Source organism: Meiothermus sp. (assembly GCF_025060375.1).
In the GTDB taxonomy this organism is placed as follows: Bacteria; Deinococcota; Deinococci; order Deinococcales; family Thermaceae; genus Meiothermus.
Genome location: NZ_JANXCG010000062.1, coordinates 55,513 through 95,982, shown reverse-complemented (window position 1 = coordinate 95,982; position 40,470 = coordinate 55,513). Strand labels below are relative to the sequence as shown.

The window sequence follows — 40,470 nt, the reverse complement described above, 5'->3', positions numbered from 1 at the left end:
CCACCTGGGCGGCCCGCAGCGGGTCGGTAAAGTAGCGCGGGAGCAGCCCGCCCACGGCGATGAACAGGATGATGAGAGCCTGCAGCACCTGGATGATCTGGTTGCTTATGCCGAGCTGAGCGTTGAGGGAAACCCCTCCGGCCAGCAGGACCCCGAATAGGGTGGCCGACAGGAAGATACCAATGGGGGTGTTTTGCCCCATCAGGGCTACGGCTATGCCGTCGAAGCCTACGCTCGAGGGGATGGCGGTTTTGAGCCGGTAGGTACCGTCCATCCCAGCCCCGAGCACGTAATGGGTGGCCGCCAGGCCAGCTAGGGCCCCGGAGATGAGCATGGCCACCACCATTTTGCGGCGCAGGTTGACCCCGGCGTACTCTGCGGCCCTTGGGGCTAGGCCGGTAGCTCGAAGCTCATAGCCGCCGGCGCTGCGGAACAGGTAGAAGTTGTAGAACAGGAGGGCGGCCACAGCGATTAGGAAGGAACCGTTCAGGAGCTGAGAGGCCAGGGCTGAGCTTATGGTTACCGGAAATCCTGGCAACAGACCGCCCAGCCCGAAACCCAGCAACGTCGCAGCGCCTGCCACCAGCAGCCGCTGCCCCAGGTCTGCACGGCGCAGCGCATAGTAGGTCAGGAGGCCTGCCGCCACCGCTGTGGGCAGGGCCCAGGAAAAGGTGCCGCCTGGGGCCAGGATGTCAATCATGAGGGGGATTCGGGCACCTTCCTGCATTTCCTCGCTGCGCCCTTCGAAACCCTCCGCCTTGAAGGGCAGCCGCACGGTCTGGCCAAAGAAGCGGTACTCGTTGGCGGCCAGCATGAACAGGAGCACCGAGGCGGCGATGTAGTTCATCATGATGGTGTTGATGACCTCGTTGGCTCCAAAGCGGGCCTTGAGCCAGCCCACAATGCCGCCCCAAAGCGCTCCCCCCAGGGCTGCTGCCAGGATAGCGCTAGGCAGGAGGAGAAAGCCCGGTAGGGGGAGGTAGACCCCCACCAGCATTGCGAATAGGGCCCCTATGGTTAGCTGACCTGGAGCCCCGATGTTGAACATGCCCGCACGAAAGCCAAAGGCCACCGCCAGCCCGGTGAAGATTAGGGGTGTGGCGAAGGCCAGGCTGTTGAAGAGGCCGGGCAAGCTGAGCAGAGGGCTGAAGAGGATTTGGAATGTGTAGGTCACCAAGTCGAGCTTGCTCGCTACAAGCTCGCGGAGACCCAGGCCTTCCATGCCCTGCGTACCCAGGCCAGGCCGTAGCAGGGCCACCACCGCTGCTCCCACCACCACTGCCAGCAGGAGGGAGACCAGCGGGACCACCACTCCCCGCATCCGAACCAGGAAGGCCAGGCCGCCTGGAAGCTGCATCCGGGCTAGGAGCAGCAGGAACAGGGCGTAGAAAAGCCCTGCGTACATCCCCAGCGATAGGGCGAAGCGGCGCAGCGGGGGGCGCCGGGCTCCTGCTGCCAGGGCAGCCTCGTTGGCCGAGCCCACCGCTTGGTAAAAAAGCAGCGCGCCTACTACGAAAAGGGCAATTCCAAGGCCCCCTAGGGCGTACAGGAGGTGGGCCCGGGTCTGGGGGTTGGGTGTGAGGAAGGCTATGCTGGCTGCTAGGACCAGGGCCACCCATACGCCGAAGAAGGGGCCCAGCCAAGGGAAGCTCAGGCCTTCGGGAAGGGAGAGCCTTCCGAGGTTGATGGTCCCCATGGGATTGAGAAGGTATCCGGTTCCGTCAAACTCCCGAAGCGGGACAGCCCATGGGGCAAGCGCCATCACGAGCAGCACAACTCCGCTCGTGGTGAAAAACAGAAGACGGCCCATAACTCCCTCGGATTCTACACTGCAGAGGGGCGCGAGGGGCTAGGGGAGGGTGCCCAGTGCTTCGTTTAGGAAGGCCACCGTTTGCTGGGCTACCTGATCCCAACCCGTCTCCTTTGGAAGGGCCGTAGGGTTGTCGCCTCGCTGGGGGCCGTATGCGCCAAAGCTTGCGTGGTTGAGCCCGGGTATGACCACGAATCGGGTGGCTGGGGGGAATTTGCCCTTGTGGGCCTCGAGCTGCTCCTGGCTAATGCGGCCGTCTTTCTCCCCAAAGAGGGCTAGGGTGGGGAGGGATAGGCTCGAGAGGTCGTTCAGGGGGTAGGCCGCCCACATCACCAGGGCTTTGGCAGCCGGGTTGCTGGCCGCAAAGTTGGAGGCCACCACCCCCCCTAGGCTGTGCCCCCCTACCGCCCAGCGCAGCCCGGGGGCCTCAGCGATGGGCTGCCGGGCCTTACCCTGCTCGGTGACCGCTAGGTTGTAGCGCAACCGCAGCAGGGCCACACGGTAGCCTGCCTGAGCGATGCGGCGCAGCACCGGGGCGTAGGCTTCCGGCTCCACCAGTCCGCCTGGGTAAAAGGCCAGCCCAGCTCTGACCTGTTGGCTGGGTATGAAGACCCATCCGTACGCGGTTGGGCGCACCTCCAGCTCTGGGGTAGAGGCGAGGGCCTCCCGGGCCTCGGGGGCTGCGGGGTAGGGCCTTAGGGCTTGCCGGGTGTACCAGACCATGGCCCCGGCGAAAAGGAGCAGTCCTCCGAAAAAGACCAGCCAGAAAACATGGTGTTTGCGGAGCTTCATGGCGGCGCTTCAGTCCGTTGAGGCGGGAAAGGGTTGGTTTTGAAGGCGGAGCTGCTCGTAGCGCTTGCGCTCAAAGAGGTAGAAGGCGGCCGGAACCACGAAGAGGGTGAGCAGCATGGAGACCGAGACCCCCCCGAGGATGATAATGCCCAAGGGCCGGCGGAACTCCGAGCCCTCCCCAACTGCAGCGATGAGGGGGATGGAGATCATGAGCACGGTGAGAGTGGTCATCAGAATGGGGCGCAGACGCAACCGGCCGGCTTCCACCAGCGCTTCGTAGAGGGGCTTTTCCCGCGCTGTTCGGACTGCGAAGTCCAGAAGCAGGATGGCGTTCTTGGTCACCAGGCCTATCAGGATGACCACCCCCAGGACCGAGACCACGTCCAGGCCACTTTGGAAGAAGTACAGGAACCAGAAGGCCCCCACCAGGGCTAGAGGAACCGGCAGGAGCAGGTAAATGGGGTAGCGGAAGGTGTTGAACTGGCTCGAGATCACCAGGAAGTTGAGCAGAAGCGCCAGACCAAAGGCGATGGGGGCACTCCGGGCCAGGTCGCCCACGAAGGCCGTCGAGCCTTGCCGTTCCAGCTGTACCCCATCCCCAAGGACACCGGCCCTCTCTAGCTCAGCTTCCACCAGGTTGGAGATTTGCAGAATGCCCAGCTCCACCCCAGGGGTCCGGTTGGCGTTGATACCGGCGGAAAAGGCCTGGTTGGTCCGGGCGAGCTGGGCTGGGGTCTGGCGGGTTTCAAACTGGCCCAGGCTGCCGATGGGCAGGGTAGTGCGCAGGGCGGGGGCGGCTACCGGCAGCGAGAGGAGGCTGGCCTGGTCGGGGACGAAGCGCGGGTCAGCCCGTACCACGATGGGTATGTCATCGCCTCCTGCCCGCAGGTTAGCGGCACGGGTGCCCGCGTTGTAGATGCGCAGGGTCTGGGCCAGGTCGTTTGGGCTGAGCCCTGTGCCCTGGAGCCGGGTTGGGTCGGGCACCAGCACCCGTTCGGTGGTGGTTTCCTCGAGGCTGCTGCGCACATCGCTCAGGTAGGGAAGGCTGCGCAGGACCTGGAGGGCCAGCCGGTTTTTCTCCTCCAGCACCTGGGGGTTGGGTGCGGTCAAGGTGAACTGCAAGTCGGCAGCCCCGCCGGGGCCCCCCTCGGGCACCGAGACCCGCAGGTCGGCTTCGGGCCGGTCGGTCAGGAGCGCACCCAGCGCTTCGCGGTAGAGGGGGGCTAGGTCGTAAACGTTGGGCCGCTCCTCCCTGGGCACCAGCTCCACCACGATGCGGGCCCGTTCGGGGTTCCCGGTGCCGAGCAGGTTTTGCGAGCTACCTACCGTGGTCAGGAAGGCCTGGACCTCCGGCCGCTGCCCGAGCCACCCCTCCAACCGCCGGGTAAGGGCGTTGGTTTCGGACAGGGCGGTGCCTTTGGGTAGGCTCAGGTCAATGTTGATCTGGCCACTATCGTTTTTGGGGGTGAAGTTGAAGGGGATGCGGGGGGCTACGAAGCCGATGCTGAGGAAGAACCCCAGGCCCACCAGGAGGACCAGCCCGCTTCTGTTGAGGGCAGCCGCCAGGCTCCTGGCGTAAAGCTCCCGCAGAGCCAGAAACGTCCGTTCAGAGCCCCCATGCAGGCTGCCCGCGATGGCCCCCGCGAGCCCCAGCAAAACCGAGGCGGCCCACCGCAGTGGGGCCAGGGCCAGGGTGAGGGGGGTGATGAGCAGGTTGAAAAGACGCTTGGCCAGGCCCGCGTCCTTTTGCCGGTAGACGTGCAGCCGCAGGCCCCAGCGCAGGTCGTCGCCCAAGCCCAGCAGGCGCCGCCCAAGCTGCGGCCAGCTCGGTGGGTCGGGGTCGGGAAAGTAGGCCAGCCGCACGGTGAGGAAGAAAAGGGCCTCGAGCCAGCTCACCGCGATGGCCGCGGCCAGCACAATCCCGAACTGGCGGAAGAACTCCCCGATGATGCCCGGCAGGAAGCTGATCGGCAGAAAAACCGCCAGCAGGGAGAGGGTGGCTGCTGAGACCGCAGAGAGCACCTCGGTGGCCCCTTTGAGCACCGCCTGCAGGTTGTCGTAGCCCATCTGGCGGTAGCGCTCGATGTTCTCGGAGAGCACAATGGAGTCGTCGACCACAATGCCCACCGCCACAATCAGGGCCAGCAGGCTGATAATGTTGAAGGTGAAGCCCAGTAACCCGAAGACGATGAGGGCCCCCGACATGGTGATGGGGATGGCCAGCACCACGCTGAAGACCGAGTTGAGCTTCCCGAGGAAGACCAGGGTGATCAGAGAGACGATGAGGGCCACCAGCAACACCTCGCGGAAGGTGTCCCGGGCGGTGTTCTCGATGAAGATAGTTGTGTCGCCGACAATTTGGGCGGAGTAGCCCGGGGGCAGCCGTACCTCCTCCAGGGTGCGCTTCACCCCCTGGGCTACCGCCACCGCATTGGAGTCGGGGGTCTTGCGCACCGCTAGGGGGATGACCGGTTGGCCGTTCAGGCGGGTGAGGCGGGTGGGCTCTGCCTGGGTGTCCCGCACCACGGCCAGGTCGCGCACCTCAAGGCCTCGGGCGGGGTCTACCAGGATGCGGCCTACCTCCTCTGGGGTGGTGGGGGTGTTGCGCAGGGTGAAGAGGAGGCGCTGCCCCTGCTCGTCCTGGGTGCCCGCGGGCACCGCCAGGGCTGAGGCCTGGATGGCCCCCACCACCTGCTGGGGCGAGAGGCCGAAGGCCGCCACCTTGTAAGGGTCGAGCAGAACCTGCACCTCTCGCTCTGGGGCCCCTTGTACCTGCACGTCGGCTACTCCACCGACGAGCTGAAGGCGGGGCTTGAGCACGTCGTTGGCGTACCTGGCCACCTCGCGCAGGTCGCGCCCATCGGCCGAGAGGGCGATGTAGAGGATGGGTGCGGCACCCGGGTCAAAGCGCTGCACCACGGGGGCTTGGGCATCGCGGGGAAGTTGGCCCCGCACCGCGGCCACCCGCTGGGCTACGTCGGTGGCTACCCGGTTGATGTCCTGTCCGAACTCAAAGGAAACAATGACCTGGGAGAAGCCCTCGCCGGAGAGCGAGGCGATCTGGTCCAGGCCCGAGAGGGTGGAGACCGCCTCCTCTATGGGGCGGCTTACCTGCTGCTCCACCTCCTCTGGCCCGGCCCCGGGATAGGCGGTGGTGACCGCAACCACCGGTATCTCAAAGCGCGGCAGGAGGTCTACCCCCACCCGGCTTCCGGAGATGAGGCCGAAGAGGACCAGCGCCAGAAAGACCGCCGTGGAGAAGACGAAGCGCCGCACGAAGAACTCGATGACCGGGTTGACCGCCTTTTCCCTCACCGGACCACCTCCACCCGATCCCCGTCGCTCAGGCTCGAGGGCACCGGAAAGACCACCTGGGCCCCTGCTCTTATCCCCTCCACCACCACCTGGGCCCCGCTGTCGCCCACCACCCGCACCGGGGTGCGCACCGCCCTTTCCTCCTGGACCACGTACAGGAAGGTGGTCCGGCCCTCGGTGCGGAGGGCCCCTGCGGGCAGCAGGATTCCCTCGGCCAGGGTCAGGGTGTAGCGGACCTGGACGCTGACCCCAGGTGGGGGGTTGCCCTCCACCTGGGCGGTGAGCTCCACCAGCCGGTCGGTGCCAGGCACCTGGCTGCTGCGGGTGAGGCGGGCGGTGTAGGTCTGCTCGCCGTAGCTCAGGTTCAGAAGGGTACCCAGGGGCAGCGCGGCGGCCTCCTCGGGAGGCAGCCGGAAGCGGGCCTCAAGCCGGCGGGTATCGGCCAGCCGGAAGACCCGCTGCCCGGCGGCCACGAACTCACCGGGGTTCACGTAGACCTCGGCCACCACCCCGGCGAAGGGCGCCCGCACCTCGGTGTCGGCCAAGGCCCTTTTGGCCTGGGCGAGCTGGTTCTCGGCCTGGCGTACCTGCAGGCGCAGCAGGGCCAGGTCCTCCTGGGAGGCCCGCTGGGCCCGGGCTAGGTTTTCCCGGGCGTTGTCGGCCGCGGCTTTGGCCTGGTTGTAGGCCGCCTCGAGCCCCACCAGCTCCACTTGGGCGATGGCCCCGGCGGCAAAGAGCTGCTTCCCCTCTTGGTAGCGCTGCTCAGCGGCCCGCAGGTTGGCCAGGGCGGATTCCAGGCTGGCCTGCAGGGGGGCCAGGGAGCCGGCGGTGGACCGCTCGGCTCGAGCCAGGTTCACCCGGGCCTGCTCCAGGGCAATTTCAGCGTTGCGCAGGGTGGTTTGGGCGTTTACTGGGTCGAGCCGCAACACCACCTGGCCCGCTGCCACCTGGCTGCCTGCCTGCACCAGCACAGCGAGCACCTTGCCGCCTGCGGTGGCCCCCACCTGGCTCTCGCGGGTCGGGATCAAGGTGGCCCCTGTGGTGCGGCTTATGCTAAGCCGCCCGCTTTGGGCCTCGACCACCCGGACCTTTACCCGGCTGGCCGGGGCCTCACTGGGGTTGTTGGCTTCGTTTTGGGCACCCCGGCGAGGGCCACACCCCGCCAAAAGGGCCAGCGCCAGAACCCCCACCATCAGACCTGCCCAGCCCCGCATCAGCGCCCTCCTGCCCGCAAGCTGTAGTAGGCCCGCCAGTAGTTCCCCAGAGCCTGCTGGACCGCCAGCTCGGCCTGGAGGTAGCTGAGCTCGGCCTGGAGGTAGGCGAGCTGGCTGATGAGACCAGCCTCGAGCCGCTTTCTCTCGCTGGAGAGGGTTTCCCGGGCGTTGGCCAGGGCGGTTTGCTGGACGCTCAGGCTCCGGGCCGCGGCCTCAAGGTTCTGGTAAAGCGAGTCGTACTGGAGCCCGAGGCCCCGCTCCAGTTCCCGCGCGGCGGCGGCGGCCTGTTCAGCCCGCGCCTTGGCGGCCTCAATTTCGGCTGGGGCGGCGTAGCTTGGGTCGAGCAACTCCACCTGCAGCTGGGCCAGCTCGAGCCTCTGCCGGGCCTGCAGCAGGTCGGGGCTTTTCTCCAAGAGTTCCCTCAGCAGGCCCCGTTCGGGTAAGGCGGGAGGGGCGGGCAGGGGAGAGAGCCCACCAAAAGGCCCCACCAGGCTGCGCAGGGAGCTTTGGGCCAGGGCCAGCCCATTTTCGGCCCGGCTCAGGTTGCTCCTGGCGTCTTCCAGCCGATTTTGCGCGTTGCGCACGTCCAGGGCGGTGCCGGAGCCGTTTCGCTGACGGATTTGGGCCACCTCGAGCCCCCGCGCGGCGATTTCCAGCGCTTTTTGGGCCAGGCGCACCTGGAGCTGGGCTTCGAGTACCTGGGTGTAGGCCCCCACGATGCTGCTTTGGGCCTGGGCCAAGGACCGCTCGTAGTTGGCTTGGGCGAGGGCCTGGCGTTGCTCGGCCTGAAGGCGCGATGGCCGGGTCAGAAGGGGGTCGGCCAGGGTGCGTTGCAGGTTGGCCTTGGCGTCCTCCAGCTCCACCTGGGCGGCCCGCACCGGGGCCTGCTCGCTGGCTTTGGCAAGGGCGCTTTCCAGGGTTAGGCCCTGGGACAGGGCTAGGGGAGAGAACAGGCTCAAGAGCAGAAAGATGGGTTTTGCAGGTTTCATGGGGTCACCTCGCTTGGGGGCAGGGCGTAGAAGCGGTAGAGGTCGAGGATGCGCTGGATGCGGCCCAGCGTGGCCTGCTCCACCCCCAGCCGAGCCTGGGCCAAGCTCAGCTCAGCCTGAAGGGTGGCCAGTGGACTGGTAAGGCCCAGACGCTCTCGCTCCTTGGCCTCGCTTAGGCTTTGCTCAGCATCCTTTAGAGCGCTGCGGGCGTTTTCCAGGTTCTGCTCAGCAGTCTGCAGGGCGGTCTTGAGCAGCTCGAGCTGCAGCCGGCTGTTGCGCTGGGCCGCTTCCAGGGCTTGCTGGGCTGCCTCCACCTGCTTGCGCGCGGCCTCCAAGGCTTCCAGCACGCCGAACGAGATGTTGGCTGAGAGCCCGATCTGAAAGGTGCCCTGGATGCGGTCCTGGGGTGGGGTGCGCCCTTGGGACTGGTGGGTGTAGCTGAGGCTGGGCTGCAAGGTCCGGGAGTTGAGGGAGATGCTCCAGGCCTCTTGGTTGGAGATGTTGCGGGTGTAGCTTCCCTGCAGCACGGGGAGGACGCCCCTGAGCGCCCGGTCGTAGCCTATCTGAGCGTTGGCGAGCTGGAGCTCAGCCTGGCGCACCTGGGGCGGGGTGGTCTCTGGGGGAAGGGGCAGGGCAGGGGGCTCGGCCCTTTCGCTGCCGATCAGGTCGGCCAGGTTTTTCCGAGCCAGCGCCAGGTTTCGCTCGGCCTCGGCTTGCTGCAGGGCCGCCTGGCGCAGGTTGGCCTCGGCTTGCCGGAGCTCGCTGGGGCTGGCCGCCCCCCGCTGGGTCCGTAACCGAACGGCTTCCAGGCCGGCCTGGGCCACCCGCACCGCCAGCCGGGCCACCTCGAGCCCCCCTTCTGCCAGCCGCACCCGGTAGGCGGCCTCCACCGCCTGGGCCTGGAGCTGGGTTCGGGCCTGCTTCAGCCCTAGCTCGGCCTGGGCCACCCCCAGGGCGGCTTGGTTGACCGCGTCGGCCACATCCCCAAAGGGGAAGGGGGTAAGGGTCAGCCCCAGGGTGATCTGCCGGGCGTCGCTGGGCAGCTCCAGGCACTGGGGGTTCAGGGGGTTGGGGCAGACAGGGGGGCCAGGGGGTGGGGAGGTCTCAAAGAGGGAAAGGCCCCCTTGGGCCTGCACGCTCAGGGGGCTTTGGACCGCCCTCAGCTGGGCTTGGGCTGCCTCGAGGTTGAGCCGGGCTTGCAACAGGCTGGGGTGGTTTTCCAGCGGGGCAAAGAAACCCTGCCCGAGGGATAAGCTCCCAAAGAGCACGAGGGGGATCAGGATGGGGTGCCTCATGGTTGTGCCGTGCCCTTTTCCCTAGGCTCAATCAGTTTTCGGTAGCTCCTCAGCAACATCTCCAGCTCCTCAGGGCTGAGCCGGCTGAAGCGCTCGCACGAGACCTGCTTCCAGTTTTCCCGCATGACCTCGAGCAACCTTTCCCCGCTTTGGGTTAGGAGAATTCGCACCTTCCGCCGGTCCTCCGGGTCTAGCTCGCGCCGCACCAGCTTCCGCTCCTCCAACCCCGCCAGGAGCTGGGAAACCCCTTGGGGGGAGGCATCCATCACGAAGGCCAGGGCCGAGGGCTGGTCCATGCCGCTTGCCACGCACATCAGGGCAAAGGCCTGCATGGGTGAAAGCCCCAGCCCCTCAAGGGCCTTTTGCTGGTCCAGGCGCATCTGCCAGGCCAGGTGGGAGGAGAGGCGCCACATCTCCTCCATTATTTCGTCCAATGTAAACTTCATGCCTATGAAATGTTATGGGGCCGGGTGGGGGGAGAAAGCGGTATTCGCTACAGTTTTCACTAGGGCCTGGGGGTTGGCCCCAAGCCCTGCCCTTGCCTCGAGGGCTCCCCTGTGGGATGATACGGCCGAAAGAGAGGCAGCATGCACGTGGTTTATCCCGGGAGCTTTGACCCGCTGCACAATGGGCACTTTGACGTAATTCAGCGCGCTTCCAAGCTCTTTGAGCGGGTCACGGTGGCGGTGCTGGAGAACCCATCCAAGCGGGGTCTGTGGTTGTTCACACCGCAGGAGCGGGTTGAGATTATCCGACGAGCGGTGGCGGAGGCCCGGCTTCCCAACGTGGAGGTGGACTCGTTCCACGGCCTTTTGGCCGAGTACATGCGCCGCTTGGGCTCCAGGGTTATCGTGAAGGGCCTGCGGGCTGTTTCGGACTACGAGAACGAGCTTCAGATGGCCCACCTGAACCGCCAGCTTGGCAACCGCCCTGAAACCCTGTTCATCATGGCCGCTACCCGCTGGTCGTTTGTTTCTTCCACCATGGTCAAGGAAATCGCCCGCTACGGCGGGGATGTGTCCAAGCTGGTGCCCCCAGCCACGGTGGAGGCGCTCAAGGCTAAGCAGGTTGCTGCCGAGGGTTAGGGATGGATCCCTGCCGCTGTCCCATAGAATCGGTGAGAATTGGGCCGCGGTTTTGGCCTTTCTGGCTGGATGGGCTTGCTGGAGGGATTGTATGCAGCTACACAGGAGCAGGTACGGCAGCGCGCTGGAAATAGGCCACCTTATCGGAGGGGAGGAGGTTTTTGAGGGGGAGGTGCAGGAGCGGCGCAACCCCGCGGATAGGGAAGACCTTGTGGCCCGTTTCCCGGTGGGCTCCAAGGAGGTCCTGCGCAAAGCAGCGCGGGTGGCCCAGGAGGCCTTTCGGGCCTGGTCCCGCACCCCAGCGCCGGTGCGGGGGGCGGTTTTGATGAACCTGGCCCAGATTCTCACCCGGGAGAAGGAGGCCTTGGTGCGCCTGATGGTGCGGGAGGTGGGCAAGACCTTTAAGGAGGCCGGGGGCGATGTGCAAGAGGCCATAGACACTGCGGTTTTCTTTGCCTCGGAAGGGCGCAGGCTCTACGGCCAAACCGTGCCCAGCGAGATGCGCGACAAGGAGCTCTTTACCTTCCGCCGGCCCCTGGGGGTGGTGGGGATGATCACCGCGGGGAACTTTCCTATTGCGGTGCCTTCCTGGAAGCTGATACCGGCCGTGCTTACCGGGAACACGGTGGTTTGGAAGCCCTCAGAGGATTCCCCGGCCCTCTCCTACGTTTTCGTCCGACTCTTTGAGGAAGCGGGGCTGCCTCCAGGGGTCATCAACGTGGTCTTTGGCGGGGGCAAGGACTCTACCGGGCAGTGGCTGGTGGAGCTTATGGACGAGGGGCTTTTGAACAAGTTTGCCTTTACCGGCAGCACCGCGGTAGGTCGCTGGATTGGGGAGGTGGCTGGGCGCAACCTCCTGCGCCCCACCCTGGAGCTGGGGGGTAAGAACCCCTTGGTGGTCCTTAGGGATGCCGACCTCGAGCTGGCCGTGGAGGGGGCTTGGTGGAGCGCCTTTGCCACCGGGGGGCAGCGCTGTACCAGCGCGGGCAACATCATCGTGGAGGCCCCCATCTACGACGAGTTCAAAAGGCGCTTTTTGGAGAAAACCGAGTCCACGGTGGTGGGAAATCCGTTCACCCATCCCCAGGTTACCTACGGCCCTTTCATCAACCAGCGGCTTTTCGAGCGCTGGCTCGAGCACTACACCTGGGGTCAGCAGGATGGGGCCCAGCTTCTCTTCGGGAAGGCCCGCATCACGGCAAAGAACCCTTACCCGCACTTCCAGGGCGATCCCGAGGCGGGGCTTTTTGGCTGGCCCACCGTGTGGGAAGCCCGCCCGGGAATGCGCCAGTTTGAGCAGGAGATATTTGGCCCCACAGTCAACCTGGTGCGGGTGGAGGACTTGGACGAGGCCATTGAGGCGGCCAACGCACACAGCTATGGGCTGTCTAGTGCGGTGTACACCAATCGGCGCGACTGGGCCTACCGCTTCAAGAACGAGATTAGGGCCGGGATGACCAGCGTTAACAACTCCACCGTGGGCGCTGAGGCCCACCTGCCCTTTGGGGGGATTCGCGGGAGCGGCAACGGGGCCCGCGAGAGCGGCATTTGGGTGATTGAGGAGTACACCTACTGGCAGGCCGTCAACGAGGAGTACTCCGGCCGCCTCCAGCTCGCCCAGATGGACACGGGCTACACCCAACCCAGGCCCCCCACCGACTGGGCGGGTTTGCTGGGGTAGAATGCACCCATGCGCCTCTGGTTTCTCCTGGTCTTGTTCGGCCTCCTGCTTGGGGGCTGTGCCCCTGCGGTGCGGGCCGACCCCGGCGAGGTGGTCTACGATGTGAGCGCGACCCTGCCCAGCGCCAGTGCGCAGGTCCTCTTTGCCGGCCACCCAGTGGTGGTGCGGCTCGCCCAGACGGTGGCGGCCTACTACGCCCTGGAAGCCCGGCCCTTGCCGGGGTATGGCCGCTGGGTGCAGCGCCAGGGAGTAGGCTCTACGGCGGTGTATGTTTCCCAGCGTGTGGACGCTCAGGGGCGGGTGGAGGCGGCCGTGGAGATGCGCTGGACCTTTGCGGTGCGCCCCGACGGGTATGGTTCGGTGCGGTTGGAGACGCTGGCTTCGGAGACGATCGACGTGGCCTCGGTGGAAGGGCCGGCCTTCGGCTGGCTTGACCGCAACTTTCGTCGGGTGGCCAGCGGGCGCTAGGCCTGCCGCTCGCCTTTGGGGGTGGCCCCCTCCCTAAGCCGCCCGAACAGCAGGCGGCCCACCTGGGTCTGGATGGCTTGGGTGACCACCACCCCTACCTCCTTCCCCTTGTAGGCGATGGCGTCGTCCACCACCACCATGGTGCCGTCCTCCAGGTACCCCACCCCCTGGCCCGGTTCCTTTCCCTCTTTGACAATGGTGATGTTGAGGAAATCCCCCTGCTGCAGAGGGGCTCTGAGGGCAGAGGCCAGGGCCTGAATGGAAAGGGTTCTGACCCCGTAGATGCGGGAGAGCTGGGCTAGGGCGTGGTCGTTGGTGACCAGGGCTGCGCCCAGCTCTTTGGCCTGGGCTAGGATCTGTTCATCTACCGGTTCGTCCGACTCCGGGGAGTCCAGCACCTCCAGGCCCACGCTCGCCTTGAGCCGCTCCAGGGTCTCCAGCCCCCGGCGCCCTTTGGCCCTTTTTTGAGGGTCTGAGGCGTCGGCGAACTGTTGTAGCTCCCTCAGAACCTGCTTGGGTACGAAGAGGGGGCCTTCTAAAAAGCCCATGGAGGCTACCTCGACAACCCGGCCGTCTATGAGCACGGAGGTGTCCAGCACCTTGCCCCCCTTGGGCTTTGCAGGGGGCACAGGAGGGCGCGCCAGGCGGAAGTACTCCCGGTTAGCCACTGCGAAAGCGGAGAAGGAGAGCACCAGCACCGCGGCAATGGTGAGGGAGTGAAGCGGGGAGAAGCCGGGGATTTGGCTCAGCAGGTTGGTAAGGAGCACCGCGAGCAGCAGGGCCAGGCTCGAGGCCGCCGTGATGGCCACCGGAATCTCGGGGGGCAGCCTCCTCAGCCGGGCTTGGGCCTGTTCCCAGCGCGGGGCAGACCAGAAGAGCAGGCGGGGGACCATCAGCAGCCCTAGGAGGAAGCCCACCAGGGCCAGGTACAGCTGGTTCAGACTGATCAGGTTGCCCAGGGGGTTGGTGCTGATCAGACCAGCGGCTTCCAGCTGGACCCCGACCCGGTACCCCAGCCAGGTGAACAGCGCATAGAGAACCCAGCGACCCCAGCTCATAGCAATTCGCTTACAGCAGCCTCCAGGCTTCTAAACTCCGGTGGGTAGACCAGGCGCCTGAACCCGGCCCGCTGCCCTTCGCGCAGGCGGCGCTCCAGGCCCTCTACGCTGCGGAGCTCCCCGGCTAGCCCAACCTCGCCCACCACCGCCACTTCCTGGGGCAGGGGGCGGCCCACCACCGCCGAGTAGACCGCCAGGCCCACCGCCAGGTCGAGCCCCGGGTCGAAGATTCGCAGGCCCCCGGCCAGGTTCACGTAGACGTCCAGGTTGCCCAGGGGCAGGTTGAGGCGCCGCTCGAGCACCGCAAGGACCACATCTACCCGCCTTGCGTCAAGCCCCTGGGCTACCCGGCGCGGGGCCGGGAAGGGGGTCCGCGCGGCCAGGGCCTGCACCTCCAGGGCCAAGGCCCGCTCCCCCGACAGGCCAAGCGCCACCACCGAGCCTGGGGCCCCCACGGGGCGTTCGGCCAGGAAGGCTGCGGAGGGGTTGGGTACCTCTTCCAGGCCGCTCTCGCCCATGCTGAAAACCCCCAGCTCCCCTACCGGGCCAAAGCGGTTCTTGGTTGAGCGCAGCACCCGGAAGTGCCCTGCCGTCTCTAGGTACAAAGTGGCGTCCACCACGTGCTCAATCACCTTGGGACCCGCTACGATACCCTCCTTGGTGACGTGACCCACCAGCACGGTGGTCACCCGGTGGCGTTTGGCGAAGCGGGTGAGGGCTGCGGTGGCGTCCCGTACCGCCACCAGCGACCCTGGCGCAGCGGTGGTCTCCAGGGTTTGGATGGAATCCACCACCAAAAACTCCGGTGGATCGGCCTCCAGGGTGGCCAGAGCGGTTTCCAGATGGGTTTCCCGTAACAGCTCGAGGTCCCCCGAGACCCCAAGCCGCCCGGCCCGCAGCCGAACCTGTCCGGGAGACTCCTCACCCGCTAGGTAGACCACCCGCCGGCCTTCCTCCAGCATCCTTTGCGCCACCTGCAGGAGCAGTGTGCTCTTGCCCACCCCGGGTTCTCCCCCAAGCAGGAGCACTGCCCCGGGCACGAAGCCTCCGCCCAGCACCCGGTCCAGCTCGCCTATTCGGCTGCTGAAGCGGGCCTCGCCCACCTCACCCACCTCGCCCAGCCGGATGAGGGCCTGGGGGTTTGCGGCGCCTTTTGCTGGGACAGGACGGGACAGAGGGGCCTCCTCCTTGAGGCTCTCCCAGCTTCCGCATCCCGGGCAGCGCCCCAGGGGCTTCACGGACCTGTAGCCGCATACGGCGCAGCGGTAGTGCAGGGCAGCCCTGGCCATCCAGGAAAAGTCTAGCCGGAATTGGCTGCGGAGTCAGCCCTGTGTTCCCGCCAGCGCACCTCGAGCCGCTCAAAAATTCGCCTCAGCTTCTCCTTCGGCAGGATGACCTGCTCGGTGTACCCCTCGCCAATCCGGTCGCCCAGCTCATTCCAGGCGGTGCAGCGGGCGTGCACCCGGTTGCCCTCGGTGCGCAGGTGCTCGGCTACAATCCGCACCCTCATCCCGGGCAGGGCCGAGGCCTGGTGGTCCACGCTTACCTTGGAGCCGATGCCCTCCTCGTTCTCCTCCAAAAAGGGCAGGATGATTTTGCGCCCGGCCAGCTCCATGTGCTTGGCCATCCAGTAGGTGGCGTAGACTGGGTGCAGCTTGCCGAGCTGGGGGTCGCCTTGCTCAAAATCCACGGTCATCTCGTCGGTTACGACCGTTTCGAAAATGGCCTGGTAGCCGATGGGAATGGGTTTCATATCTTGCGCAAATCCAACACCCGCTTGAGCTTGCCGCCCTCGCTCCTGGGCGCAGTACCGGGGTTGAGCAGGGTGACCCGTAGGGAGATGCCCACGTTGTCCTTAATTTTGCGGGCCACCTTCTCCCGTACCTGGGACAATCGAGGGTCGGTCTCCACCGCCCCTTCGGGGAGCGCCTGTTGCCCCAGTGAGCCTAGGAAGCCCCCGGAGACCTCGAGCCTAAGCTCCACCTCGTCCAGGGTGCCTTCGCGGGTGAGCACAATCTGGTAGTGCGGCGCCACCTCGGGAATTTCCCTGAGCACCGCCTCAATCTGGGTGGGGTAGACGTTGACCCCTCGCACAATCAGCATATCGTCGGTGCGGCCCCGAATCTGGGCCATGCGGGCGTGGGTGCGGCCGGAGGGGCCGGGCTCGCGGGTGATGTAGGTTAGATCGCCGGTCCAGTAGCGGAGGATGGGCATGGCCTTTTTGGTCAGGGTGGTCAGCACCAGCACCCCAATTTGGCCCTCCGGCAAGGGCTCACCGGTCTCGGGGTGCACCACTTCGGGGTAGAAGTGGTCCTCCCAAATGTAGGAAAGCCCCTCCCGCTCGCTCACATCTTCGTTGGAGACCCCCGGTCCGATGACCTCAGAGAGGCCGTAGATGTTGGTGGACTGCACCCCTAGCCCCTCGTCCACGTTCTTTCGGATCGCCTCCGTCCAAGGTTCTGCCCCCAGTACGGCGTATTTGAGGCTGATTTCCTCCGGGCTTATCCCACGCTTCCTGAATTCCTCGGCCAGGGTTTGGGCGTAGGAGGGGGTGCAGGCAATCATCTCCGGCCTGAAGTCCTGGATGAGCATGATTTGCCGTTCGGTCATGCCGCCTGAAACCGGCACCACAATCATCCCCAACCTCTCAGCCCCTCCGTGCAGGCCCAGCCCGCCGGTGAAGAGACCGTAGCCATAGGCGTTGTGCAGCATCATACCGGGCCGCCCACCTGCAGCTGCCAACGAGCGGGCCACCACCTCGGCGAAGATTTCCAGGTCGCCCTTTGTGTAGCCCACCACGGTGGGCTTGCCGGTGGTGCCGCTGGAGGCGTGGATGCGGGCGATTTGCTCACGGGGCACCGCGAACATTCCAAAGGGGTAGGTATCGCGCAGGTCTTTCTTCCTGGTAAAGGGGAGCTTGTGGATGTCCTCAATGCCCCTGATGTCGGAAGGCTTAAGGCCACGCTCGTCCAGGGCCTGGCGGTAGAAGGGCACGCGTTCGTAGACATAGGCCACTTGCTCGCGCAGCCGCTCGCTCTGTAGCGCTTGGAGCTTGGGACGGGGGAGCGTTTCTATCTCGGGTTGGAACATCGGCATAGGCACCTCTAGCGTGCGGTCATCCCCCCATCCACCGCCAGCACCTGCCCGGTTACGTAGTCCGAGGCCGGGCTGCACAGGTAGAGCGCAGCCGCGGCCAGCTCGCCGGGCTGGCCGATGCGGCCCAGGGGGGTGCGGGCTCGTACCAAAGACTCTGTCCGGGCCAGCAGCCGCTCGGTCATGCGGGTGGGGAAGAAGCCTGGGGCCAGGGCGTTGACCCGGATGCCAAAGGGCCCCCACTTCACCGCTAGGTCGCGAGTGAGAGCGATCAAGGCCCCTTTGGAGGCCGAGTAGGCCGCGGCGTCCATTACCTCGCTGGGGCTGCCTATGAGCCCAGCCACCGAGGCGATGTTCAGAATCTTTCCGTAACCCCGGGCTTTCATGCCCCTTGCGGCAATGCGGCTGGCCAGGAAAGCCCCGGTTACGTTGATGTCCAGCACCTCGCGAATCTTTTCTGCGGGAACCTCGAGGGCGTCCTGCCCCCAGGTTACCCCGGCGGCGTTGACCAGGATGTCCACCGGGCCGGTGCGGGCAAAAGCGCCTTCCAAACTGGCCTCGTCTTGCACGTTGCCCACGATGGGCAGGGCATCAGGGATGGTCTTTAGGGCCTCCTCAAGGAAGCTCTCCCGCCGGGCCAGGAGGGCCACCTTGGCCCCGGCCTCCCGCAGGGCAGTGGCAATCTCCAGGCCAAGGCCCCTCGAGCCGCCGGTGATTAGGGCGGTTTTCCCGTCCAGGCGGAACTGTTCCAGCACCCTCATACCCGCTCCACCACCATCGCGATGCCCTGGCCCACCCCTATGCACATGGTGGCCAGCCCAAACTGCACATTCCGCTTCTGCATCTCGTGGACCAGGTTGGCGAGAATCCGGGCGCCCGAGGCCCCCAGGGGGTGGCCGATGGCGATGGCCCCCCCATTCACGTTGAGCCGCTCGTCCTCAGGGTCCACGCCCCACTCATAGAGCACCGCTAGGCTCTGGGCGGCAAAGGCCTCGTTGAGCTCAATCAGGCCAATCTCCTGCAGGCCCAGCCCAGCCCGCTTGAGGGCCTTTTCGGTGGCTGGAACCGGGCCGATGCCCATAATCCGGGGCTCTACCCCGGCCACCGCCATCGAGCGAATTTTGGCCATAGGCCTGAGCCCGTGGGCCCGGGCGTAGGCGTCGGAGACCAGCAGCACCGCTGCTGCCCCGTCGTTTAGGGAGGAGGAGTTCCCGGCGGTTACGCTACCCCCAGGACGGAAGACCGGCTTGAGTTTGGCCAGGGCCTCCAGGCTGGTGTCGGGCCGGGGGCCCTCATCGGCGTTTACCAGGGTGGTCTGGCCCCTGATCGTCACCTCCACGGGCACCATCTGGCCCTCAAAAGCCCCACTCTGCTGGGCTCGGACGGCCTTTTGGTGCGAGCGCAGGGCGAAGTGGTCCTGGGCTTCCCGGGGGATTTTGTACTGCTCGGCCAGGTTCTCGGCGGTCTCGCCCATCGCCTCGGTGCCGTAGAGGGCCTGCATCCTGGGGTTGATGAAGCGCCAGCCCAAGGTGGTGTCGTAGACCGTGAGGTTGCCGGTGGGGAAGGCCCGCTCGGCTTTGGGCATCACCCAGGGGGCCCGGCTCATGCTTTCCACGCCGCCTCCGATGTAGACCTGGCCCTCGCCCAGCATAAGGGCCCGGGCCGCGCTGGCTACCGCCTCTAGGCCGCTACCGCAGAGGCGGTTTACCGTGCAACCCCCCACCTCCTTGGGAAGGCCGGCCAGGAGGAGGGCCATGCGGGCCACGTTGCGGTTGTCCTCCCCAGCTTGGTTGGCGCAGCCCATGTAGACGTCTTCCACATCGCTCGCGGGTAGGCCGGTGCGCTCGAGGAGGGCCTTTAGGGGAATGGCAGCCAGGTCATCGGGGCGGACTGAGGCCAGCGCGCCCCCGTGCTTTCCAACCGGTGTGCGGACGGCGTCTAGAATGTAAGCTTCCATGGCTGTGTTTTACCCTTTGAGGTTTTGACCCGCAAGGGCCTGTTGCGAACGCTCAGGCCTCGGGCTTGCTTTGGCCTTCCATGCGGAAGACGGTCCCGGTGAAGAGGGCCACCACCCGTTCCCGGTTCCTGACCTCGATGCGGTAGGTGGCGGTGCGGCGCCCCAGGTTTTCCTCCCGGGCGTGGGCTTCGAGCCGCTCGCCCACCCGTACCGCCTTGAAGTACTCCATGTGCGTGCAGAGGGCTACAGCTGGGGTTCCGTGGGCGTTTGAGGCTAAGGCAAAGGCCGCATCGGCCAGGCTATAGAGAAATCCGCCGTGGCAGTGGCCGTGGATGTTGGTGTGCTCAGCCCGAACCTCGGCCAGGAGCACGGCTTCTCCTGGCCCCAGCCGGGCCACCCTGAACCCTAGGAGCCGCATGTAGGGGTCGGGGTGGAGTTCACTACCCACCGGCTGCCTCCCTCGTGCGGATGCCTAGATAGGACTCGATGACCCTGGGGTCGTAGAGCAGCTCGCTTCCTCGGCCTTCCATGACCAGCTCGCCGGCCTCGAGCACGTATCCCCGGTCGGCCAGCTTTAGGGCCATCCGGGCGTTCTGCTCCACCAGCAAGATGGTTACCCCCCGGGCCTTGAGTTCGCCCAGGATGCGGAATATCTCCTGCACGATAAGGGGGGCCAGCCCCAAGCTAGGTTCGTCCAGCAAGAGGAGCTTGGGCCGGGCCATCAGCGCCCGGCCGATGGCCAGCATTTGCTGTTCACCCCCCGACATGGTGCCGGCGAGCTGACGGCGCCGCTCGAGGAGGCGAGGGAAGAGGCTGTAGACCCATTCCAGGTCCTCCCGTATGCCCCTTTCGCGCCGCTGAAAACGGGGAAAGGCCCCCAGCAGGAGGTTGTCCTCTACCGCCATTGACGCGAAGAGCTCGCGCTTTTCGGGTACCATGACCAGCCCCACAGCGGCCAGCATTTCTGGCGTGCGCCGCGATAGCGTTTCCCCCAGGTAGTGCACCGTGCCGCTGGCTTGCACCAGCCCCAGGATGCCCTTGAGGGTGCTGCTCTTTCCTGCCCCGTTGGGGCCAATGAGGGTGATGGCCTCGCCCTCGGCCACCCTGAGCGAAAGCCCCCGCACGGCCTCCACAGCCCCATAACGCACGCTCAGGTTTTCCACTTCCAGGATGTTCATCCCTGCCTCCAGTAAGCCTCAGGCGGCCTCCCCCAGGTAGGCCTCGATGACCCTGGGGTTGCGCTGCACCTCGGCGGGGCTACCCTCGGCCAGCTTTTCCCCATAATGCATCACCACCACCCGGTCTACCAGCCCCATGACCAGGTCCATGTCGTGGTCTACCAGGAGTACCGTGACCCCTTCGGCCACCAGTTTGCGGATGAGCGAGGCGAACTCCCGCTTCTCCCCAGCCCTCAGCCCCGCGGCCGGCTCATCCAGGAGCAGCACCTCGGGGCTGGCGGCCAGGGCGCGGGCAATTTCCAGAAGCCGGAGCTGGCCGATGGAGAGGCCCTCCGCCTTCTGATGGGCCATGTGGGCCAGGCCCACCCGCTCCAGGGCCCGGTAAGCTTCTGCCAGGGCGGCCTTTTCCTCAGAGCGATGGAGGGCCAGCATTGAGGCCAGAAAACCCCGCCGGGTGCGGGCATAGGTGCCCAAGGCGGCGTTTTCCAGCACGGTCATCTCGGGAAAGAGGTGGGGGTGCTGGAAGGTGCGGGCGATGCCCAGACGGTGCACCTCGTAGGGTTTCCGCCCTGAGATGGGCTTTCCCCTGAACCAGACCTCCCCTTCGCTGGGGGGGTAGACTGCGGTAATCATGTTGAAGCAGGTGGATTTGCCTGCCCCATTGGGGCCGATGAGGGCCAAAATCTCGCCCCGTCTGAGCTCAAAGCTTATCTTGTTCACCGCCAGCAGACCACCGAAGCGCTTGCTGAGGCCCCTGACCTCGAGCACCACCTCTCCCTTGCGCCCTCCGCTGGGGCGAGCAGGCAGGCCCTGCCCTGCAGGGTTCTTTGGCCTGGGCTTGGGGATGTACCGTTCCACAAAGGGCCACAGCCCCTTGGGGGCGAACATCAGGATGAGCACCAAGATAAGCCCATAGGCGATGATCTCGTAGTTTCCGGCACGGCCGAACAGGAGGGGCAAGACCCCCTTCAGGGCCTCCTCCAGCCCCGTCACCAGCCCAGAGCCTAGGATGACCCCTGGGATGCTGCCCACCCCTCCAGCCACCGCCGCAATCAGGTACTTGATGGAAGCCTCAAGGCTGAAGGGGGTGGGGTTGATGAACTTCTGGTAGTGGACGTAGAGCCAGCCAGCCACCCCAGCGTAGACGGCTGAGAGAACGAAGACCTGGAGCTTCAGGGTTGCCGGGTTTACCCCAAAGCTGGCCGCCGCGATGGCGTCCCCTTTGGAGGCCCGCATTGCTCGCCCAATCCGGCTGTTGGTGAGGTTCCAGGCCCCCCAAGCCCCCAGGAGGACCATGCCCCACGACAGGTAGAAATAGCTTCTGGAGTCGCCCAGCGTATAGCCCAGGACCGATATGGGGGGGATCCCCCTTAGCCCGGTGTGTCCTCCGGTGAGGCCAATCCAGCTTCCCATAACGATGTACAGGGCGATGCACCAGGCGATGGTGGAAAGGGGCAGGTAATGCCCCTTTAGCCGCACGGTGATGCCGCCCATCACCAGTGCGCCCAGCGCTGCAGCCAGGATGCCCAGCAGGAGGGTGGCCCACGGGTTCAGGCCCTGGTGGATGGTGAGCAGGGCGGAGGTATAGGCCGCTAGCCCCATAAAGGCTGCCTGGCCAAAGCTGGTCATGCCCGAGAGCCCGGTGAGCAGGTAAAGGCCCAGCGCGACCAAGGCGCCAAAGGCGATGTAGTTGCCCACCGTAAGGTAGAACGAGGAAGGCGGCAGGGCGAGGGGGAAGAGCAAGAGCCCGGCCAGGAGGAGGATCAGGGGCAGGGGCCTCATTCTTCCTCCCCCAGCTCCTGGCTGCGGAGGCTACGCCAGAAGAGAATCGGCAGGAGCAGAGCGAAAACGATGGCATCCTTATAGGCGCTGGCCTGAAAGGCCGCCCAGGATTCCATAGCCCCCACCAGCAAAGCCCCCAGCGCCGCCAAGGGGTAGCTCACCAGGCCGCCGAGAATCCCAGCCACAAAGCCCTTTAGCCCCAGGAGGAAGCCTTGAAAGTAAGCCGGGGATATCAGGGGGGCCAGGAGCATGCCGCTCACGCAGGCGATGAGGGTGGCGATGGAAAAGGACACATACCCTGCCTGACTGGGGCTGATGCCGGAAAGCCGGGCCCCATAGCGGTTGACCGCACAGGCCCGTAGGGCCTTGCCGTAGATGCTCCTGCTGAAAAACAGGTAGAGCCCCAGCGCGCTCAAAAAGGCGAAGCCGTAGACCAGGAAGGCTTGGTTGTTTATGGGTACCAAACCAACCTGGGTCTGGCCGCTCCAGACGGCCGGCAGACGAAACTGCTCAGGTCCGAAGAAGACCAGGCCCAGCCCCATGAAGGCGAAGTGGAGGCCGACGGCGATGATCAGGTAGGTGAGCACACTGGCATTTTTGGCCGGTTCAAAGAACAGCCGGTAGGAGGCTGGGCCTATGGGGAGCACCACCAGCACTGCCAGGAACCAGCCAAGCCACAGGGGTACCCCTTGGGCTCCCCACCAGGCCAGCCCCAACACCCCCAGGCTTCCCAACGCCAGAAGGCCAGCCCTTCTCAGGCTTTTGCGTTCCAAAAAGGCCCATCCAGCCAGCATGGCCGCGGCCAGCCAGGCGGTTCCGGGAATCTGCCCTCTAAGGTTGAGGCCGCTCACCTCGGGGGGGAGGAACCAGACGTAGGTCAGGGGTGCGTACACCAAAAACTCCCCCAAGGGGACCAGGATTACCCTTGTGACCGCAAAGACCAGCACCAAGGATAGGGCCAACAGCGCATAGATGGTTCCGTTTTGCAGCGCATCTGCGGCCAGAAAAGAGAAGATTGCCCAGTCCATATATGGTTGGAAGCCCCTAACCAGCAGCCAACAGCCGTTGTGCCTGGATGGCGGTTGGCTGCTGGTTCTTGGCCACAGGCCCTCCTACCTGAACGTCCGGATCAGCTTCCACTCGAGCCTGCCGGTAGGGCCTTTCACAATCTCCACCATCACCGCGGCTTCGTTGAAGCGCAGGCCCAGGTGGTCGGTGGGGGACATATTGAAGATGCCGTGGGTGCCCACTACGTTGCGGGTGGCCTCGAGCTCGTCCCGCAGCACCCGGCGAAAGGCCGCCAGGTTGGTGGTTTGCTCGCGGCGCAGGGCGCGCTCGAGGGCCGGGCGCAGGATGGCCCAGGCGTCGTAGGCGTGGCCGCCAAAGGTGGAGTAGCTGCCGATGCCGAAGCGCGACTCGTATAGCTGCACATAGCTGGTGGCCACCTGACGGTTGGGGAAGTCAGGGGGTAGCTGGTCGAAGACCAGCACTGGCCCGGCCGGTAGCCGTGTGCCCACCAGCAAGTCTCCCCCTACCCGCAGGAAGTCGGGGTTGGCCACCCCGTGGGTCTGGTAGATGAGGCCCCGGTAGCCGCGCTCCCGCAAAGTGCGCTGGGGCAGCACCGGAGCCGTGCCCGAGCCCCCGATCAAAACCGCATCGGGGTTGCGGGCCAGGATTCGCAGTACCTGGCCGGTTACCGAGGTGTCGGTGCGGGCAAAGCGTTCGGAGGCCACCACCTGGATGCCGGCTTCTCGGGCGGCGGCCTCAAAGGCCCGGGCCCAACCCTCGCCGTAGGCGTCGTTGAAGCCTATGTAGGCGGCAGTCTTCACCCCTGCGGCCGCCATATCCCGCACGATAGGGGTAGACATCTGCTGCTCGGTCTGGGGGGTCTTGAAGACCCAGCGGCGCTTCTCGTCCACGGGAAAGACGATCTCCAGGTTGGCCGCGAGGGAAATCTTGGGCACCCCAGCCTCGGCCACCACGTCGATCATCCCCAAGCTGGCGGGGGTGGTGGTGGTGCCGATGATGGCCAGTACCTGGTCTTCCTGAATGAGCCGCCGGGTGGCCCGCACGGCCTGGGTGGTGTCCGAAGCATCGTCCAGGATGATGAACTGCACCGGGCGTCCGGCCACCCCTCCGCGCCGGTTGACCTGCTCCTCCAGGATCAGAAGGGTGTTGCGCTCGGGGATGCCCAGGCTGGCCGCGGGGCCGGTGGCCGAGACCACCACCCCGATTTTCAGAGGGGCTTGCTGGGCCAGGCCCAAGCCCAGCCCAAGGGTTAGCAGTCCTATCAGAGCTCGCTTCATCTTGCCTCCTTGTGGGTGTAGATTTGCCAATCTCCCTTGTGCAGGGGGAGATTTCCGAAGGTTTCAAGCCCTGCCGCCACCATCCGGCGCAGCAGGGGGTGGGGCCGGTAGCGGTCCTCGCCGAGCTCGGCGAAGAGACCCTCCAGTGCGCGCAGTACCGGTTTGAGCCAGATGCGCTCGGCCCACTCCAGGGGGCCCCGGGGGTACCCCGTTCCCAGCCGCATGGCCCGGTCCAGGTCGTCCGGCTGGGCGATGCCCTCGGAAAGGGCTGAGATGGCCTCGTTGATGAGCAGGGCCAGGATGCGGAAGCCCACTCCGCCGGGCTGGTCGGGCAGGAGGAGGGTGGGATGGCCTTGGGCTTCAAAGAAGGCCTGGGCCAGCGGAAGGGCTGGGTTTGGCCCAGAGAGGGGGGTGTAGAGTTCGGCGATGGCCCCCTGACCGACGGGTGGGACCAGGCTGAATCCAACCACAGGCCGGTCTTTTAGCTCAGCCTGAAGGCTGCTGGCGGAGTGGCCCCAGACCAGGCCGACCACCGGGAGGCTATCCGGAAGGTCGTTCTTGCGCTCGAGCTTCACCCGGCAGTCCAGCACGAATTGGGCCTCTTCGGGGCTCTTCGCGTGAGGAAAGCGGGCTTTTAGCTCCTGGGCCAGTGGGTTAGGACCGAGGATCAGGGGGAGGGGGGCTTTGGCGGTGGGGTTGGAGGGGGTGGGTGGGGGTGGGGGGCCTGGGGGATAGCGGTACCAGCCCTGGCCGCTTTTGCGCCCCAGCTGTCCGGCGGCCACCTTCTGGTGCTGTAGGTAGTGGGGCCGGTAGCGGGGTTCCCCGTAGAAAGCCTGGTAGACCGAGGTAGAGGCGGCCAGGTTGGTGTCCAGGCCTATCAGGTCCATCAGCTCAAAGGGCCCCATGGGGAATCCCAGCCCCCGCATCACCCAGTCGATGAACTCCTTGGGTACCCCCTCGGCGTGGAGCCGGATGGCCTCGCCGTAGAAAGGGCGGGCCACCCGGTTGACCAGGAAGCCAGGGGCGTCCTTGACCCGGACCGGCTCCTTGCCCCAGGCCCGCATGAGCTCCGAGGCCCGCTCGAGGTGGACTGGATCGGTGTTTTCCCCTCCTATCACCTCCACCAGCTTCATCCGTGGGGCAGGGTTGAAGAAGTGCAGCCCCAGCACCCTCGAAGGGTTCGGCACCTTAGCTGCGATGGCCGAGATGGAAAAGGTGGAGGTGTTGCTGGCTAGGAGCCCGTGGGGGTTGAGTCCCCCCAACCGGCTCAGGATTTCCTGCTTTAGCTCGAGCTGCTCGGGGACCGCCTCTATGACCAGGTGGGCCGGGGTGCAATCCTCTAGGGCCTGGGTGGGCTGGATGCGGGCCAAGACCTCCTCCGCCGAGGCGAGCCGCCCTCTTTCAGCCAGCTTCTTCAGCTCAGCCCTTGTCTCTGCCAAGGCCTTCTCGAGCGCCGCGGGGTAAGGGTCGTAGAGGACCACCTGGTGCCCCGCTGTGGCTGCCACCTGGGCAATTCCCCGGCCCATGATGCCCGCGCCTAAAACCGCTACCGTCTCCTTCACCCCGCCTCTCCCTTGCCAAACAAACACTTGTTTGTTTTTTGGGGGTAAGTGTATCGGCTGGTCTTTTCCCTGTCAAGGTCTCAGATGACGTGTTGGGGCAGCCCCTTGAGCTCCGACTCGAGGGTGGGCACAAACCCTCCTTCAAAAGCCTCGAGCAACGAGCCTTCCAGGAACCAGCTTTTGGGTGTCCTGGCCCCCCATAGGGTTTGCCGCCGGGGGTCATTCAGGTGCCAGCGAATGGGCTCAAAGTCGGGGTCCACCGTGCTGTAGTCGGAGGTGTAGAGTTCAATGCGGTGCCCATCGGGGTCGCGGAGGTAGAGGAAGAAGGCGTTGGATACCCCGTGCCGTCCAGGCCCCCGCTCGATGGCCTCGGTCTGCATCGCACCGGCCAGGATGTCGCAGGCCCGGATAATGCTCATGGCGTCGGGCATCCAGTAGGCCAGGTGGTGTAGCCGGGGGCCGGTGCCGTTGGTGAGGGCCAAGTCGTGTACGTTGCCTTTGCGGTGAATCCAGGCCGCCCAGATGCGCCCCTCATCGTCCTCGGTGTACTCCGACAGGCGGAAGCCGAGCTGCTCCATGTACCAGTGGGTCATGGCCTCCACCTGGGGGGTCATCACGTTGATGTGGTCAATGCGCTGAATGCCGGGGCCTTTGTGCAGGTCGTAGCGCTGCAGCAGCCAGGGGTGTTTTTGGCTTTCCGCGTAGAAGGCCACCGGAACGCCGAAGGGGTCTTGTAGCCGCAGGAGCCTGGGGCGGTCCTCCTCCGACTCCCATCGGTAGGGAAGGCCCAGCTCCTGGGCCATCTCCACCAGCCTTTCCAGGGCCGCCGCATCGGCCACCCGGTAGGCCAGGTGCTTCACGCCCGGTTCGGGGGCCAGCTCGAGCTTCAGGGTCCACTCCCGGTCCTCGGTGCCGCGCAGGTACAGGGCGTTTGGGCGCTCGTGGAGTATGTTTAGCCCCAGCAAGTCCACGTAGAAGCGGCGTGAGCGCTCGAGGTCGGTCACGTAGAGGACCGCATGGGCGATGCGGACAACCTGGGGGATGGCTTTCACGGCTCACCTCCCTTGAGCCTGTGGTAGCCCCGGTTCCAGTAGAGCAGGGGCCTCTCCCCTCTGTTCAGCCGCACCCTCTCCACCTCGCCCACCACAATCTGGTGGGTGCCGCCGGGGTAGACCGCCCAGGTGCGGCAGTAGAGGGTGGCCAGGGCCTCCTCCAGCGCTGGAACCTCCTCCTCGTTCAGGGGGGCGTACCCCTCGAGGGGCTGGCCGGCGAAGTGGGCCGAGGTGTGCTCGTGGCCTTCCTTGAGCAGGTTTACGCTGAACCGCCCGGCCTTCTCCAGCACGGGCCAGAGAGAGGCCGTCCGGTTGATGCAGACCAGGATGAGGGGTGGCTCGAGGCTCACGCTGGTAAAGCTGCTGGCGGTCATGCCCCGGACCTCCCAGCCGTGCCGGGCGGCCACCACCGCAACCCCGCTGGGCCAGTGGCTCATGGCCTGGCGGAGTTGCTCGGAGAGGGTAGGGTTGGTGACTTCCATGGTCTAGTCGCTTGCAACGGTTGCTGGCTGGGGCTTTCTCCAGCCCAAGAACTCCCGGATGCGCTCCTTGTAGGGCTCCTTGTCGTAGACGGAGAAGAGGGTCTGGTACATCCGCACCGGATCGCCGAAGAAGAAGCGTTCGTAGAGCACCTGGCGGGCTCCGAAGCCGCTTAGGGTCATGTCCCAGGCCAGCCGGAAGAGCTGCACCCGCTCGCGGGCCGGTAGGCTGGCGGACTGCAGGAACTTCTCCAGGTGCCGCCCGATGGGGGCCTCAAAGTCGGCCTCGGAGGGCAGGGTAATCAGGCCTGAGGCCCCGATCTGCTGCACAATCTCGTGGATGCGGGGGTAGAGCCTGGGGTAAAGGTTGCGGGCCCCGTCAATGGCCCCCCGGTCGGGGCAGTAGAGGCCGTACCGGTTGGGTTTGGCGTCCCGCTCGGCTCGAGCCCAGAGGCCCTTCATGGCCTCCAGGTAGACGATGACCTCGGCGATTTTTTCCTGCACGTGGGGGAAGACGTCGGCCCCGATGGCCTCGGCTATGAGGGAGATGAGCCCCAAGAAGGCCTCGGTCTTGGCGGTTTTGAGCACCACCACCTGGTGGGCCATGTGCATCAGGGCCCCGGTCTCGGCGTAGGCGGTGTTGCAGCGCTCTAGGTCTTTGAGGATGAAAATCCGCTCCTTGGGGACGAAGACGTCGTCAAAGACCGTGAGGCAGTCCATCTCCTCGAGCTGGCTGGAAAGGGGATGGTCAAAGCTCGAGTCCCCCCCGCGCAGGCCTTCGCGGCTGATGAAGTGCAGCCCCGGGGTGTTGGTGGGGATGGCAAAGGCCACCGCATAGCGCTCAGCGCCGGGGCCTTCCTTGAGCAGGGTGCTGGGGAAGACCAGCAGTTCATCGGCGGTGGGCAGGGTGGAGAGCATCCGGGCCCCCCGCACCACAATCCCGTCCGGGCTTTCGCTGAAGACCCCCAGAGGGATGTACGGGTCGGCCTGCTCGAGGTTGCTCTTGGCCCGGTTCACCTGGGGATTGGTCAGGCAGTGGGTGGTGCAGAGGTCGTTCTCGCGCACGTACTGCACGTAGCGCCGCACGTTCTCGGCGTACTCCCCGAAAAACTCAGCGCTTTGCTCAAAGGCCATCAGCACCGCGTTGAGATAGTCGGGGCTGCGCCCCATCATGCCCAGGTGCGCATCGGCCCAGACCTTGTAGGCCGCGCCCCGCCGGGCCAGGTCGTCCCTGCTCCGGGCGGGCAGCAGGCTGGTGGGGTAGCGCCGCCCTCCCTCCTCATAGGTGAGCACGTCCCGGTAGCGGGGGTCGTGCTGCAGGTCGTAAAGCCGGGCGAGCATGTGGGTGATGCCCCTGAAAACCGGGTGGGCAGTAGGATCCTCCACCCGCTGGCCTTTGTACCAGAGATTGGGCGGGTCTTTCCTGAGGGCTTCCAGGTACTCCTTGCCGCTGCGCGCCATGAGGGCCTCCTTCAATTACCGAACTTGGGGATGGGGTGCTCCACAAGCGGTACGGCGATGTGCTTGAGCTCGGTGTAGAACTCCAGGCTGTGGGCCCCGCCCTCCCGGTGGGTGCCCGAGAACTTGACCCCGCCGAAGGGGGTGGGCAGGTGGCGCACGTTGTGGGAGTTAATCCAGGTCATGCCCGCCTCCAGGGCCAGGGCCACGCGGTGGGCTCGAGCCACATCTTTTGTCCAGACGTAAGAGGCCAGGCCGTACTTGCTGTCGTTGGCCTTCTGCAGGGCGTCGGCCTCGTCCTTGAAGGGAATCACGGTTAGGATAGGGCCGAAAATCTCCTCCTGGGCAATGGTGTGGTGGTTCTCCGCCACAAAAAGCCCGGGCCGCAGGTAGTTGCCCTCGCTGCCAACCCGCTCGCCGCCGAAGATGTGCTGGGACTCCTGCTTGCCGATTTCCACATAACGGAGCACCCGGGCCAGGTGCTCAGGGTGGATCAGGGGGCCCACCTCGGTGTCCGGTTCCAGAGGGTGCCCTACCCGAACGCGGGCGGTGCGGTCGGTCAGGCGGCTTAGGAACTCATCAAAGATGCTCTCCTGCACCAGGGCGCGGCTGCTCGCGGTGCAGCGTTCCCCGTTGAAGCTGTATATCTGGAAGACGGTGGCGTCCAAGGCCCGTTCCAGATCGGCGTCCTCGAAGACGATGACGGGAGACTTTCCGCCGAGCTCGAGGGAAAGCCGCTTCAGGTAAGGGGCACTGTTTTGGGTGATGAGGCTGCCCGTGGTGGTTTCGCCGGTAAAGGCGATGAGGGGGATGGCCGGATGTCGCACCACCGCGTCGCCGGCCTCCTCTCCAAAGCCCTGCACCACGTTGAAGACCCCCGGTGGAAGGTCGGCTTCCTGGAAGATTTCGGCCAGCTTCCAGGCGGTCAGGGGCGACCACTCGGCGGGCTTTAGAACCACCGTGTTGCCGAAGGCCAAGGCCGGGGCGATGCGCCAGGTGGAGAGCATTAGGGGTGCGTTCCAGGGGGTGATGATGCCGCAGACCCCCACCGGTACCCGCACGGAGTAGTTGAGCCACGCCTGGTCCACGGGGAAGGTATGCCCCTCCATGGCCCGCTCGGCCCACTCCGCGTAGAAGCTAAAGTTCTCGGCGGCCCGGGCCACCTGGGCGCGCACAATCCGCAAGGGCTGACCGGCGTCCAGGCACTCCAGCACGGCCAGCTCGTCGGTATGCTTTTCGAGCAGCTCGGCGATTTTGAGAAGGTACCTCTTTCTGGTTTTGGCGCTTTTTCTCCAGCCCTCAAAAGCTGTCTGGGCGGCTCGAGCGGCCCGGTCCACGTCTTCGGCGTGGCCCTTGTAGACCTGCGCCAGCACCTGGTTGTTGGAGGGGTCGAGGCTTTCAAACCACTCCCCTCGCAGCCCCGGTGCGAACTCGCCAGCGATGAAGTGCGCGACGGGGCGGGCGGCGACTTTCTGCCGTATTTGGGCGATGAAGTTGGGGCTGATGGCCTGGGTTTGCTCGGATACCTTCATAGCACCACCGACCTGTCGCCTTCCTCGGAAATTACCGGCTCAGCCTCTGGGGTTTCCCATTCGATGGGGTTTTCCAGTGCCCCCAGCCCTTCAATCTCCATTCGCATGACGTCTCCTGGGTGCACCTGGGAAATTCCCTTGGGGGTACCGGTTAGGATTACATCTCCAGTCTCCAAGGTCATAAAACGGCTGATAAATTCAACCACTTCGGGGATGGAGAAAAGCATGCCCTGGGTGGTGGCCTCCTGGCGCAGTTCGCCGTTCACGTAGGCCCACATCCGCAGGTTGTGGGGGTCAGGCACCTCGTCTGCGGTTACGTAGAAGGGACCCAGCGGGCCAAAGGTGTCCCAGCCCTTGGCCCGGATGGGGGGGCGGAAGGTGTTGGAGACGTAGTCGCGCACCACCAGGTCGTTGGCGATGGTGTAGCCTCCCACGTACTCCATGGCGTCCTTGGCCTTGACCCGGCGCGCGGGCCGCCCAATGATGACCGCTAGTTCGCACTCAAAGTGCATGAACCTGGCCCCCCGGGGGTAGACCACGGTGCCTTTGTGGGGAAGGAGGCTGGTGTTGGGTTTCCAGAAAAGGGCCGGCTCGCTGGGCTTCTGCAGGCCAAATTCCTCAGCATGCTCGGGAAAGTTAAGCGCCAGGGCCAGCACCTTGCCCGGTTGCACCGGGAGCTGCCAGAGCACCTCCTCGGGGTGGTGGGCCTCGCCAGCGGGATCGATGAGCATTCCGTTTTGCAGCCGCCCTTGCAGGAGGCGGCCTTTGGAGATAAAGCGCGCCAGCTTCATCCTGCACCGCCTCAGACGTACTGCTTTCCGGCTGGGTCGGGTAGCACTGGGGGGTGGTTTCCCTGGGCTGGGATCAGGCCATAGGACTCGGCCATCCGCCGCAGCCGGGCCTCGACCTCTGGGGTGGTGGGCCCCAGGGGCTCGCGCCACTCCTTTTCGCATAGGCCCATCCAGGACAGCACCGTCTTGAGGGGGATGGGATTGGTGTCCCAGAAGACCGCATTGTTGGCCTCGAGCCCGTAGTAGTGAAGCTCCAGTGCCTCCTTGTACCTGCCTTCCAGGGTGAGCTGGCACATTTGGGCGGTCTCCTTGGGCAGCCAGTTGGCTGTGGCGGCGATGGTGCCCACCGCACCCACGCACATCATAGGGAAGGTAAGGGCCTCAAGACCGCAGTACACCCTAAAGTCCCGCCCCACTCGGCGCAGGAGCTCCGAGACGTACTCCACGTCTTTGGAGGAGTGCTTGAGCCCCACGATGTTCTTGAAGTCCCGGCGCAGGCGGGCTACGGTTTCCACTCCGATCTCTACCCCGGTGCGCCCTGGGATGTTGTAGAGCACGATGGGCATCTCGGGAACGCTCTGGGCCACCTGGCCGAAAAAGCGGTAGAGCCCTTCCTGGTTGGGCTTCACGTAATAAGGGGTGATGACCAAGGCGCCTTGGGCCCCCATCCGGTAGGCAGCCTGGGTTAACCTCAGGGTTTCGTCCAGCCGCAGGGTCCCGGTTCCGGCTAGAAGGGGTACCCGGCCCTTGATGTAGTGTAGGGCCCGTTCTATGAGGTACTCGCGCTCTTCCAGGCTCAGCGCGCCCGGCTCGCCGGTGGTGCCGCCCACACTTATGGCGTGGGAGCCGGCTTCGATCTGCCGCTCGATGAGCCGCTCTAGGGCCGCTTCGTCTATTGCGCCATCCTTGAACGGCGTTACCAGGGGTACGATGCTGCCTTTGAACTCAACCATTGTGCTCCTCTATGGTGGCTTGGCTTGCTATGCGGCTGGCTTAGATGGTTAACATGTTAAGTATCCACGGGGCGGCGTTTGCGATCCAGAGTACAATTGTCCCCTTGAGGTAGCCCATGGCCTCCCCCCTTTCCCCAGATGCCTCCCGCCTGTTGCGCGACCTGACCCACTCGCTGCCCATGGCCCTCCTGCGCACCCGTGAGGCGGTGGTGCAGCGTTTTCGGCGGGTGCTCTCCCGCTATGACTTGACCGAGCAGCAGTGGCGTGTTTTGAGGGCCCTAGACGGCAAGGGGGGTTTGGAAATCTCCGCTCTAGCTGAGCAGTGTCGGATTCTCCTACCCAGCATGACCGGCATTCTGAGGCGTATGGAGGGGCGGGGTTTGGTGTGGCGGGAGGCCAACCGGGCCGATGGCCGCAGCATGCGGGTGGCCCTTACCGAAAGGGCCCAAGCTTTGGTGGAGCAGATCAAGCCCGAGGTGGTGGCGGTCTACGCCGAAATTGAGCGGATTTTGGGTCAGGAGAAGCTCGAGCTTCTCTACACCCTCCTAGAGGAGCTGGAGCGGGGCCTAGCCCAGGGCGAGGCCTCTAACCCTTGAACTCCTGGCGCAGCATCCCGTAAAGGTAGATGTCCTCCCTGATGCCTTGATAGGTTTCGTGCTGGCGTAGGATGCCTTCTAGGGTGAAGCCCAGCCTTTCCATCAAGCTGCGCATCCTAACGTTGGAGCCGCGCTCCTCAGCGGTGATGCGCTCCAGGCCCAGCTCGTTGAAGCCGTGGGCCAGCATCAGCTTTCCGGCTGCGTAGTCCACCCCCTGGTTTCGGTAGGCTTCCTCCCCAATGGCGATGCGAAACCGCGCCCGCTTTTCCAGCAGGTTCAGGTCGCGCAGGTCAACGAACCCCACCAGCAGCTCTTCGGGGTGCTCCGCCCCCGCCAGCACAATGCCGCGGCGCACCAGGTCGGCGGGAGGGTTGTTCAAAAGCCGTACAAACCAGTCCTGTAGCTTCTCGGAAGACAGGCCCAAGGGCCAGCCGTTGGCCAGGCAGAAAGCCTCGTCGTGGCTCCAGGCCAGAATTTGGCTTAGGTCGCTCATGACCAGTGGGCGTAGGATCACCATTTTTGAAGCCCTCCCGGATTTGGCCGCCTCTGTTAGAGACCGCTGCTATCCCTCGTTTTGGGGAAAGGAAAGGCCTGCTTCCGGTCGTGCCTCGGAGGCAAAAACCCCCGGCCGGGCCTGGAAGGGACCCCGTCTGGGATTCTAGCAGGGTGTGCCCTGCTTAGGGCGCCTTAGCCCCTAAGGTGCGGAGGATTAGGCTGGAGTAGGCCTGCGCCAGCTCCTCCAGACTCAGCTTCCCCTCTGGGCGGTACCAGTGGTACGTCCAGTTCAACGCAGAGAGAACAAAGAGCGCGGAGAGCCGAACGTCCTCTACCTGAAACTCCCCTTGCTTGACCCCCGCCTCAATGGTTTGGCGGAAGTGACTTTCGTACTCGTCTCGGCGAGCCTTTATCCTCTCTTGCAGCTCGGGCCTCAGGAACTTCCACTCGTGAAAGAAGACCGTGGCGTTGTCCAGTTCCCGCACAATTACCTGCAGGTGGGAGCGGACCAGGCTGGTGAGCCGCTCTTTGGCAGGGAGGTTTTCGGGAATAGCCCGGGCAGCGTTTAGGAACTCGTCGGCGGCGCGGTTAACCAGCTCAAAAAGCACCTCTTCTTTGGAAGCGATGTGGGCGTAGAGGCTTCCCCCCTGGAGGTTCACTGCCCGGGCCAGGTCGCGCATGGAGGTGGCATGGAAGCCCCTCCGGCTGAACAGCCGCCCGGCCGCGTTTAGGATTTCGTCCCGACGGCTGCCCCTTTCCGGCCTTCTCTCTTCAAACGGACGGTTGTTTGCCACCCTGGCGAAGAGTATAGGGGGTGGGCTCGAGAGGGTCAATGCAAACCCCTCCGAAGGCCGCTTTGGGGGCTTTATCTGGCGGGTTTGGCTCAATGCGCGCTAGAGGTCTTGAGCCGCTCCACCACCGCGCGGTCTTCCAGGGTGCTGGTGTCCCCCTTGATTTCCTCGCCTGAGGCCACCTGGCGGAGCAAACGGCGCATGATCTTTCCCGAGCGGGTCTTGGGCAGCGCGTCGGTTATACGAATCTCATCGGGACGAGCAATGGCCCCGATCATCTTGACTACGTGGGCCTTGAGTTCCTGGGCCAGCTCGGGGCTGGCGCTGTGGCCGCTCTTCAGGGTGACAAAAGCCACGATGCCCTCACCCTTGATGGGGTCGGGGCGGCCTACCACCGCGGCCTCAGCCACGGCGGGGTGGGCGACCAAGGCGCTTTCAATCTCCATGGTGCCCAAGCGGTGGCCCGATACGTTGAGCACATCGTCTACCCGGCCCAGGATCATGTAGTAGCCCTCGGCATCGCGCTTAGCTCCATCACCGGTGAAGTACCGGCCCGGGTACTGGGAGAAGTACTGCCGCTCGAAGCGCTCAGGGTCGCCCCACACGGTGCGCAACATGGAGGGCCAGGGTCGCTCGATGATCAGATGGCCGCCTTCGTCGGGATTGGTGACCGGCTGCCCCGAGCTGTCCACAATCTCGGGCTTGACCCCGAAGAAGGGCTTGCCAGCGTGGCCAGGCTTCATAGGATGCACCCCGGGCAGGGTGGTGATCATGATGCCCCCGGTCTCGGTCTGCCACCAGGTGTCCACAATGGGGCAGCGCTCCTGGCCAATCACCCGGTAGTACCACAGCCAGGCCTCGGGGTTGATGGGTTCCCCTACCGACCCCAGCAGGCGCAGGCTGGAGAGGTCGTACTTGCGCGGCCACTCCTCCCCCCACTTCATGAAAGCCCGGATGGCCGTAGGGGCGGTGTAGAGGATGTTCACCCGGTACTTTTCAATGATGCTCCAGATGCGCCCCTCGTCGGGGAAGTTGGGCGCTCCTTCGTACATAAGGGTGGTGGCCCCGTTTTGTAAGAGGCCATAGACCACGTAGCTGTGCCCGGTGATCCAGCCCACATCAGCGGTGCAGAAGTAGGTGTCGTTCTCCTGCAGGTCAAAGATGTAGCGGGCCGTGAGGTAGGTGTAGACGGAGTAGCCCCCGGTGGTGTGCAGCACGCCCTTGGGTTTGCCGGTGGAGCCCGAGGTGTAGAGGATGAAGAGGGGGTCTTCGGCGTCCATGGGTTCGGCGGGGCAGTGGGGGGAGGCGCCCGCCATCAGCTCGTGGTACCAATGGTCCCGACCAGCCTGCATGGGGACTTCCTGCCCAGTGCGCCGGATCACCACCACGTGCTGGATGCTCTTGGCATCGGCCAGGGCCTCGTCGCTGTTGGCCTTCAGAGGCACGATGCTCCCCCGTCGGTAACCCCCATCGGCGGTGATGAGCACCTTGGCCTGAGCATCGTTGATGCGGTCGGCCAAGGCGGAGGCCGAGAAGCCGCCGAAGACCACCGAGTGCACTGCCCCAATGCGCACGCAGGCGAGCATGGCAATGGCCGCCTCGGGAATCATGGGTAGGTAGATGGTAACCCGGTCACCCTTCCCCACACCCAGGCTTTTCAGCACATTGGCAAACTTGCAGACCTCCCGGTGGAGCTGTTGGTAGGTGAGGGTCCGGGAGTCCCCTGGCTCACCCTCAAAGATGATGGCCGCCTTGTTGCCCCGGGTTTCCAGGTGCCGGTCCAAGCAGTTGTAGGAGAGGTTGAGCCTGCCCCCGATGAACCATTTGGCATTGGGAGGGTTCCACTCCAGCACCTTTTGCCAGGGTTGGAACCAGTGTAGCTCCCCGGCCACACGGCCCCAGAATGCCTCGGGCTGTTCTAGGCTCTCCTTGTAGAGGGCCTCGTACTCTTGCAGCTGGCGGATGTGCGCTTTCTGCTGAAAGGCCTCGGAGGGGTAAAAAACCCGCTCCTCCTTTAGAACCGCTTCGATTTTTTCCATAGGCTGCCCCTCCTAGAGCAAAGATGTACCCAATCCAGGGGGTCTTTTTGATTGTGAGCATAGGCGGTGCCTCAGGCGTCGTCAAGAAATCCAGGGGTTTGTCAAATGTAGGAATTCGGCCATTACTTGACATTTGGACGAGCTCAGGACCATTATGTCGGCTGAAGTGCATAGCTGAAGCCAGCGCTTTTTCGTTGGCCGCTGGGAACCCTTTGCTCACCATGGCCCAAAGTCGGAAGCTCACCACCGTGCAAACCGCCCTCAGGGTGCTGGCCTACCTGGCCGAGCACCCTGAGGGGGTTGAGGCAGCGCGGCTAGCGGCCTTTTTGGGTAAAAGCCTCTCCACTGCCTATGCCCTTCTGGCCAGCCTAGTGGCTGAGGGTTTTGCCGAGCGGGAAGGAAGCCTCTACAAGCTTTCCAGGACTGCTTTGGCCAAGCCCTCTGCCCCGTTGGTGGAGCCTGAGCGTCTATCTGACGCTCTAGAGGAGCTTTACCTACGCACCCGCGAACGGACCTACCTGGCCTTGCTTGACCGGGAGGGCCGGCTCCGGCTCAGCACCCGCGGTCGGCAGGGGCTGCCCAAGCTGAGTGGGGTGGAGGGAGTAATTGCCGAGGGTTTTCACGCCCTGGCCTTGGGCAAGGCGGTGTTGGCCTTTTTGGAGCCCGAGGTGCAGGCGGGCCACCTGCAGAACCTACGGGCCTACACCCCGCTGACCCTGACCGACCCTCTGACCCTGGAGGAGGAGCTCTCCAAGGTTCGGCGCATGGGGTTTGCGGTGGAGATAGAGGAGCACGCCTTGGGGCTTTCTAGCCTGGCAGCCCCCATTTTTGACCCGGAGGGGCGGGTGCTGGGGGCTTTGGGGGTGGTGGTGCCTTCCCGGCGTTTCCCCTACGCTTTTACCCGGCTGGTGCAGGCGGTGCAGGAGGTGGCCAAGGCGGCCTCGAGCTACCACCCCACCGAGCCGGCGGTGGTGGCCTCGGAGCCACTATCCCAGCCCCTGGAGAGCCCCCCTGACCCGTCTCCCACCCCCGCTTGCGAGGAGAAGGCGGTGCCCGCTCCACCCCGTCTGGTAGCTGAGGCCAACCTGCGCGATTATCGGGCCGAGTACGAGCGGAGCCTAAGGGACCCCGAGGGCTTCTGGGCGGGCTGGGCCCGGCGTTTTGTTTGGTTTTCTCCTTGGAAGGAGGTTCGCTGCCTCGAGCCGCCTCACCACCGTTGGTTTGTGGGGGCCGAGACCAACATCACCTACAATGCGCTGGACCGCTACGCCGAAGGTCCCCGCCGCAATCACCTGGCCCTCATCGCCTTGGCGGGTGACGGCGCTGTGCACAAGCTCACCTACCGCGAGCTGCGCGATCTCGTCTCGAGGCTGGCCGGGGGCTTGCGGGCCCTGGGGATTGGGCTGGGCGACCGGGTGGCGGTCTACATGCCCACCGGTCTGGAGATGGCCCTCACCTTTTTGGCCTGCGCCCGTATAGGGGCGGTGCACGTGGCGGTGCCGGCGGGGATGGGGGCCCAGGCCTTGCGGGAGCGCCTTTTGGACACCGGGGCTAAGCTTCTGGTGGCGGCCGACCGGATGTACCAGGGAGGGCGTGTCCTGCCCTTTGCCTCCCTGATAGAGGAGGCAGTCCAGGGCCTGGACCTGGAGGTGCTCTGGTTTAGCCGGGGTGGCAACGCCCGGTCCTTGGAGTTTTGGGAGCTCGTGGAGGCTCACCGGCCCAATACCCCGGCCCTTCCAGTGGACAGCGAGCACCCCCTTTTCATCCTCTACACCTCGGGCTCCACCGGGAAGCCCAAGGGGGTGGTGCACGTGCACGGAGGGTACATGGTGGGCATCACCTACCACCTGCGCACCCTCTTTGACCTCAAGGAGGGGGACGTGATGTGGGCTACCGCCGACCTCTCCTGGATTGTGGGCCACAGCTATGCGCTCTACGCCCCTCTTTTGGAGGGCCTGACCACCGTGCTCAGGGCTGAACGGCTGGACTACCCCGACCCCAGCAGCTTCTACGAGACCCTAGAGGCGTGCGGGGTCAACGTCTTGCTGACCAGCCCTACCTGGCTGCGCGCCTTCCGCCGGCACGGGGAGGAGTGGGCCAAGGATGCCGACCTCAGCGCCTTGCGCTTGGTGGGCTGTGTGGGGGAGTACCTGGCTCCGGAGGTCTGGCGCTGGGCTCGGAATCACCTGGCCCACGTGCTGGACAACTGGTGGCAGACCGAGACCGGTGGGCCTTGCCTTTCCACCCCGGTGTGCATGCCCGCCAAGCCCGGAAAGGCCGGCCTGCCCCTACCAGGGGTGGAGATGCGGGTGGTGGATGGCCTGGGCCGGGAACTCCCTCCGGGCGAGAAGGGGCATCTGGTCATCTGCAGGCCCTTCCCCCACTTCATGCGCACCTTTTGGAACGACGATAGGCGCTACGTCGAGCAGTGGAGCCGCATCCCGGGATGCTACGCTACCGGCGACATTGCGGTGCGGGATGAGGAGGGGTACATCGCCCTTCTAGGCCGCTCGGACGATGTGATTAAGGCCGGGGAGCTCCGGATTGGCACCGCCGAGATAGAAGGCGCCATGCTCGCCCACCCCGCCGTGGCCGAGGCCGCGGCAATAGGGGTGCCCGACCCTGAGGGGGGGGAGGTGGTTAAGGTCTACGTGGTCCTGAAGACCCGCGAGGCCAGCCTGGAGGCTCGAGCGGTTCTTTCGGATAAGCTGAAATCCCACCTGCGCCGGCAACTGGGCAACCTGAGCCTGGCCACTGAGGTGCTCATCGTGGAGCGCCTACCCCGCACCAAAAGCGGGAAAATCATGCGCCGTTTGCTAAAAGCCCAGGAGCTGGGCGTTGACCCCGGTGACCTTTCCACTCTGGAACCCTAAAGGAGGCTTTATGCAAATTGAGCAGCTTTTGAAGGCCCAGGTTGGTTATCTAGCGCCCGAGTGGGAGCGGCAGGCCGCCAATCTGCGCGACTTTTGGGCTGAGTATAACCGCAGCCTGGAGGACCCGGAGGGGTTTTGGGGGGAGGAGGCCCGGCGCTTCAGCTGGTTCCAGCCCTTTGAGCGGGTCTTGGAGTGGAACTTCCCCGACCACCGCTGGTTTTTGGGCGGCCAGACCAACATCGTCTACAATGCGCTGGACCGCCACGCTAAGGGGCCTACCCGCAACCGGGTAGCCCTTTTGTACCTGGGGGAGGACGGCAGGGAGCAGAAGCTCACCTATGGGGAGCTTCTGGACCGGGTGGCCCGCTTTGCCACCGCCCTCAAGGCCCTTGGGGTTCGGGAAGGGGACCGGGTCATCGTCTACATGCCCCTGACCCCCGAAGGGATCATTGCCATGCTGGCCTGCGCTCGGATTGGGGCGGTCCACTCGGTGGTCTACGCCGGCCTGGGGGTGGCAGCTCTGCGGGAGCGCATACAGGATGCAGGGGCCAGGGTGGTGGTGGCTGGGGATGTGAGCTACCGACGGGGAAAGCCGGTTGACCTGGCGTCAATCGTTTTGCAGGCCACCCAGGGCTTGGACGTGCACGTGGTCTGGTTCAGCCGGAGCAAGGCGGTGCCTGAGGGCCCTCGCCACAGCGACTTTAACGCCCTCCTTTGGGGGCACAAACCCGAGGCAGGGGCGGTGCCTTTAGACAGCGAGCACCCCCTTTTCATCCTCTACACCTCGGGCTCCACCGGGAAGCCCAAGGGGGTGGTGCACGTGCACGGAGGGTACATGGTGGGGGTTGCCTACCACCTGCGGACCTTTTTTGATGTGAAGGAGGACGAGGTCTTCTGGGCTACCTCGGACATCGGCTGGATTGTGGGGCACAGCTACATCGTCTATGCCCCCCTGCTTTTGGGCATTACCAGCGTGTTGCGCGAAGGAGCTCCCGACTACCCTGACCCCTCCGCCCTCTGGGGGGCCGTGGAGCGCTACCGCGTGAACGTAATGTTCACCGCCCCCACCGCCGTGCGCATGTTTATGAAGTACGGCCCAGAATGGCCGGCTCGGCACGACCTTTCCTCGTTGCGGCTTTTGGCGGTGGCCGGCGAGCCGCTGAACCCCGAGGCCTGGCGCTGGGCCCACACCCACCTTATGGATGAGGGCCGGCGCGGTTTTGTGGTGGACAACTGGTGGCAGACCGAGCTGGGGGGGCCCACCCTGGGCACTCCCTTGACCCTCGAGGCCCGCCCCGGTTTTGTGGGGGTGCCGTTGCCCGGGGTGGAGGCAAAGGTAGTGGACGCTGAGGGAAAGGAGGTGCCCCCAGGCAGGGGAGGGCTGCTCGTCCTGGGCCGGCCTTTTCCTCACATGATGCGCACCATCTGGGGCGACCATGGCCGCTACACCCGGTACTGGGAGGAGATTCCCGGCGGGTTCTATGCCGCGGGGGATGTGGCCAGCCGGAGCGAGGACGGCTACTTTGCGGTGCTGGGCCGGGCTGACGATGTGCTCAATGTGGCGGGGCACCGCATTGGCACCGCCGATGTGGAGAGCGCCCTGGTTGCCTATCCTGCTGTGGCTGAGGCTGCGGTGATTGGCGTGCCCGACCCCATTAAGGGCGAGCGCATCCAGGCCTTTGTGGTGCTGCGGGCGGGTTGGGAGAAGACCCCTACCTTGCAGCAGGAGATTGTCCAGCATGTGCGGCACCAGCTCGGCCCCATCGCTACGCCAGGGGAGCTGGTCTTCGTGGACAGGCTGCCCAAAACCCGCTCAGGCAAAATCC

At 65.2% G+C, this 40,470-nt stretch carries 34 protein-coding genes (1 of these 34 only partly in view); 6 read left to right on the top strand and 28 right to left on the bottom strand.

Annotation, left to right across the window (positions count from 1 at the left end; translation table 11 throughout):
- The 7 genes from NZ849_RS08160 to NZ849_RS08130 form a co-directional block, all read right to left on the bottom strand.
- A partial coding sequence (locus tag NZ849_RS08160; protein ID WP_295405992.1) for an ABC transporter permease occupies window positions 1-1,810 on the bottom strand: 1,810 nt, incomplete at its 3' end.
- 39 nt (window positions 1,811-1,849) lie between these two features.
- Entirely contained in the window at window positions 1,850-2,602 is a 753-nt protein-coding gene (locus tag NZ849_RS08155) for an alpha/beta hydrolase (RefSeq protein ID WP_295405990.1), read from the bottom strand.
- 9 nt (window positions 2,603-2,611) lie between these two features.
- A complete protein-coding gene (locus NZ849_RS08150) occupies window positions 2,612-5,917 on the bottom strand; it encodes an efflux RND transporter permease subunit (RefSeq protein WP_295405988.1) in 3,306 nt (1,101 codons plus the stop codon).
- Window positions 5,914-7,131: an efflux RND transporter periplasmic adaptor subunit gene (locus NZ849_RS08145; protein WP_295405986.1), complete on the bottom strand. Its 1,218-nt coding sequence runs from the start codon at window positions 7,129-7,131 to the stop codon at window positions 5,914-5,916. The genes NZ849_RS08150 and NZ849_RS08145 overlap by 4 nt, the downstream gene beginning before the upstream one ends.
- Complete coding sequence (locus NZ849_RS08140; RefSeq protein WP_295405984.1) at window positions 7,131-8,120, bottom strand: TolC family protein; 990 nt, start codon at window positions 8,118-8,120, stop codon at window positions 7,131-7,133. Before NZ849_RS08140 ends, NZ849_RS08145 begins: the two co-directional genes overlap by 1 nt.
- Complete coding sequence (locus NZ849_RS08135) at window positions 8,117-9,415, bottom strand: TolC family protein (protein WP_295405981.1); 1,299 nt, start codon at window positions 9,413-9,415, stop codon at window positions 8,117-8,119. Before NZ849_RS08135 ends, NZ849_RS08140 begins: the two co-directional genes overlap by 4 nt.
- Entirely contained in the window at window positions 9,412-9,861 is a 450-nt protein-coding gene (locus tag NZ849_RS08130) for a MarR family transcriptional regulator (protein ID WP_295405979.1), read from the bottom strand. The genes NZ849_RS08135 and NZ849_RS08130 overlap by 4 nt, the downstream gene beginning before the upstream one ends.
- Window positions 9,862-10,002: 141 nt before the next feature.
- On the opposite strand from NZ849_RS08130, the gene coaD reads away from it, so the two are divergent.
- From coaD to NZ849_RS08115, 3 genes are all read left to right on the top strand, one after another.
- Window positions 10,003-10,500: a pantetheine-phosphate adenylyltransferase gene (coaD, locus tag NZ849_RS08125; protein WP_295405977.1), complete on the top strand. Its 498-nt coding sequence runs from the start codon at window positions 10,003-10,005 to the stop codon at window positions 10,498-10,500.
- A gap of 91 nt (window positions 10,501-10,591) precedes the next feature.
- Complete coding sequence (locus tag NZ849_RS08120; RefSeq protein ID WP_295405974.1) at window positions 10,592-12,181, top strand: aldehyde dehydrogenase family protein; 1,590 nt, start codon at window positions 10,592-10,594, stop codon at window positions 12,179-12,181.
- A gap of 9 nt (window positions 12,182-12,190) precedes the next feature.
- Entirely contained in the window at window positions 12,191-12,649 is a 459-nt protein-coding gene (locus tag NZ849_RS08115; protein ID WP_295405972.1) for a hypothetical protein, read from the top strand.
- Here the strand turns inward: NZ849_RS08115 and NZ849_RS08110 are convergent.
- The 18 genes from NZ849_RS08110 to hpaI all read right to left on the bottom strand — a co-directional run bounded on the left by NZ849_RS08110 (window position 12,646) and on the right by hpaI (window position 31,850).
- Complete coding sequence (locus NZ849_RS08110; RefSeq protein WP_295405971.1) at window positions 12,646-13,707, bottom strand: PIN domain-containing protein; 1,062 nt, start codon at window positions 13,705-13,707, stop codon at window positions 12,646-12,648. The genes NZ849_RS08115 and NZ849_RS08110 overlap by 4 nt on opposite strands.
- Window positions 13,704-14,996: a DNA repair protein RadA gene (gene radA, locus NZ849_RS08105; protein WP_295405969.1), complete on the bottom strand. Its 1,293-nt coding sequence runs from the start codon at window positions 14,994-14,996 to the stop codon at window positions 13,704-13,706. Before radA ends, NZ849_RS08110 begins: the two co-directional genes overlap by 4 nt.
- A gap of 11 nt (window positions 14,997-15,007) precedes the next feature.
- Window positions 15,008-15,460: a thioesterase family protein gene (locus tag NZ849_RS08100; protein ID WP_295405968.1), complete on the bottom strand. Its 453-nt coding sequence runs from the start codon at window positions 15,458-15,460 to the stop codon at window positions 15,008-15,010.
- Window positions 15,457-16,797 carry a phenylacetate--CoA ligase family protein gene (locus tag NZ849_RS08095; protein ID WP_295405999.1) on the bottom strand — a complete coding sequence of 447 codons (1,341 nt, stop codon included), beginning with the start codon at window positions 16,795-16,797 and terminating at the stop codon, window positions 15,457-15,459. The genes NZ849_RS08100 and NZ849_RS08095 overlap by 4 nt, the downstream gene beginning before the upstream one ends.
- 14 nt (window positions 16,798-16,811) lie before the next feature.
- Window positions 16,812-17,561 (bottom strand): SDR family oxidoreductase, encoded by a 750-nt coding sequence (locus NZ849_RS08090; protein ID WP_295405966.1) that lies wholly within the window; start codon window positions 17,559-17,561, stop codon window positions 16,812-16,814.
- Window positions 17,558-18,757 (bottom strand): acetyl-CoA C-acyltransferase, encoded by a 1,200-nt coding sequence (locus tag NZ849_RS08085; protein WP_295405964.1) that lies wholly within the window; start codon window positions 18,755-18,757, stop codon window positions 17,558-17,560. The genes NZ849_RS08090 and NZ849_RS08085 overlap by 4 nt, the downstream gene beginning before the upstream one ends.
- Window positions 18,758-18,809: 52 nt before the next feature.
- Window positions 18,810-19,175, bottom strand: coding sequence for a hydroxyphenylacetyl-CoA thioesterase PaaI (gene paaI / locus NZ849_RS08080; RefSeq protein WP_295405996.1), 366 nt, complete (start codon window positions 19,173-19,175; stop codon window positions 18,810-18,812).
- 22 nt (window positions 19,176-19,197) lie between these two features.
- Window positions 19,198-19,935 (bottom strand): ABC transporter ATP-binding protein, encoded by a 738-nt coding sequence (locus NZ849_RS08075; protein ID WP_295405962.1) that lies wholly within the window; start codon window positions 19,933-19,935, stop codon window positions 19,198-19,200.
- 18 nt (window positions 19,936-19,953) lie between these two features.
- Window positions 19,954-21,717 (bottom strand): branched-chain amino acid ABC transporter ATP-binding protein/permease, encoded by a 1,764-nt coding sequence (locus NZ849_RS08070; RefSeq protein ID WP_295405960.1) that lies wholly within the window; start codon window positions 21,715-21,717, stop codon window positions 19,954-19,956.
- Entirely contained in the window at window positions 21,714-22,745 is a 1,032-nt protein-coding gene (locus NZ849_RS08065) for a branched-chain amino acid ABC transporter permease (protein ID WP_295405958.1), read from the bottom strand. Before NZ849_RS08065 ends, NZ849_RS08070 begins: the two co-directional genes overlap by 4 nt.
- Before the next feature lie 84 nt (window positions 22,746-22,829).
- Entirely contained in the window at window positions 22,830-24,023 is a 1,194-nt protein-coding gene (locus tag NZ849_RS08060; RefSeq protein ID WP_295405956.1) for an ABC transporter substrate-binding protein, read from the bottom strand.
- Complete coding sequence (locus tag NZ849_RS08055) at window positions 24,020-25,585, bottom strand: 3-hydroxyacyl-CoA dehydrogenase NAD-binding domain-containing protein (protein ID WP_295405953.1); 1,566 nt, start codon at window positions 25,583-25,585, stop codon at window positions 24,020-24,022. Before NZ849_RS08055 ends, NZ849_RS08060 begins: the two co-directional genes overlap by 4 nt.
- An 80-nt stretch (window positions 25,586-25,665) precedes the next feature.
- Entirely contained in the window at window positions 25,666-26,637 is a 972-nt protein-coding gene (hpaD, locus tag NZ849_RS08050) for a 3,4-dihydroxyphenylacetate 2,3-dioxygenase (RefSeq protein ID WP_295405951.1), read from the bottom strand.
- Window positions 26,634-27,119: a 4-hydroxyphenylacetate 3-monooxygenase reductase subunit gene (gene hpaC / locus NZ849_RS08045; protein ID WP_295405950.1), complete on the bottom strand. Its 486-nt coding sequence runs from the start codon at window positions 27,117-27,119 to the stop codon at window positions 26,634-26,636. The genes hpaD and hpaC overlap by 4 nt, the downstream gene beginning before the upstream one ends.
- A gap of 3 nt (window positions 27,120-27,122) precedes the next feature.
- Window positions 27,123-28,577, bottom strand: a complete 1,455-nt coding sequence (gene hpaB, locus NZ849_RS08040) for a 4-hydroxyphenylacetate 3-monooxygenase, oxygenase component (protein WP_295405949.1) — start codon at window positions 28,575-28,577, stop codon at window positions 27,123-27,125.
- Between the two features lie 11 nt (window positions 28,578-28,588).
- Window positions 28,589-30,106, bottom strand: coding sequence for a 5-carboxymethyl-2-hydroxymuconate semialdehyde dehydrogenase (hpaE, locus tag NZ849_RS08035; RefSeq protein WP_295405948.1), 1,518 nt, complete (start codon window positions 30,104-30,106; stop codon window positions 28,589-28,591).
- Window positions 30,103-30,897 (bottom strand): fumarylacetoacetate hydrolase family protein, encoded by a 795-nt coding sequence (locus NZ849_RS08030; protein WP_295405947.1) that lies wholly within the window; start codon window positions 30,895-30,897, stop codon window positions 30,103-30,105. The genes hpaE and NZ849_RS08030 overlap by 4 nt, the downstream gene beginning before the upstream one ends.
- Window positions 30,898-30,908: 11 nt before the next feature.
- Entirely contained in the window at window positions 30,909-31,850 is a 942-nt protein-coding gene (gene hpaI / locus NZ849_RS08025) for a 2,4-dihydroxyhept-2-ene-1,7-dioic acid aldolase (protein WP_295405946.1), read from the bottom strand.
- Window positions 31,851-31,966: 116 nt separating this feature from the next.
- On the opposite strand from hpaI, the gene hpaR reads away from it, so the two are divergent.
- Window positions 31,967-32,446: a homoprotocatechuate degradation operon regulator HpaR gene (gene hpaR / locus NZ849_RS08020; RefSeq protein ID WP_295405945.1), complete on the top strand. Its 480-nt coding sequence runs from the start codon at window positions 31,967-31,969 to the stop codon at window positions 32,444-32,446.
- Here hpaR and NZ849_RS08015 read toward each other — a convergent pair.
- From NZ849_RS08015 to acs (NZ849_RS08005), 3 genes are all read right to left on the bottom strand, one after another.
- Window positions 32,436-32,963 (bottom strand): GNAT family protein, encoded by a 528-nt coding sequence (locus NZ849_RS08015; RefSeq protein WP_295405944.1) that lies wholly within the window; start codon window positions 32,961-32,963, stop codon window positions 32,436-32,438. The two genes, hpaR and NZ849_RS08015, sit on opposite strands and share 11 nt — an antisense overlap.
- Window positions 32,964-33,123: 160 nt before the next feature.
- Window positions 33,124-33,735, bottom strand: coding sequence for a TetR/AcrR family transcriptional regulator (locus NZ849_RS08010; RefSeq protein ID WP_295405943.1), 612 nt, complete (start codon window positions 33,733-33,735; stop codon window positions 33,124-33,126).
- An 89-nt stretch (window positions 33,736-33,824) separates the two neighbouring features.
- Window positions 33,825-35,771: an acetate--CoA ligase gene (gene acs / locus NZ849_RS08005; protein ID WP_295405942.1), complete on the bottom strand. Its 1,947-nt coding sequence runs from the start codon at window positions 35,769-35,771 to the stop codon at window positions 33,825-33,827.
- A gap of 221 nt (window positions 35,772-35,992) precedes the next feature.
- Between acs (NZ849_RS08005) and NZ849_RS08000 the strand changes: the two genes are divergently transcribed.
- Entirely contained in the window at window positions 35,993-38,644 is a 2,652-nt protein-coding gene (locus NZ849_RS08000; protein WP_295405940.1) for an AMP-binding protein, read from the top strand.
- A 10-nt stretch (window positions 38,645-38,654) separates the two neighbouring features.
- Window positions 38,655-40,470 carry the 5' portion of an acetate--CoA ligase gene (gene acs / locus NZ849_RS07995; RefSeq protein WP_295405936.1) on the top strand. It continues 68 nt past the right edge of the window, so 1,816 of the gene's 1,884 nt are visible here — the first part of the coding sequence; it begins with the start codon at window positions 38,655-38,657; its stop codon lies off the right edge, out of view.

Bases quoted from the DNA above. Each gene is read 5' to 3' on its own strand.
- NZ849_RS08155 (WP_295405990.1), bottom strand. From the start codon at position 2,602: ATGAAGCTCCGCAAACACCATGTTTTCTGGCTGGTCTTTTTCGGAGGA.
- NZ849_RS08145 (WP_295405986.1), bottom strand. From the start codon at position 7,131: ATGCGGGGCTGGGCAGGTCTGATGGTGGGGGTTCTGGCGCTGGCCCTT.
- NZ849_RS08140 (WP_295405984.1), bottom strand. From the start codon at position 8,120: ATGAAACCTGCAAAACCCATCTTTCTGCTCTTGAGCCTGTTCTCTCCC.
- NZ849_RS08135 (WP_295405981.1), bottom strand. From the start codon at position 9,415: ATGAGGCACCCCATCCTGATCCCCCTCGTGCTCTTTGGGAGCTTATCC.
- NZ849_RS08130 (WP_295405979.1), bottom strand. From the start codon at position 9,861: ATGAAGTTTACATTGGACGAAATAATGGAGGAGATGTGGCGCCTCTCC.
- coaD (WP_295405977.1), top strand. From the start codon at position 10,003: ATGCACGTGGTTTATCCCGGGAGCTTTGACCCGCTGCACAATGGGCAC.
- NZ849_RS08120 (WP_295405974.1), top strand. From the start codon at position 10,592: ATGCAGCTACACAGGAGCAGGTACGGCAGCGCGCTGGAAATAGGCCAC.
- NZ849_RS08115 (WP_295405972.1), top strand. From the start codon at position 12,191: ATGCGCCTCTGGTTTCTCCTGGTCTTGTTCGGCCTCCTGCTTGGGGGC.
- NZ849_RS08110 (WP_295405971.1), bottom strand. From the start codon at position 13,707: ATGAGCTGGGGTCGCTGGGTTCTCTATGCGCTGTTCACCTGGCTGGGG.
- radA (WP_295405969.1), bottom strand. From the start codon at position 14,996: ATGGCCAGGGCTGCCCTGCACTACCGCTGCGCCGTATGCGGCTACAGG.
- NZ849_RS08100 (WP_295405968.1), bottom strand. From the start codon at position 15,460: ATGAAACCCATTCCCATCGGCTACCAGGCCATTTTCGAAACGGTCGTA.
- NZ849_RS08095 (WP_295405999.1), bottom strand. From the start codon at position 16,797: ATGTTCCAACCCGAGATAGAAACGCTCCCCCGTCCCAAGCTCCAAGCG.
- NZ849_RS08090 (WP_295405966.1), bottom strand. From the start codon at position 17,561: ATGAGGGTGCTGGAACAGTTCCGCCTGGACGGGAAAACCGCCCTAATC.
- NZ849_RS08085 (WP_295405964.1), bottom strand. From the start codon at position 18,757: ATGGAAGCTTACATTCTAGACGCCGTCCGCACACCGGTTGGAAAGCAC.
- paaI (WP_295405996.1), bottom strand. From the start codon at position 19,175: ATGCGGCTCCTAGGGTTCAGGGTGGCCCGGCTGGGGCCAGGAGAAGCC.
- NZ849_RS08075 (WP_295405962.1), bottom strand. From the start codon at position 19,935: ATGAACATCCTGGAAGTGGAAAACCTGAGCGTGCGTTATGGGGCTGTG.
- NZ849_RS08070 (WP_295405960.1), bottom strand. From the start codon at position 21,717: ATGAGGCCCCTGCCCCTGATCCTCCTCCTGGCCGGGCTCTTGCTCTTC.
- NZ849_RS08065 (WP_295405958.1), bottom strand. From the start codon at position 22,745: ATGGACTGGGCAATCTTCTCTTTTCTGGCCGCAGATGCGCTGCAAAAC.
- NZ849_RS08060 (WP_295405956.1), bottom strand. From the start codon at position 24,023: ATGAAGCGAGCTCTGATAGGACTGCTAACCCTTGGGCTGGGCTTGGGC.
- hpaC (WP_295405950.1), bottom strand. From the start codon at position 27,119: ATGGAAGTCACCAACCCTACCCTCTCCGAGCAACTCCGCCAGGCCATG.
- hpaB (WP_295405949.1), bottom strand. From the start codon at position 28,577: ATGGCGCGCAGCGGCAAGGAGTACCTGGAAGCCCTCAGGAAAGACCCG.
- hpaE (WP_295405948.1), bottom strand. From the start codon at position 30,106: ATGAAGGTATCCGAGCAAACCCAGGCCATCAGCCCCAACTTCATCGCC.
- NZ849_RS08030 (WP_295405947.1), bottom strand. From the start codon at position 30,897: ATGAAGCTGGCGCGCTTTATCTCCAAAGGCCGCCTCCTGCAAGGGCGG.
- hpaI (WP_295405946.1), bottom strand. From the start codon at position 31,850: ATGGTTGAGTTCAAAGGCAGCATCGTACCCCTGGTAACGCCGTTCAAG.
- hpaR (WP_295405945.1), top strand. From the start codon at position 31,967: ATGGCCTCCCCCCTTTCCCCAGATGCCTCCCGCCTGTTGCGCGACCTG.
- NZ849_RS08015 (WP_295405944.1), bottom strand. From the start codon at position 32,963: ATGGTGATCCTACGCCCACTGGTCATGAGCGACCTAAGCCAAATTCTG.
- acs (WP_295405942.1), bottom strand. From the start codon at position 35,771: ATGGAAAAAATCGAAGCGGTTCTAAAGGAGGAGCGGGTTTTTTACCCC.
- NZ849_RS08000 (WP_295405940.1), top strand. From the start codon at position 35,993: ATGGCCCAAAGTCGGAAGCTCACCACCGTGCAAACCGCCCTCAGGGTG.